At 31.4% G+C, this 57671-nt stretch carries 46 protein-coding genes, 1 pseudogene and 1 other annotated feature (1 of these 48 running past the window's edge); of the genes and pseudogenes, 40 read left to right on the plus strand and 7 right to left on the minus strand.

The genetic code is table 11. The features are described from left to right. The 7 genes and pseudogenes from LJD32_RS03415 to LJD32_RS03445 form a co-directional block, all read left to right on the plus strand. A pseudogene (locus LJD32_RS03415) lies at positions 1-312 on the plus strand (hypothetical protein); the annotation flags it as partial. A gap of 380 nt (positions 313-692) precedes the next feature. Beyond that, on the plus strand, positions 693-1202 hold the full coding sequence (locus tag LJD32_RS03420; RefSeq protein ID WP_227391841.1) for a nitroreductase family protein: 510 nt from the start codon (positions 693-695) through the stop codon (positions 1200-1202). 70 nt (positions 1203-1272) lie between these two features. Beyond that, positions 1273-1488 carry a hypothetical protein gene (locus LJD32_RS03425; RefSeq protein WP_227391842.1) on the plus strand — a complete coding sequence of 72 codons (216 nt, stop codon included), beginning with the start codon at positions 1273-1275 and terminating at the stop codon, positions 1486-1488. Positions 1489-1761: 273 nt separating this feature from the next. Then, complete coding sequence (locus LJD32_RS03430; protein WP_117482169.1) at positions 1762-2235, plus strand: LURP-one-related/scramblase family protein; 474 nt, start codon at positions 1762-1764, stop codon at positions 2233-2235. Between the two features lie 119 nt (positions 2236-2354). Beyond that, positions 2355-4244: a molecular chaperone HtpG gene (gene htpG, locus LJD32_RS03435; protein ID WP_227391843.1), complete on the plus strand. Its 1890-nt coding sequence runs from the start codon at positions 2355-2357 to the stop codon at positions 4242-4244. 53 nt (positions 4245-4297) lie between these two features. Continuing rightward, entirely contained in the window at positions 4298-4834 is a 537-nt protein-coding gene (locus LJD32_RS03440; RefSeq protein WP_117574432.1) for a nitroreductase family protein, read from the plus strand. Further along, entirely contained in the window at positions 4834-5100 is a 267-nt protein-coding gene (locus tag LJD32_RS03445; protein WP_117782249.1) for a hypothetical protein, read from the plus strand. The genes LJD32_RS03440 and LJD32_RS03445 overlap by 1 nt, the downstream gene beginning before the upstream one ends. Positions 5101-5128: 28 nt before the next feature. On the opposite strand, the gene LJD32_RS03450 is transcribed toward LJD32_RS03445, so the two are convergent. From LJD32_RS03450 to LJD32_RS03460, 3 genes are all read right to left on the minus strand, one after another. Continuing rightward, positions 5129-6133 carry a hypothetical protein gene (locus LJD32_RS03450; protein WP_227391844.1) on the minus strand — a complete coding sequence of 335 codons (1005 nt, stop codon included), beginning with the start codon at positions 6131-6133 and terminating at the stop codon, positions 5129-5131. Between the two features lie 54 nt (positions 6134-6187). Further along, positions 6188-7858, minus strand: a complete 1671-nt coding sequence (locus tag LJD32_RS03455) for a Na/Pi cotransporter family protein (RefSeq protein ID WP_227403803.1) — start codon at positions 7856-7858, stop codon at positions 6188-6190. 79 nt (positions 7859-7937) lie between these two features. Further along, positions 7938-8885 (minus strand): Na/Pi cotransporter family protein, encoded by a 948-nt coding sequence (locus LJD32_RS03460; protein ID WP_227391845.1) that lies wholly within the window; start codon positions 8883-8885, stop codon positions 7938-7940. Positions 8886-8979: 94 nt separating this feature from the next. On the opposite strand from LJD32_RS03460, the gene LJD32_RS03465 reads away from it, so the two are divergent. From LJD32_RS03465 to LJD32_RS03495, 7 genes are all read left to right on the plus strand, one after another. Then, on the plus strand, positions 8980-10719 hold the full coding sequence (locus LJD32_RS03465; protein ID WP_032091329.1) for an ABC transporter ATP-binding protein: 1740 nt from the start codon (positions 8980-8982) through the stop codon (positions 10717-10719). Between the two features lies 1 nt (position 10720). After that, a complete protein-coding gene (locus LJD32_RS03470) occupies positions 10721-11485 on the plus strand; it encodes an HAD-IIB family hydrolase (protein ID WP_147580028.1) in 765 nt (254 codons plus the stop codon). A 33-nt stretch (positions 11486-11518) separates the two neighbouring features. Continuing rightward, positions 11519-11773: a hypothetical protein gene (locus tag LJD32_RS03475; RefSeq protein ID WP_032091327.1), complete on the plus strand. Its 255-nt coding sequence runs from the start codon at positions 11519-11521 to the stop codon at positions 11771-11773. Positions 11774-11823: 50 nt separating this feature from the next. Further along, positions 11824-12028, plus strand: a binding site (T-box leader). Between the two features lie 47 nt (positions 12029-12075). Beyond that, a complete protein-coding gene (locus LJD32_RS03480; protein WP_032091758.1) occupies positions 12076-12840 on the plus strand; it encodes a transporter substrate-binding domain-containing protein in 765 nt (254 codons plus the stop codon). A gap of 25 nt (positions 12841-12865) precedes the next feature. After that, positions 12866-13549 carry an amino acid ABC transporter permease gene (locus LJD32_RS03485; protein ID WP_147580029.1) on the plus strand — a complete coding sequence of 228 codons (684 nt, stop codon included), beginning with the start codon at positions 12866-12868 and terminating at the stop codon, positions 13547-13549. Beyond that, on the plus strand, positions 13542-14267 hold the full coding sequence (locus LJD32_RS03490) for an amino acid ABC transporter ATP-binding protein (RefSeq protein WP_227391846.1): 726 nt from the start codon (positions 13542-13544) through the stop codon (positions 14265-14267). The genes LJD32_RS03485 and LJD32_RS03490 overlap by 8 nt, the downstream gene beginning before the upstream one ends. Beyond that, complete coding sequence (locus LJD32_RS03495; RefSeq protein ID WP_227391847.1) at positions 14267-15379, plus strand: aminotransferase class I/II-fold pyridoxal phosphate-dependent enzyme; 1113 nt, start codon at positions 14267-14269, stop codon at positions 15377-15379. The genes LJD32_RS03490 and LJD32_RS03495 overlap by 1 nt, the downstream gene beginning before the upstream one ends. On the opposite strand, the gene LJD32_RS03500 is transcribed toward LJD32_RS03495, so the two are convergent. Then, on the minus strand, positions 15371-16672 hold the full coding sequence (locus tag LJD32_RS03500) for an oligosaccharide flippase family protein (RefSeq protein ID WP_227391848.1): 1302 nt from the start codon (positions 16670-16672) through the stop codon (positions 15371-15373). The genes LJD32_RS03495 and LJD32_RS03500 overlap by 9 nt on opposite strands. A 60-nt stretch (positions 16673-16732) precedes the next feature. On the opposite strand from LJD32_RS03500, the gene LJD32_RS03505 reads away from it, so the two are divergent. From LJD32_RS03505 to LJD32_RS03520, 4 genes are read left to right on the plus strand one after another with little or no spacing between them, the layout of a single operon-like run. Beyond that, positions 16733-17023 (plus strand): post-transcriptional regulator, encoded by a 291-nt coding sequence (locus LJD32_RS03505; RefSeq protein WP_117347017.1) that lies wholly within the window; start codon positions 16733-16735, stop codon positions 17021-17023. A 34-nt stretch (positions 17024-17057) separates the two neighbouring features. Next, positions 17058-18686: a single-stranded-DNA-specific exonuclease RecJ gene (gene recJ, locus LJD32_RS03510; protein WP_227391849.1), complete on the plus strand. Its 1629-nt coding sequence runs from the start codon at positions 17058-17060 to the stop codon at positions 18684-18686. 51 nt (positions 18687-18737) lie between these two features. Continuing rightward, on the plus strand, positions 18738-19256 hold the full coding sequence (locus LJD32_RS03515; protein WP_022001752.1) for an adenine phosphoribosyltransferase: 519 nt from the start codon (positions 18738-18740) through the stop codon (positions 19254-19256). Between the two features lie 45 nt (positions 19257-19301). After that, a complete protein-coding gene (locus LJD32_RS03520) occupies positions 19302-21530 on the plus strand; it encodes a RelA/SpoT family protein (RefSeq protein ID WP_227391850.1) in 2229 nt (742 codons plus the stop codon). Between the two features lie 331 nt (positions 21531-21861). Here the strand turns inward: LJD32_RS03520 and asnA are convergent, their stop codons facing one another. Next, a complete protein-coding gene (gene asnA / locus LJD32_RS03525; RefSeq protein ID WP_227391851.1) occupies positions 21862-22869 on the minus strand; it encodes an aspartate--ammonia ligase in 1008 nt (335 codons plus the stop codon). A gap of 167 nt (positions 22870-23036) precedes the next feature. Here asnA and proB point away from each other — a divergent pair, with 167 nt between their 5' ends. The 8 genes from proB to LJD32_RS03565 all read left to right on the plus strand — a co-directional run bounded on the left by proB (position 23037) and on the right by LJD32_RS03565 (position 32408). Beyond that, entirely contained in the window at positions 23037-24158 is a 1122-nt protein-coding gene (gene proB / locus LJD32_RS03530; RefSeq protein WP_227391852.1) for a glutamate 5-kinase, read from the plus strand. A gap of 4 nt (positions 24159-24162) precedes the next feature. Further along, positions 24163-25392 carry a glutamate-5-semialdehyde dehydrogenase gene (locus LJD32_RS03535; protein WP_227391853.1) on the plus strand — a complete coding sequence of 410 codons (1230 nt, stop codon included), beginning with the start codon at positions 24163-24165 and terminating at the stop codon, positions 25390-25392. 107 nt (positions 25393-25499) lie between these two features. After that, entirely contained in the window at positions 25500-25964 is a 465-nt protein-coding gene (locus LJD32_RS03540) for a MarR family winged helix-turn-helix transcriptional regulator (RefSeq protein WP_032091317.1), read from the plus strand. Continuing rightward, positions 25951-28173 (plus strand): ABC transporter ATP-binding protein, encoded by a 2223-nt coding sequence (locus LJD32_RS03545; protein ID WP_147580034.1) that lies wholly within the window; start codon positions 25951-25953, stop codon positions 28171-28173. The genes LJD32_RS03540 and LJD32_RS03545 overlap by 14 nt, the downstream gene beginning before the upstream one ends. Beyond that, positions 28166-30016, plus strand: coding sequence for an ABC transporter ATP-binding protein (locus LJD32_RS03550; protein WP_227391854.1), 1851 nt, complete (start codon positions 28166-28168; stop codon positions 30014-30016). The genes LJD32_RS03545 and LJD32_RS03550 overlap by 8 nt, the downstream gene beginning before the upstream one ends. Positions 30017-30092: 76 nt before the next feature. Continuing rightward, positions 30093-30809, plus strand: coding sequence for a GntR family transcriptional regulator (locus tag LJD32_RS03555; protein ID WP_227391855.1), 717 nt, complete (start codon positions 30093-30095; stop codon positions 30807-30809). A gap of 60 nt (positions 30810-30869) precedes the next feature. Beyond that, entirely contained in the window at positions 30870-31328 is a 459-nt protein-coding gene (locus LJD32_RS03560) for a COG2426 family protein (protein WP_227391856.1), read from the plus strand. A gap of 39 nt (positions 31329-31367) precedes the next feature. Next, a complete protein-coding gene (locus LJD32_RS03565) occupies positions 31368-32408 on the plus strand; it encodes a molybdopterin-binding protein (RefSeq protein WP_175300811.1) in 1041 nt (346 codons plus the stop codon). On the opposite strand, the gene LJD32_RS03570 is transcribed toward LJD32_RS03565, so the two are convergent. Further along, positions 32371-33252 (minus strand): LysR family transcriptional regulator, encoded by an 882-nt coding sequence (locus tag LJD32_RS03570; protein ID WP_106987245.1) that lies wholly within the window; start codon positions 33250-33252, stop codon positions 32371-32373. The two genes, LJD32_RS03565 and LJD32_RS03570, sit on opposite strands and share 38 nt — an antisense overlap. Before the next feature lie 110 nt (positions 33253-33362). Between LJD32_RS03570 and LJD32_RS03575 the strand changes: the two genes are divergently transcribed. Both LJD32_RS03575 and guaA read left to right on the plus strand, forming a co-directional pair. Continuing rightward, positions 33363-34640 (plus strand): adenylosuccinate synthase, encoded by a 1278-nt coding sequence (locus tag LJD32_RS03575; RefSeq protein ID WP_032091311.1) that lies wholly within the window; start codon positions 33363-33365, stop codon positions 34638-34640. A 15-nt stretch (positions 34641-34655) separates the two neighbouring features. Then, the gene (gene guaA, locus LJD32_RS03580; RefSeq protein WP_032091310.1) at positions 34656-36203 is read left to right on the plus strand and encodes a glutamine-hydrolyzing GMP synthase; all 1548 of its coding nucleotides are present in this window, start codon (positions 34656-34658) and stop codon (positions 36201-36203) included. 292 nt (positions 36204-36495) lie between these two features. Here guaA and LJD32_RS03585 read toward each other — a convergent pair whose 3' ends face one another. Further along, the gene (locus LJD32_RS03585; RefSeq protein ID WP_009247529.1) at positions 36496-37026 is read right to left on the minus strand and encodes a helix-turn-helix domain-containing protein; all 531 of its coding nucleotides are present in this window, start codon (positions 37024-37026) and stop codon (positions 36496-36498) included. A gap of 448 nt (positions 37027-37474) precedes the next feature. Between LJD32_RS03585 and LJD32_RS03590 the strand changes: the two genes are divergently transcribed. The 12 genes from LJD32_RS03590 to LJD32_RS03645 form a co-directional block, all read left to right on the plus strand. Beyond that, positions 37475-37663, plus strand: a complete 189-nt coding sequence (locus LJD32_RS03590) for a transcriptional regulator (protein WP_009247528.1) — start codon at positions 37475-37477, stop codon at positions 37661-37663. Continuing rightward, positions 37664-38755, plus strand: a complete 1092-nt coding sequence (locus tag LJD32_RS03595) for a site-specific integrase (RefSeq protein WP_009247527.1) — start codon at positions 37664-37666, stop codon at positions 38753-38755. Further along, positions 38745-39080: a plasmid mobilization protein gene (locus LJD32_RS03600; RefSeq protein WP_009247526.1), complete on the plus strand. Its 336-nt coding sequence runs from the start codon at positions 38745-38747 to the stop codon at positions 39078-39080. The genes LJD32_RS03595 and LJD32_RS03600 overlap by 11 nt, the downstream gene beginning before the upstream one ends. Beyond that, a complete protein-coding gene (locus LJD32_RS03605) occupies positions 39070-40224 on the plus strand; it encodes an AAA family ATPase (protein WP_173680947.1) in 1155 nt (384 codons plus the stop codon). The genes LJD32_RS03600 and LJD32_RS03605 overlap by 11 nt, the downstream gene beginning before the upstream one ends. Positions 40225-40558: 334 nt before the next feature. Then, positions 40559-41719 carry a plasmid recombination protein gene (locus LJD32_RS03610; protein ID WP_009247524.1) on the plus strand — a complete coding sequence of 387 codons (1161 nt, stop codon included), beginning with the start codon at positions 40559-40561 and terminating at the stop codon, positions 41717-41719. Between the two features lie 26 nt (positions 41720-41745). Continuing rightward, a complete protein-coding gene (locus LJD32_RS03615; protein WP_009247523.1) occupies positions 41746-42123 on the plus strand; it encodes a TnpV protein in 378 nt (125 codons plus the stop codon). Positions 42124-42576: 453 nt separating this feature from the next. Next, complete coding sequence (locus LJD32_RS03620; RefSeq protein WP_009247522.1) at positions 42577-44121, plus strand: ATP-binding cassette domain-containing protein; 1545 nt, start codon at positions 42577-42579, stop codon at positions 44119-44121. Between the two features lie 84 nt (positions 44122-44205). Then, the gene (locus LJD32_RS03625) at positions 44206-44703 is read left to right on the plus strand and encodes a nucleotidyltransferase domain-containing protein (protein ID WP_009247521.1); all 498 of its coding nucleotides are present in this window, start codon (positions 44206-44208) and stop codon (positions 44701-44703) included. Positions 44704-45005: 302 nt separating this feature from the next. Next, positions 45006-45944 (plus strand): LacI family DNA-binding transcriptional regulator, encoded by a 939-nt coding sequence (locus tag LJD32_RS03630; RefSeq protein WP_227391857.1) that lies wholly within the window; start codon positions 45006-45008, stop codon positions 45942-45944. A gap of 441 nt (positions 45945-46385) precedes the next feature. Beyond that, complete coding sequence (locus tag LJD32_RS03635; protein ID WP_227391858.1) at positions 46386-48032, plus strand: helix-turn-helix domain-containing protein; 1647 nt, start codon at positions 46386-46388, stop codon at positions 48030-48032. Between the two features lie 374 nt (positions 48033-48406). Continuing rightward, the gene (locus tag LJD32_RS03640) at positions 48407-49816 is read left to right on the plus strand and encodes an Rrf2 family transcriptional regulator (RefSeq protein WP_227391859.1); all 1410 of its coding nucleotides are present in this window, start codon (positions 48407-48409) and stop codon (positions 49814-49816) included. A 303-nt stretch (positions 49817-50119) separates the two neighbouring features. After that, positions 50120-57671: the 5' portion of a Cna B-type domain-containing protein gene (locus LJD32_RS03645; RefSeq protein WP_227391860.1), read on the plus strand. Its footprint extends 179 nt past the window's final position; 7552 of the gene's 7731 nt are visible here — the first part of the coding sequence; the start codon lies at positions 50120-50122; its stop codon lies beyond the right edge, outside the window.

The following is a 57671-nucleotide window of genomic DNA, read 5'->3' on the forward strand; positions in this document are numbered from 1 at the left end:
TTAGATTTAATTAGAGACTTACCAGAAGGAGATGAAATCGATATGTGTGAAGGAATGGAAAGAATGGCAGAAGGATTTAGAAATGAAGGAAGAATGCAAGGACGTGAACAAGGCATTCTTGTTGGAAGAAGTGAAGGAAAACTCGAAGAAAAGAGAAGTACACTAAAAGAGCAATTAGAAATCAAACTAGGAACTATTTCAAATAATCTAGAATTAAAACTAACAAGTGCAACATTAGAAAAACTAAATATATTAACACGTAATATATTTAATATTACAAATGAAGAGGATGTTTTAAGAATTATTAATTAATAAGTTAATATTTAAGCAAGAAAAAGCAAGTCAAATAAAATGGCTTGCTTTGACTGTTGAAAAAATAAAAATCAACAGTTTTTTCTTTTGTTAAGTTGAAATATATACTATTATATATGTCGTGGATGACTTCGTTCCAATTACGTAAAATTTGAAGCTCCACGGCTTTTTATATAGAAATTAAATCAATAAAAAGTAAGAACATGATTAAGAAGATAAAGAAGAGAGTTTGAAAGCAAAAAAATTCTTAAAGTTATTTAATAACCTTTTTTCTATAGAAAACATCAAGTATTTGAGAATTTTTTTTACAACATTATGCTCAAATATTTAATATATTTATTAGAAAATAAAAAAATCATAAAAAAGATAGGAGATATATTATGGAATTTAAAGATGTTATTCAAAACAGATATTCATGTAAAGATTTTTCTACACAACAAATAGAAAAAGAAAAACTAATGGAAATATTGAAAGCAGGAAGAGTTGCTCCAACGGCTAAAAACTTGCAAGAACAAAAAATCTATGTTGTTCAATCAAAAGAATATTTAGATAAAATAGATGCATGTACACCTTGTCGTTATCATGCACCTACTGTTTTAGTTGTAGCTTATGATAAAAACAATGTTTTTGATTATCCAGGTAATGAAAGAAATTCAGGAATTGAAGATGCTACCATTGTAGCCACACATTTAATGTTGGCTGCTTATAATGCAGGAATTGATAGTTGTTGGATCAATTTTTTTAATCCTCAAGAAATGAAAAAAGCTTTAGATTTACCTGAAAATGAAGAAGTTGTTATGATGTTGGATTTAGGATATGGAAATCAAAAAGAACCACTTCCTAATCATCATTTAAAAAAAGAATTGGCTGAAACAGTTAAATACTTATAATTTTTATAACAAAATAATCTTTGCTTGTTTTGTTATTTTTTTGTTACAATTAGGGTAAGAGGTGAGCTAGATGAAGCTGTTATTTAAACAACAACCATCTTTTATTTTTCGCTTTTATGTAACAAATCAAAATAATGAATGGTTATATATTATAAAAAGAAAAATGGCAATTATGTATCAACTTTATATATATGATGCTCATGAAAATATTGTTGCTAAGATTGAAGAAGATCCTAAATCAGCTATTTTTTTATTTATAAAAATGAGGAATATATTGGTGCTGTAGAAAAAGAGTTTTCTTATTTTATTCCTTATTTTTTAGTGGATTATCGAAAATGGAATGTTGGTGGAGAATATGTTGAATATAATTATGAAGTAAAAGATGAAAATGATTATCTTATTGGAAGAATTGAAAAAAGATCATAAAATATTTTAGATACATATGATATTTCAGTTGATTTAAAGGGAGATATTTTAGATTTCGTCATTTTAACAACCGTAATAGATATTGAAAAAGCAAGAAGAAATAGACATTATTAAAATAATTGGAGGGAATCTTATGAAACTATTATTTAAACAGCGTATTTTTTCATGGCTAGACAGTTATGATATATATGATGAAAAGGGGGAAACTGTCTATACAGTGAAAGGACAACTCAGTTTTGGACATAAACTTTTTATTTATAATAAGTATGGTGAACATATTGGTACGATCAAAGAAGAAATATTAACGTTTTTACCACGTTTTGCTTTATATGAAAATGATGAATATATTGGTAAAATTACCAAAGAGTTTACTTTCTTTAAACCTAAATTTATTTTAGATTATAAAGATTGGCAAATAGAAGGAAATTTTTGGGAATGGGATTATCAGATCGTGGATTATTCAGGAAATATTATTGGTTTAATTAATAAAGAAATCTTTCATATGAGTGATACATATTCTTTAACAATAGAACATGACGAAGATGCCTTTTATGTTTTGATGATTGTTCTTGCGATAGATGCTCAAAAATGTAGTCGAAATAAATGATTGTAAGTCAATCATTTTATTTTCTTAAAAAATTAGCACTCTGTGCTTGACTATGCTAAAACAAAGTAATATACTATCTTTAGCATTTAAATAACAGGAGTGCTAAAGGAGGATATATTATGGCAGAAAAAAAACAATTTAAAGCAGAATCGAAAAGATTATTAGACTTAATGATTAATTCTATATATACACATAAGGAAATCTTTTTAAGAGAATTGATTTCTAATGCAAGTGATGCAACAGATAAACTTTATTATAAATCATTAACAGAAAATATTTCTGAAATCAATAAAAGTGATCTTACAATTGATTTAGCTTTTGATAAAGAAAATAGAACATTGACTGTTACTGATCATGGTATTGGAATGAATAAAGAAGAACTAGAAGAACATTTAGGTACGATTGCTAATAGTGGTTCTTTCAAATTTAAAAATGAAACTGAAAGTGATGACATTGATATCATCGGGCAATTTGGAGTTGGTTTCTATTCAGCATTTATGGTTGCTAAAAAAGTAGAAGTTTCTTCAAGAGCTTATGGTAGTGATCAAGGATATACATGGGTATCTGAAGCAAGTGATGGTTATGAAATCTTTGAAACAGATAACTTACCAACAGGAACAACAATTAAACTTTATTTAAAAGATAATACAGAAGAAGAAAATTATGATGATTATTTAGATCAATATCATATCGAATCTTTAGTTAAAAAATATTCAGATTATGTACATTATCCAATTAAAATGGATGTGACAACATCTAAGAAAAAAGAAGATAGTGATGAATATGAAGATGTTGTTGAAAATAAAACATTAAATTCAATGGTTCCTTTATGGAAAAGAAATAAAAAAGATATTAAAGATGAAGAATATAATGAATTCTATAAAGATAAATTCAATGATTTCTCTGATCCAATGAAAGTCATTCATACATCTGTAGAAGGAAATGTTTCTTATGATGCATTATTGTTTATTCCAAGTCAACCACCAATGAATTTCTATTCAAATGATTATGAAAAAGGATTACAACTTTATAGTCGAGGTGTCTTTATCATGGATAAAGCAAGTGATTTAATTCCAGAACACTTTAGATTTGTTAAAGGGTTAGTTGATTCACAAGATTTATCATTAAATATTTCAAGAGAAATGTTACAACATGACCGTCAATTAAAAGTCATCGCTGATCGTATTGAAAAGAAAATCCAAAGTGAACTTACAAATATGTTGAAAAAAGATCGTGAAACATATGAAAAATTCTTTAAAAACTTTGGTTTACAATTAAAATTTGGTATTTATCAAAGCTATGGAATGTTAAAAGATAAATTACAAGATTTACTTTTATTCTACTCCGGTAAAGAAGAAAAAATGATTACTTTAAAAGAATATGTTGAAAACATGAAAGAAGGACAAACAGAAATCTACTTTGCAAGTGGTGAAACAAAAGAAAAGATTTCTCATTTACCACAAGTAGAAGCTGTTAGAGATCGTGACTTTGATGTTTTATACATGATGGATAATGTTGATGAATTCATGATTCAAATGATGAGAGATTATGATTCTAAAGCTTTCAAAAACGTTGCTCAAGGTGATTTAAACTTAGATAGTGAAGAAGAAAAGAAAGAATTAGAAAAAATCAATGAAGATAATAAATCATTATTAGAATCATTAAAAGAAGCTTTAAAAGATAAAGTAGTGGATGTTAAAGTATCAAATAGATTAAAATCTCATCCAGTATGTTTAGTATCTGATCAAGGTGTATCTTTTGAAATGGAAAAAGTATTAAATGCAATGCCTGATGGTCAAGATGTTAAAGCAGGTAGAATTCTTGAAATCAATCCAAATCATGATATTTTCAAGGCAATTCAAAATGTTTATCAAAATAATGCAGATAAGATCAATGATTATGCTTCATTGTTATTCGATCAAGCATTATTGATTGAAGGATTATCTATTGAAGATCCAGTGGCTTTTTCAAATAAGATTTGTGAGCTTATGATTGAATTAAATAAGTAAGGCTATCATTCGATAGTCTTTTCTTTTATAATAAAAGCAGGAGAGTGAAAATTATGGAGTTACAAAATGTTTTACAACAAAGAAGAAGTATTCGTAAATATAAACAACAACCTGTAGAAAAAGAAAAAATTGAAGAAATGATTCAAGCAGCTATCTATTCAGAAAGTTGGAAAAATAGTCAAACCCCACGATATCATGTTATTCAATCAAAAGAAATGTTGGAACAATTTAAGAAAAAATGTTTACCTGAATTTAATCAAAAAAATATAGCTGATGCACCTGTTTTAATTGTGACAACATTTGTTAAAGATCGTGCAGGTTTTCAAAGAAACGGAAGTCCTGACAACGAATTACAAAATGGTTGGGGTGTTTATGATTGTGGACTAGCTAATCAAAACTTAATTCTTAAAGCAACTGAACTTGGTTTAGGAACACTTGTTATGGGAATCAGAGATGAAAGAGCGATTCGTGAACTTTTAGAAATACCTGTACAAGAAACGATTGTTTCTGTCATAGGTGTGGGTTATCCAAATATTGAACCAAGTATGCCAAAAAGAAAAACAATAGAAGAAGTGAGTACGTTTTATTAATGAAGAAATTACTGTATAAAATTTGCAAACCACATCATAAATATAAAATCAATTTGGTTGATGTTTTATTGCTTATTGAACCGGTGGTGATGAATACGTCTTATTTTATGGTTGGAAGAATCTTTTTGCTTATAGCGTTAGTTCTTAACTATTTAGCACACTATCTTTGTCATGATGATTATAGCGAATTTGAAAGACGTGTCCTTGTTTCAACAATGATTATTATTGCTTTACTTCTTATCTATCTTATTATTACAGGTAAATAAAAAATCCACTTTGGGGTGGATTTTTTGTTTATTTATAAAACTCAATAATATTTTGATAATCATTTTTTAAACTAAAGTTTGCAGAAACAAAATAGAAATGATTTTCTTTTTTATACAGTAAAGTATCATACGATGTATCAAGTTTAAAGAGATAAGTGTTTTTATCGATTTTAATAACAGGAACATCATCATACGTTTTTAAATAACGTTTAAAGAAAGTGTTTGTTTTGTCAGTTGATTTAAAACAATAATCTTTACTATACATGAGATCACCTTGGTTGTTTTCTTCAAAATAAGAAGTAGATTCAACAATAAAACTTTTAGTATATTTGTAGTTTGGATATTTTTTTAAATTTGTTTCTTTATCAAATGTTTGCAATGTTAAAATATTTTGATTTAAAGGAATATCTTTTCTATCAGTAACATCTAAAATACATCCAAGTATAGCCACTACACAAGTAACTATAGTCATAGCGTAGAAGATATGTTTAATAATCTTTCCAAAGCTTTTTTGACAGGCTAAAACAATTTTATAAAGGCAACGAATAAGAATTGTCGCAAATAGAAGAAGAGGTAAGTAATGAATTAAAATACTTCCATTTGTAAGAAATTCTTGAATCTGATTTTTTTGTAAAACAAGCTGTGCGACAAAAAAAGAAAAGAAAATCCATAAAACAAAATAAGTGGTTGCAGAGATTTTACGAGTACTTAAGTATTCATCAATTGCTTTTTGTCTTTCTTTAGGTAAAGCACGTTTATTATCTGTTGTAAAAATAATAAATTTTCCTATTTTACCATAATAATCAAACATTTGTTTTTCATATTCATTAATAAAATCATGTAATGCTTTTCTTTTAGGGGTTGCCGGTTTTTTGATTAGTAAATCTACATGGAAGTAGTAGTGTTTCTCATTTTTTTCAAAACGGCTGATTTTACCTAAAGAAGTAGGATTGTAACCTTCTTTAGATAACTCATTCAAGGTGTTTTCTAATTGTTTATATTCAGTTATATCATAATCTAATAATTTATACATATGTGACTCCTTTGACTGTTACATCATAACAAAAATAGTCATGGAAATCCATGACTATTGATTAAATGCAGAATCAACTTCATAATCAGGTTTGAAGTTTTCTTCTTCTAACATATAAGATTCAGCTATGTTTTGGCAATGATCACCAATACGCTCTAAGTTGGATAAGATATCAACGTATGTAGAATTGACAATAACTGATTTTTCAGTTTTATTAGTAACACGTTGAATATGTCTTTGTTTTGCTTTTTTATTATAATAATCTAAATTACTTTCATGATCATCAACATAAATAATATCATCTAAATCATGTTTATCAAAAGCCACCATTGCATGATTCAACATTTCAATATCCATATTGATCATGGCGATAATGTCATCTTTAGCTTCTGATGAAAAATCATCTTTTTCATCATAAACAGCTTCAAAGAATTGAGTTAAGTTAATACATAAATCACCGACACGTTCTAGATCTTTAATTGATTTCATATCAGCAAAATATTCTTTTGAATCATGATCGTTTAATTGTTCATGTGAAATAAGTAATAAATATTCAGCAATCTTTTTATCTAATAAGTTGATTGCATTTTCTAATTCTTCGACTGCTTCTTTAGCAGTAGAACTTTTAGAAATAAAATATTCTTTAACATTTTCACAAGCTTCAACAGTAATAGTTCCCATTTCTAAAATCTTGTTTTTAGCGATAGCTAAAGCATGAGAAGGGAACAATTGAACCACATGAGGATCTAATTCTGATAAATCCATTTGTAATTCTTTTGAATGATTTGGAATAATTTTTTTAATAACAACAATCTTATTAATAAATGGAAAGAACAAGATGGTTGTTACTATGTTAAAGATACCATGAGCTACTGCAAGTTGTAATTCAGGAGACATTGTACTTACTGAATTAATATATTGAATCAACATGGTAAATGGTGATAAAACAATCATAAATAGAACAGAACCAATGACGTTAAATAAAACGTGGAAGAATGCTGCTCTTTTAGCGGGAATAGATCCACCAATAGAGGCAAGAACAGCTGTAATTGTTGTTCCAATATTTGATCCAAATAAAAATGGTAAAGCAATATTTAAACCAATAGCACCGGCACCATACATTTGTTGAACAATTGCAATCGTTGCAGCTGATGATTGAATCGCACATGTAAGAATTGTTCCACCAAGTAAACCAAGCCAAGGGCTCTTCATTAAAAATTCGGTAATTTGTGTAAATTCTGGAACTTCAGAAATCATTGATAAATTGTTTCCCATTAAATCAAGTCCATAGAATAAACAACCAAATCCAAAAATAATTTGTGATAAATATTTTGTTTTTTTGTTTTTAGAAAACATTGAAACAAACGCACCAATAATAATGAAATAAACCGCATATTTAGAAATCTTTAAACCAACTAAAACAGAAGTAATAACTGTTCCAATATTGGCTCCCATAATAATTCCTACTGCTTGATTTAAATTCATCAAACCAGAACGAATCAATCCAATTGTAAGGGCTGTTGTTCCTGAACTTGATTGAATTAAACACGTAACTAAAGCCCCAATTAAAATTCCTTTTACAGGACTTGAGGTGTATTTATCAATAATGTCCTTTAATTTATCTCCGGCATAACTTTTTAAACCATCACCCATATAATCGATACCAAATAAAAATAAACCAAGCCCTGCCAGAATTAAAGGCCAGTTGATATCTGCTAATGTCATAAAATCACACTCCTATACATCTCATTTTAAAGGAATGTTAATTTTGTGTAAAGATTATGTTAAGTTTCTTTACAAAACCTTAACAATTCTTTTTGAAACAACTTTCAATCAATGCAATTATATGCTTATAAAAAGGAAAAATAAGGAGTGTAGTAACAATATTGAAGAAGCCATGAATAAAAGCGAGTTGCAGACGAGGTGAAATAGGAATATAAAAGTGAAATGTTAAAAAAAGATGATAAAAAGGAGTCAGGAAAATCATGAAAAAAGTTGTTCCAATTACATTAAATAAAAAATGAAAGAAGGCAGCTTTTTTGGCAGAAGAATTGGTTTTAAGGGCAGAAAGAAAAGCGGTAATGGTTGTACCGATATTACAACCTAAGATATAAGGAATAGAAACATAAAGGGAAATGGCTTTTAAATGATACATTTGTTGGACAATAGCAATTATCGCACTTGATGATTGAATAAGAGCAGTGGTGATGGCTCCACCAAGCATGGCTAAAATAGGATGATTTGTAAAAAGTGTTACTAATTTCATAAATTCAGGAAGTTTAGTAATAGCTTCAAGATGCATTGACATAAGTTCTAATCCATAAAATAAACAGCCAAGCCCAAAAAGAATTTGTGCAAGGCCTTTTATTTTAGGATGATTAGAAAATAATAAACAAAAAGCACCAATAATTAAAAAGAAAGAAGCATATTGAAAAAGATCAAAACCTACAATAAAAGCGGTTATGGTTGTGCCAATATTGGCTCCCATAATAATCCCAATACTTTGTGAAAAGGTCATGAGATTTGCATTAATTAAACTGACGGTTAAAGCAGTTGTGGCAGAACTTGATTGAATAATACAAGTTATAAAACAACCAATTAGAATAGCCTTAAAAGTAGAAGAAGTACATTTAGCAAGAAGATTTTTTAAACGGGTTGGTGAAAGTTCTTGTAAAGAAAGAGAAAGATAGTCGATACCAAATAAAAAAAGTGCCAGACCGATTAGAATAGAAGTCCAAGAAACATGGTTCATGAAAAAGCCTCCTTTTTCATATTTTAAAAATAATCATTTTTAACTAGAAAAAATAATCATTCTTTGTAAAAATATATGAAGGAGGTGTTTTAATATGAAAGGAAGATGGAAGAAATTTTTATCTTATTATACAAATTATAAGGTTTTGTTTTTTAAAGATATGTTTTGCGCGATGATTTCAGCAGCCATTACGCTCGTTTATCCTATGCTAACACGCTATATTACAGGGACGATTTTAAATCAACCAAAGATTGATTATTCTAAGATTTATTTATTAGGACTTTTTATGCTTTGTTTGATTGTTGTTGAATATTTTTGTAATTATTTTATAGGTTATCTAGGACATGTCATGGGTGTCTATATGGAAAGAGATTTACGTAATGAGTTATTTAGTCATTATCAAAAATTATCTTTTCGCTTTTATGATGAACAAAACACAGGACAATTGATGTCACGTCTAACGAATGATTTATTTTCTTTAACTGAACTTTATCATCATGGACCAGAAGATATTGTCATTTCAATTATTAAGTTTATAGGGGCCTTTATTTTACTTTCCTATATTAATGTCAAACTGACTTTAATTTTATTTGCAATCTTACCATTTATGTTTTTATTTGCTTGGTATTATAATAAAAAGATGAAAAAAGCTTTTAAAAGAAATAAAGAGAGAATTGGTGATATCAATGAACGCATTGAAGACAATTTATCAGGAATTCGTGTTGTTAAAAGTTTTGCGAATGAAGATCAAGAGTTAGAACGTTTTGATAAACAAAATGGACATTATGTAAGTGCTAAGAAAAATAGTTATTATTATATGGGAAGATACAATGCAGGACTTACTTCTTTTACAAGTTTAATTACAGTATCGGTTATCTTTTTTGGAACCTTATTTATTTCTTATGGAAGTATTAATGTTGCAGATTTAATTGCCTTTTTACTTTATGTCACGAACTTAATAGATCCTGTAAAAAAACTTTTAAACTTTACTGAACAATTTCAAGAAGGTGTTACTGGTTTTGAACGTTTTATGGAAATATTAGAAATTGAACCAGATATTCAAGATACAAAAAATGCAGTTGTATTACAACATGTTGAAGGGAATGTCATGTTTGATCATGTTTCATTTCGCTATAATGAACAAACACCTTATGTGTTAAATAATATTAACTTGGATGTAAAACCAGGAGAGTATATTGCTTTTGTTGGTTCATCAGGAGTTGGTAAAACAACGATTTGTTCTTTGATTCCTCGTTTTTACGAAGCAACGAAAGGAAATGTCTTGATTGATGGAATTAATGTCAAAGAGATAAAACAACAATCTTTAAGAGAAAATATTGGCATTGTTCAACAAGATGTTTATTTATTTACTGGAACGATTATGGATAATATTCGTTATGGAAATTTAGAAGCGAGTGATGAAGAAGTCATTGAAGCCGCTAAAAAAGCTAATGCTCATGATTTTATTATGGAATTAGAAGAAGGTTACGATACGGATTGTGGACAACGTGGGGTCAAACTTTCAGGTGGACAAAAACAACGTATCTCGATTGCACGTGTTTTCTTAAAGAATCCACCAATTCTTATTTTTGATGAAGCAACAAGTGCATTAGATAATGAAAGTGAAAGTATTGTACAAGAATCTTTAGAAAAATTATCTCAAGATCGTACAACTTTTGTTATTGCGCATCGTTTATCAACGATTAAAAATGCTAAACATATTTGTGTTTTAACGGAAAATGGCATCGAAGAACAAGGAAACCATGAAGAGTTGATGAAATTAAATGGAAATTATGCAAGATTGTATAATATGCAATTTAAAGGAGAAAAGTAACATGGAAAGAAAATATATTTTTTTTGATATTGATGGAACACTTTTAGATGATAATCCGGGAGGAAAGATTTTAGAAAGCACATATCGTACGTTAGATAAGTTAAAAGAAAATGGGCATTTTGTTGCTATTGCGACAGGAAGAGCACAATATATGGCGATGGATGCTGCTAAAGAAGCCCATATTGATTGTTTAGTAACAGATGGGGGAAATGGTATTACTTTACATAATGAACTTCAATATATTAAACCGATAGATTTTGTTCAAGCCAATCGTGTCATTGATCAATGTATTGAACATCATTTACCATTTGCAGTTGCTTTAGGAAATGAAGCTGTTTTGTATACGAATCAAAGTGATCAAAAAGATCAAAAACTTCCGGTAAAATTAGTTGTTGATGAAAGTATAGACTTTCATCAAGTAAAGGAAATTTATAAAGTATTTATTGAATGTGGTGAACAAGAAGAAAAATTATTGGATTTAGGAACTTTGGAATATATGCGTTATTTTAAAGGGCAAATCATCATCGAACCAGCAGATAAATATAAAGGTATTTTAGAAATGGTTCATTTATTAAAGGGAAATGAAAAGGATATTGTGGTCTTTGGGGATGGCTTAAATGATATTTCTATGATTGACCAAGCTCCTTTAGGTATTGCTATGGGTAACGCAATCGATGAAGTCAAAGCAGTCGCAAATTTTATAACCAAAAGAAATGATGATGACGGTATTGAATATGCTTGTCGTTATTTTGGCTGGATTGATTAAACAAAATAGGCTATACTAAAGATGGGTGAGATTATGGAACTAATTAAAGATTTTTTAATCATTATTGGTATTTTTGTATGTATGTCTTTAGGTATTTTCTTTTTACTTCATAGTGGTGATGCCAAAAAGAAAACCAAACAAACAATTCAAGATACAAGAGACAGTATTCAAGAAGCAAATCAACAACTCGATGATGTTTTAGAACAATTACAAGAAATGAATGCTCCCTTAGAAAAAGCGATGAAGGCAGTACGTTCTTTCAATGATAAAGTTTTGTCAAAAAAATAATCGAGGAATGTTGACAAAGCTTAAATATTATCTATAATACAGGTATATAAATAAGCTCAATGAAAAAGAGAGTAGTTTTATTGGATATGTTAGAGAGCCTATGTTGGTGGAAATTAGGTATTGAAAATAAAATGAAGCGCACTTTGGAGAGGGTTATCTGAATACATAGGATAACCAGCTAACCAGCTTTAACGGTGAGGTGGATATGTTTATCATATCAACAAGAGTGGTACCGCGGAATCTTTCGTCTCTTAGCAATCGCTAGGAGACGTTTTTTATTGGGTAGAAAAGGGGAAAAGAATATGAAAAAAGTATTAAAATTAATGTTAGCACTTGTGATGACTTGTGCTATTGCTGGATGTTCATCAAGCAGTAAAAATGATGCCGATGTGACAATTACAATTGGGACATCACCTGATTATGCACCTTATGAATCATTAAATAAAAAAGGTGAAATCGTTGGTTTTGACGTAGATATGGCCAAATTATTTGAAGGTTATTTATCTGATATGGAAGGTAAAACTTATTCTTTAGAATTCAAACAAATGGATTTTGATAACATTGTTACTCAAATTCAAGGGGATCAAATTGATTTAGGTATTTCTGGTTTTACTTATAGTGAAGATAGAGTTGTTGAATGGTCTGATCCATATTTAGGGACTCAACAAGTTGCTGTTGTACCAAATGGTTCTTCAATTACTTCAAATGATCAATTAGTTGGTAAAAAATTAGCTGCTCAAACTGGAGCTACTGGTGAACAAGCTGCCAAAGAAGTTGAAAATGCTGATGTTGTTTCAATGAAAAACGTACAAGATATTTTCAATGGTTTATCAAGCAATCAATATGATGCAGCAATCGTTGACTTAGGTGTTGCTAAACAATATGTATCTAGTGGAAACTTTACACAATTAAATGGTTCATTAATGGATGAAAAAAACTATGTTATCGCTAAAAAAGGTAATACAAAAATGATCAAATTAATGAATAAATGTATTAAAAAATTCGTAGCTTCAAAAGATTACGATAAATTATGTAAAAAATATGATTTATCACCATTAGAAAAATAAAAAATTATAGAAAAGGGGTATAGAAATGTTTGTAGCTTTTTCAAAAGTGTTTACTCCTGAAAACTTACTTTACTTTGCTAAGGGTGCAGTAGTATCACTTTTACTCGCTGCTGTATCCCTTTTATTTGGTATTGTTTTTGGGATTTTAGGATCTTCAGCAAAAAGATCTAAATATAAAATTTTTAGAATTATTGGAAATGTGTATGTTGAAGTCATTCGTGGAACACCAATGTTACTTCAAATCTTGATTTTATTCTCAGTTATTCCATCTATTTATACAGCGTTTACAGGAAATGTTTTAAGAATTAATGTCTTTTTAATTGGTGCTGTTGCTATGTCTATTAACAGTGGGGCTTATTCGACAGAACTTATTCGTAGTGGAATCAACGGGGTTGATAAAGGACAATGGGAAGCTTGTGAAACTTTAGGGCTTTCTTATAAACAAACAATGAGACTTGTTATTTTACCACAAGCCTTCAAAAGAATTATTCCACCAATGATCAGTGAATTTATTACATTGATTAAAGATTCTTCATTGATCAGTTGTATTGGTGCCGTTGAATTATTAAAATCAGCTCAAGTAGTGGGGGCACAATATTATGATGTTATGTCACCTTATTGTATTGTTGCAGTTTATTATTTAATTATGACAATTAGTATTTCTTATTTAGGTAGATATGTAGAAAAGAGGTTAGCTGAAAGTGATTAAAGTTGAACATATATCAAAACAATTTAAAAAAGTAAAAGCAGTTGATGATGTTTCTCTTGAAGTAAAAAAAGGAGAAATTGTGTGTTTAATTGGACCTTCTGGTTCAGGTAAGAGTACAGTTTTAAGATGTATTCATGGTTTAGAAGTACCAGAAACAGGATATGTATACCTTAATGGGGAAGTTTTAGATCCAAAGAAATCTAATTATCAAGAATTAAGAAATAAAATGGGATTTGTTTTCCAACATTTCAATTTATTTCCACATATGACAGTCTTAGAAAACTTAACACTTTCACTTACAAAAGTACGTCACATGGAGGAAGAAAAAGCCAATGAAATAGCTTGTAACTATCTTACAAGAGTTGGCTTATTAGATAAAAAAGACGAATATCCAAATAAACTTTCAGGTGGACAAAAACAAAGGGTAGCGATTGCGAGAAGCTTATGTACAAGCCCTGAAATCATGCTTTTTGATGAACCAACAAGTGCCTTAGATCCAGAAATGGTTATTGAAGTATTAGAAGTTATGCAACAACTTGCTAAAGAAGGAATGACAATGATTGTTGTTACTCATGAAATGGGCTTTGCTAAAACAGTTGCTGATCGTGTTATTTTCTTAGAAAATGGTAAAATCGTTGAAGAAAATGATGCAAAAGCTTTCTATGAAAATCCTAAAACTGAACGTGCTCAAGATTTCTTAAAGAAGGTTATGCACTAGTGAAACTACAACGTTTTGAAGTAGAGTCTTATATGACTTTGCATGAAAATAACTGTCGCTATAACTTGGCAGATACAGTTGCTAAATCTTTAACTTTAAAGGAATTATTAGCGTATGATAAAAAAGATTCATTAGAAGATTTAATGAATCTTTCTTTAGATTATGGTGCTATTGAAGGTTCTCATGAATTAAAAAAAGGTATTTTAAGTTTATATCAAAGTGGTGATGATGAAGAAATTGCTATTTGCCATGGTGGTGTCAATGCCAATGAACTTGTTTTAATGACATTACTTTCAACAAATGATCATATTTTATCATTTTTACCAACGTATCAACAACTTTATAGTTTTCCTGAATCTTTAGGGGTAGAAGTTGATTTTATTCATTTAAAAGAAGAAAATGAATGGAAAATTGATTTTGAAGAATTAGAAAAAAATATTAGAAAAAATACAAAAATGATTTGTTTGAATTTACCAAACAATCCTACAGGAACAACTTTAGATCATGAAGAAATGCATCAACTGATTCAAATATGTAAAAAACATGATCTCTATGTTCTTGTTGATGAAATCTATCGAGGACTTTATCAAGAAGAATCCATTAGTGATCTTTATGAAAAAGGAATAGCAACCTCAGGACTTTCTAAAGTTTTATCAACTCCTGGACTTCGTATTGGTTGGATCAAAACAAAAGATAAAGAACTTATTCGTTTAATCAATGAAAGACGTGATTATTCAATTATTAGTAGTGGACCAATCAATGATTATTTAGGGGCACTTACTTTAAAATATAGTAAAGAGATTTTAAAAAGAAATCGTGAGATTTTAGAAGAAAATAAGTGTTACTTGAAAGAATGGTTAAAAGCTCATCCTCATCTTTCTTGTGTTATTCCAAAATATGGAACAGTTTGTTTCCTAAAATATGATTACAAAATAGATTCAAATACTTTCTGTGAAAAGTTACAAGAAGAAACAGGGGTCTTCTTTGTACCGGGATGTTGCTTTGATGTGGAAAATCATCTACGTTTTGGACTTGCAAATGATTCACAAATTGTCAAAGAAGGTTTAGAAGTATTTTCAAATTGGTTAAAAAAATTAGACACTTCAAGATAAAGAAGTGTCTTTTATTATTTTAAAACAATAAATTGCACTTAAAGTTAAGGTTGTAATCAATCCTGTAAATAAACTAATCAAAATAGCGTTAACATAAAGATAATGAGATAAAGTATAAGTTAAGATAATTTCTAAAGTACATTCAATCATAGAGATGATAAACATCACTTTATTTTTATTTTTAGCTTGTAAAATTGTAGAAAGGGGTGTTTGTAAATAAAATAGTAAAAAAGGAAAAGACATGTATTTTAATTGTTGATAGCCACTTGTTGTATTGTAAAGAATCATAAGGGATCGTTTTGGAAAAAAATAGAAAATTAAAGTAAAAGGAAGACCAATAAGAAAACAAATAAGTAAAGCATAAAGAAGATGTAAAAAAGTATTACTTTTATGATAATAAAGATCATCTGTAGCAATAGGCAAATAGAGGCGATAGATGATCGTACAAAAAAAAGTAGGCGTGACAAGCATCGAGACGACATAGCCAGAAAGGATGGCATATTGGTCTTGGATAAAGTTTTGAGTTAAACCAAGTCGAGTTAAAACATGAATTAAAAGAATGGGCTCTAAAAAATTCATAAAACAATGGTAAAGTCGTGAACCTGTTAAAGGCAAAGAAATGTTTAAAAGATCTTTCATAATCAAGTTTTGCTTATTTATGTTTTTTAAAGGAGTAAAAGAATATCTTTTACGACTTAAAAGAAGTAGATAGATAATTGACATCAATTCACCAAAACTCATTGATAAATAAGCGATTGTTACTAAAAAAGGTAAGGATGAACTTAAAGGAATTTTTAAAAATAAATAGGTAAATAATAAACGTGAAGTTTCTTCGACAATTTGGCTTTTAGCAATGACATAGACATGCCCTTTGGCTAAATAATAGTTTTTAATAATACCACTGATAGCAATCAATGGAATAAAAATTAAAAAGGATAAAATGGGATAAAGAGTATAATCGTTTTTTAATAAAGAATGAGCAATGAAAGGACTTAAAATAAAGAGGGTTCCACAAATAACAATGACAGAAAAAAAGGATAGAATAATTGCAGTAATAATGATTTTGTAGTTTTTATATTTTGGATGTAATATAAGACGAAAAACAGCAGAAGGAATCCCAACCTGTCCAAGTGTTAAACACAAAGAAAGTGTTGGCATAATGACAAGATATAATGACATAGCTTCTAGAGGAAGAAGCCTGGAAAGCAACATTCTATTTAAAATACTAAATATTTTAGAGATAGTTGAACTAGCAGAAAGAATAATGAATGAATTGATAAGTTTTCTTTTCATAAAAGACTTCCTTTATGTCGAATTTTCATCTATAATAGACGAAGTGGGAGTTGGTTTATCGTGAATGAAAAACTGGATTATAAATTTGGTAAATATGATTTAGATTTTCTAATCAAATTAAAAGCTCATGAGTTTCGTAAGCAAAAAATAGATAATATATCCGAAAAAGAAATAAGAAATTATTTATTCAATATTAAATGGAAATCTCAAAAGAGTCTACCAATGTGTGATATTATTGATGATGTAATGAATTTACAATTTTCGGAAATTTTTGATTATTTAAGTATACAAGCAGTTAAAGAAGCAAGTACACTTGATTTAGCAGCATTTCAAGAATTCATTTCAAAATAGTTGGTAACAACTATTTTTTATTTAAGGAGATTTTATGAACTGGGATATAAAAGAAATACATAACTATAATGAATATATGCAAAAGTATTCAATACATTCTTTACTTGCAAAGATTTTTGCACAAAGAGAATATAATGAACAAGATGTTCAAGGACATACTTCAAAAAGATTGATTTATCATGATTTTTCATTGTTTTTAGATGCGGATTTAGTTTTAGATCGTATACAAGAAGCTTTGGAAAATGATGAAAAAATATGTATTTATGGAGATTATGATTGTGATGGAATCTTGTCAACAGCCATTCTTGTCCAAGCTTTTTTAGAATTAGGGAAAAAAGTAGGGTATCATATTCCTAATCGTTTTGAAGATGGTTATGGACTAAATAAAGAAAGAGTTCAACAAATGTATGAAAAAGGGTATTCTTTGTTAATTACAGTAGATAATGGTATTAAAGCGTATGAAGCTATTGATTTAGCTAATGAACTTGGTATTGATGTTATTGTTATTGATCATCATGATTATGACGAATTGCCGGATGCATGTGCAATCATTCATACAAAAATGTCACCAGATTATCCATTTAAAGAAATATGTGGAGGTTTTTTAGCGTATAAACTTGCCAGTAGTTTGCTTGGAAAACATGATAAATATTTATTTTCTTTAGCAGCTATTACGACGATTTCAGATATGATGCCTTTAGTTGATGAAAATAAATCGCTTGTTTCGCGAGGTCTGCAATTTATGAATGAAGGAAAATATCTTCAATTAGAACTTCTAATTGGTGAAAATCAAAAATATAATACAACAACTTTAGGTTTTAATATTGCACCTAAAATCAATTCCTTTGGAAGACTACCAGAACTTGTTAATCCAAATCATTTAGTACGTTATTTTTTAAAGGATGTTGATCAAAAATTTGCAATCCAAATTTCTCAATACGCTAAAAAAATCAATAGTAAAAGACAAGCCCTTACAAATGAACAATATAAAAATATTTTAGAAAACAGTCAAAAAGATGAATTTTTATATAGCTATAATCAAGAAGTTCATGAAGGAATTGTAGGCTTAATTGCTGGTAAGTATACTCATGAATTTCAAAAGCCAAGTTTTGTTATGAAATATGATGAAAAAAATGAAGTGTATCGAGGAAGTGCCAGAAGTATTGAAAGTATTCCTTTAAATCAAATCTTTGATGATTTAAAAGATTATTTTGTACAATATGGTGGACATGCTTTAGCGGGCGGTTTTCAAGTAGCAAAAGATGAAGTGTTAACTTTAAAAGAAGCATTGCATACCTACTTAACAACACATACTTTTTCTAATGAAAAAGTTCTTGAAGGAATTCAAATTGAATTAAATGAGCTTACTTTACCAGCTGTTAAAGAATTAGAATTGTTAGAGCCGTATGGTCAATATAATGAAGAAATGAAATTTGTTTTAAAAGATATTACGAATTTTACCAGTCGTGTATTATCTGATGGGAAACATTTACGTTTCGATATTCCTTTAAATAAAGGGAATTTACAAGCACTTTATTTTAATTGTTCGAAAGAAATTGAGCAATTACAACAAAAAAAGACAATTTCTTTAATAGGGACTTTAAAAATTAATAAATATTTAAATACAGAATCAATAAATATGATTATAGAGGATATGAAATAGTTTCCTTGATAATAAAAGTTTGTTATAATAGAAATAGGAGGAGTACATAAAATGGACTTTAAAAAATATATTGAAGATATTAAAGATTTTCCTGAAGAAGGAATTATCTTTAGAGATGTAACACCTTTATTAAAAGATAAAGAAGCTTATAAAGAATCAATTGATACATTCGCTAAATGGATCGATGGACTTGGAGTTCAAGTAGATGTTGTTGCTGGTCCTGAAGCAAGAGGCTTTTTATTTGGATGTCCTGTTGCTTACAAAGTAAATGCAGGTTTTGTACCTGTTAGAAAACCAGGAAAATTACCAAGAGAAACAGTTTCAGCAAGTTATGATTTAGAATATGGAAAAAATGAAGTTCATATTCATGCTGATAGTATCAAACCTGGTGAAAATGTTGTTATTATTGATGATTTACTTGCTACAGGTGGAACAGTTGAAGCAACTATTCAACTTGTTGAACAACTTGGTGGTAAAGTTGTAGGAATTGCCTTTTTAATTGAACTTGAAGCTCTAAAAGGTAGAGAAAAATTAAAAGACTATAATGTCTATTCAGTATTAACTTATTAAATAAAAGAGAGGAAACTCTCTTTTATCATATGAGGGGGTCATAATATGAAAGAGTTTAAAAAAGCTGGAGATAAAGTCACTATAGAAGATGTCTATGAATCATGTAGACGCTATATTACCAATGAAGATGATATGAAGCTTATTAAAAAAGCTTATGATTATATCATGGTTAAACACGAAGGACAAAAACGTAAAAGTGGAGAACCTTATACAATTCATTTGATTTGGGTTGCTTATATTTTATCAACATTACAAACAGGACCACTTACCATTACAGCGGGTCTTTTACACGATGTCATGGAAGATTGTGATGTATCACGTGAAGAAATGGTGAAAGAATTTGGAGAAGAAGTAACGACCCTTGTTGAAGGTGTTACGAAGATTTCTAAAATGCCATTTAAAGATGAAGCAGATGTATATGCTGAAAATCATCGTAAAATCTATATTGCGATGGCTAAAGATATACGTGTTATCTTGATCAAATTTGCCGATCGTTTACACAATATGCGTACATTACAATTCATGCCCCCAGAAAAACAAAAACGTATTTCTCGAGAAACTTTAGAAGTCTATACACCGATTGCTCATCGTTTAGGGTTGAGCGATATTAAAACAGAATTGGAAGATCTTTCTTTATCTTATTTAGATCCAATTGCTTATCATGATATTGCGCGACTTCTTCAAACAAAACAAGATGAGCGAAAAGAATCTGTGGCGAAGATGATGGAAGAAGTTGAAAACTTATTAAAGGAAAATCATTATCAATATCGTATTTTAGGTCGTGCGAAATCTATCTATAGTATTTATAAGAAGATGTTTAAAAAACATAAACGTTTTGATGAACTTTATGATCTTTATGCACTCCGTATTATTTTACAAAATAAACTTGATTGTTATAGTGTTTTAGGATTGATTCATGATCATTATCGTCCAATTCCAGGACGTTTTAAAGATTACATTGCTATGCCTAAACCAAATATGTATCAATCGCTTCATACTTCTGTTATTGGCGAAGATGGTAATACTTTTGAAATCCAAATTCGTACTGAAGAAATGGATGAGCTTGCTGAACTTGGGGTTGCTGCTCATTGGCGTTATAAAGAAGGCAAAGGTTATTCTGCCAAAGCAGAACAAAAAGAAATTGGAGAAAAACTTCAATGGTTACGAGAATTTATTTCTTTGTCAGATGATATCAAAGATGGCGATGCCAAAGAATATTATGACTCCATTTCTCGTGATATTTTTGAAGCCAATGTTTATGTTTTAACGCCACAAGGAAAAATTGTTGAACTTCCTAACGGTTCAACACCAGTTGATTTTGCTTATCGTATTCATACAGAAGTAGGACATCATACAGTTGGTGCGATTGTCAATAATGTCATGGTGCCTATTGATACAAAATTAAATACAGGAGATGTTTGTGAAATCAAAACCAACAAACAATCCGTTGGACCAAGTGAAGATTGGTTGAAATTTGTAAGAACCGCAGGAGCTCGTAATAAAATTCGTACTTTCCTCGCTAAAAAAGAAGCTGAAACTAAGAAAGATACGATTGAAGATGGTAAGAAAATCTTAAAAGATGAAATCAAAAAACGTGGACTTGATGAAAAGAAATTCTTGGATCCAGAAACTTATAAAACATATTTAGGTGCTTTTGGAGCAAGAAGTTTAGATGATATTTTCTATTTTATTGGAAAGAAAAATCTTTCAGTAGCAACACTTTTAGAAAAAGTAAATCCAAAGAAAACAGGTTTCTTTGATAACTTATCTAAAATCTTACAAAGAAATAATGAACAAAGAGAAAAATTAGAAAAAACGACATCTAATAATGGAGTTGTTGTTAAAGGTGTTTCAGGATTAAAGATTCAACTTTCTAAATGTTGTAATCCAATTCCTGGAGATCAAATTACTGGTTATGTTTCTCAAGGACAAGGAATCAAAGTTCATCGTGTGGATTGTCCAAATATTAAACAAAAAGAAATTCAAAGCCGTTTAATTGATGTTTATTGGGATTTTGCATCACTTTCTAATTTGAAATTTGATGCTGATTTACAAATTGATGGCTTAGATCGTACAAATTTATTAAATGATATTATTACGGTTTTAGGACAAATGAAAATCAATATTTTAAATATTCATGCGGATGCATCAGATGATGGTAGAGCTTTAATTAAATTAAAGATTGGTGTTGATGATGCTGAACATTTAAATCGTGCAATTGCTAATCTAGAACGTATTCAAGGAATCTATGAAATTAAAAGAGTTATTCATTAGAATTATAGTTTGAAACTATAATTCTTTTTTTGAAGAAAAACTACGAAAGACGAAAAAAATTTAAGAATACGTAATACAATAAACAAGTTGTTGATGGTTTTAAACAAGAAATAAAAGAAGAAACAAAGAGTATATTTTTTAAAGAAAATGGTAAGAAATTTAAAAAATATTTCTTTTGGTTTATACTGTTACTGTTTTGTTGCTGACATTATTACTAAAATAGTTATTTGCTTTCTTTGTTTTAGGGTTGCTTATTTTTGTAGAAACCCTTTATTATTTATCAATTATCTATTTATACATTAAAAAAAATCTATCTAAGCGATAGATTTTTTTATAATAAATGAATATTATTCTTTTCACATTCATCAATCATTTCTTGTGGCCAAATACTTGCTTGAACTTCACCGATATGAGCACGGTTTAAAAGTAACATACAAAGTCTTGATTGACCAATACCGCCACCAATTGTGTAAGGTAATTCTTTATTGATGATAGCTCGATGATATGGAAGATTTAAACGATCTTCACAGTTTTCTTTTTTGAGTTGTTCTACTAAAGAATCTTCATCCACACGGATACCCATTGATGAGATTTCTAAGGCACATTGTAATGGTTCGTACCAGAATAACAAGTCACCATTTAGTTTCCAATCATCATAGTCTGGTGCACGTCCATCATGTTTTTGCCCGCTTTGTAAAACATTACCGATTTGCATAACAAAGACACACCCGAATTCTTTACAAATTTTATTTTCTCTTTCTTTAGCTGCTAAATCAGGATATTGATTTTCTAATTCTTGTGCAGTAATGAAATGGACACGATCTGGCAAACGATTAACAACATGAGGGTATTTATACCAAACTTCATGTTCCATATGTTTAATGACTTTAAAAATCTTTTTAACATGATTTTTTAATGTTGTAATATTGCGATCTTCTTTTTCGATGACACGTTCCCAATCCCATTGATCAACATAGTAAGAATGTAGGTTATCAACTTCTTCATCTTTTCTAATAGCGTTCATATTTGTATAAAGTCCTTCACGAACACCAAAACCATATTTTTTAAGTGCCATTCTTTTCCATTTAGCAAGAGAATGAACGACTTCGATATCATCATTTTCAAAACAATTAATTTGAAAAGAAACAGGTTTTTCAACACCGTTTAAGTTGTCATTTAAACCACTGCTTTTTTGCACAAAAAGAGGTGCTGAAATTCTTTCTAACATTAAAGCTCTTCCAAATTCTTTTTGAAATGTATCTCTTATGTATTTAATTGCTTCTTGTGTTTGTCTTAAAGATAACACAGGATCATAGTTTTCTGGAATAATGAGATTCATTTTAATTTTCCCCCTTAATAATATGTTCTATTTTATCATTTATCTAGATATATGAAAGATAATAATAAAAAATTATTATAGCTATAAAAGCGTTTCAAATGTATTCACTTGTTGTCAATTGCCTTTCTTTTCTGTATAATAAGAAAAAATGAAAAGTAGGTGTAAACATGAGAAATTTAGAACATGTTAAACATGTTATTATAAAAATTGGTTCGACTTCTTTGTGTAATGAAGATGGACAACTAGATAAAGAAAGAATTTTAAAACTCATCCAACAAATAGCTATTTTAAAACGTAAAGGGTTAAAAGTAACACTTGTTTCATCAGGAGCGATTTCTTCAGGAATGGGTGTTTTAAATTTAAGTGAAAAACCTAAAGAAATTTCTAAAAAACAAGCACTTGCGGCTATTGGACAAGCACATTTGATGCAAATTTATGAAGATTTATTTTCATTGTTCCATTTAAAATGTGCACAGATTTTATTAAATCATGATGATTTTGATCATCGTAAACGTTTGATGAATTTAAGCTATGCTTTATCTTCTATTTTAGATTATGATGTGATTCCTATTATTAATGAAAATGATACATTAGCGGTAGATGAAATCAAAGTAGGAGATAATGATACATTATCTGCCTTACTATTACCTATTGTGGATGCACAATTACTTGTTTTAGTTTCAGATATTGATGGACTTTATAATGATAATCCTCATACCAATTCCAATGCAAAATTATTAAGTGATATTGAACTTGTAGATGATAAAATTATGAACTTTGCGAAAGATTCAAGTAGTCAATTTGGTACAGGTGGGATGGTGACAAAATTACGTGCTGCAAAAATCGTTAATGATTATGGAGGAGATATGGCCATCGTTAATGGCAACAATGAAACAGCTCTTATTGATTTATTAGAAGGAAAACAAATTGGCACATATTTTAGTGGAAAAGCGGGTCGTACTTTAAGTGCTAGAGATCATTGGATCATGTATCGTAGTTCTCCTAAGGGAAAAGTCATTGTTGATGATGGTGCATGTGAGGCTTTAAAAACACATACAAATTTACTACCTAAAGGAATCAAAGAAGTTGAAGGTTCATTTATGCAAGGTAGTGTCATTGATGTTCTTTCTTTTAAAGGACACTTAATAGCAAGAGGTATTACGAATTATTCAAGTGATGAGTTAAAATTGATTAAAGATCATCATAGTAATGAAATAGAAAGTATTTTACATTATAAAGATTATGATGAAGTGATTCATGCGGATAATCTAGTCATTAATAAGGGGTGAAATTATGATTAGGGAACAACTTAAAGAAGCTAAAAAAGCATGTCGTTTTATGCAAAATGTTAAACCAGAAGTAAAAAATAAAGCTTTAAAAAATATTTCTGAGGCATTAATTCAAAAAAGTGAATTGATTATTCAAGAAAATCAAAAAGATATTGCAGAAGCTAAAAATAATGGTATTAAAGAATCAATGGTTGATCGTTTATTATTAAATAAAGAACGTATTGAAGCAATGGCAAAAGATATTTTAAAAGTAATTGATTTACAAGACCCTATTGGAACTCTTGTAAGAGAAATTAAAAGACCCAATGGTTTAGTGATTCAACAAATCAAAATTCCTTTAGGAGTGATTGGGGTAATTTATGAATCAAGACCTAATGTAACAGTAGATATTGCCAGTTTATGTATTAAAACAAACAATGTTTGTGTTTTAAAAGGTGGTAAAGAAGCCATTCATTCAAATCGCATCTTAGTTCAAATTATAAATGAGGCTATTCAAGATGTTTTACCAGCACATACGGTTACTCTTATTGAAACAAAAAAACGTGAAGAAACTTTAGATTTAATTCAAGCCCATGATTATGTAGATGTCATTATTCCTCGTGGAAGTGCAGGGCTTATTCAATATGTTGTTAAAAATGCAACTGTTCCAGTAATTGAAACAGGAGCAGGAATTTGTCATCTTTATGTTGATCAAGAAGCTAGTCTTGATATGGCTTTAGAAATTGCAAAAAATGCAAAGATCCAAAGACCATCTGTATGTAATGCAATTGAAACGATTCTTGTTCATCAAAAAGTAGCACCAGAATTCTTACCAAAACTTCAAGAAATATTTAAAAATGTACAAATCTATGGTGATGAAAAAACAAGAAAAATCATAGATTGTCTAGAAGCTACTGAAAAAAATTATGCTACAGAATATGATGATTATATTTGTAATATAAAAGTTGTAGATGATATTGAAGAAGCGATTGAACATATTTATAACTATTCAACAAAACATTCAGAATCGATTATTACCGAAAATAAAGAAACAGCAAAATATTTCATGGAGTCTTTAGATTCAGCTTGTGTTTATCATAATGCTTCTACACGTTTTAGTGATGGGGGACAGTTTGGTTTTGGGGCAGAAGTTGGTATTTCTACACAAAAACTTCATGCTAGAGGCCCACTTGGTTTACAGGAAATTACTTCTACAAAATATATGATTTATGGAAATGGTCAAGTAAGGAGCTAAGCTCCTTCTTTTTTTATAGAAAATTAATTAGTGTACTAATTATATTGACATTAGTTAGTGCACTAATTATAATATTTAGTATACTAACTAATAAAAGGAGGCATCTTATGGATCCATTGGAATTTGAGGATATTAAAGAGATCTTTCTACAATTTAAATCTCTCCATAAAAATATTCATGAGTTCACAAGTAAAAAAAGTAATATACAAAGCTTATCAGCTGATCAATGTTATTTGTTAGGTCTGATTGATCATTTTGGTCATCCTAATCAAAAAATTCTTGCAGAACGTTTAAAAATTACACCAGCTACATTATCAGTAAGATTACAACGTTTAGAAAAGGCGGGTTTTATTGAAAAAATTGTAAGTAAGCAAGATAAAAGAAATATTACTTTGCATATTACAGAAAAAGGAAATAAAGAAATTGAAAGTTGTAAAGATGGTATTAAAATGTTTACAACACGTTTGTTTGATGGAATAAATAAAGAAGATTTAGATAGAATGAAAACGTATTGTCAAATCTTTGAAAAGAATATTCGTTTAATGAAGGAGGAGTTAGATGTTCAAGATTAAAGGATATTTAAAGAAATTCTGGTATTTAATTCTTGCTTGTATTTGTTTATTGTTTGTACAAGCACAAACAGAATTAACTTTACCAGATTATATGAGTGATATTGTTTCAGTGGGAATTCAAGCAGGGGGATTTGCTTCACCTGTTTCAGATGTTTTAACGGAAGAAACTTATCAACATTTATTATTGTTTGTTGATCAAAAGGATCAAAAAACAGTAAAAAAAGATTATAAAAAAGTTAGTAAAGTCAATCAAGATATCATTGATACATTTCCTAAGGCTAAAGGAAAAACAGTTTATCAATTGAAAGATTTATCAAGTGATGAAGAAAGTGAATTAGAAGATATTTTAATGAAACCGATGTTAATTATTACTTCGCTTGATAGTATGGATACTTCTAGTAAAGAGTATCAAGAAAAATTTGGACAATTACCTCCAAATATGAGTGTTTATGATGCGATTTCTTTTATGGATGAAAGTCAAAAATCAAAGATGTTTGAAGACATGGATACAAGAATAGATACAATGGGTGAAAGTACTTTAAAAATTGCAGCCGGTAATGGTGTTAAAGCTGAATATAAAAAATTAGGTGCTGACATTGACAAAGTACAAACCGATTATATTTTTAAAACAGGTTTAAAGATGTTAGGAATTGCTTTACTTGGAACAGTGGCTGCAATTTCAGTTGCTTTCTTTGCGACAAAAGTTGGTGCTGGTGTAGCACGTGCTTTAAGAAAAGATGTTTTTGAAAAAGTAGAAAGCTTTTCTAACGAAGAATTTAATCATTTTTCAACAGCGTCACTTATTACACGTACAACAAATGATATTACTCAAGTACAAATGGTGACAATGATGCTTTTACGTATTGTATGTTTTGCACCAATTATTGGTATTGGGGCTTTAATTAAAGTTTTAAAAGAATCACCATCAATGACATGGATCATTGCAGTTGTTATTCTTGTTATTTTTGGTGTGATGGCGGTTGCGTTTGCAGTTGTTATGCCAAAATTCAAAATTATTCAAAATTTAATTGACTGTTTAAATCTCACAATGCGTGAAAATTTATCAGGAATGCTTGTTATTCGTGCTTTTGGTAATGAAAAACATAGTGAAGATCGTTTTGATAAAGCCAACAAAGATGTTACAAATTTAAACTTATTTGTTAATAGATCAATGGCTTCTATTATGCCAATTATGATGTTTATCTTTAATGTCGTTACTTTAGTAATTGTCTATTATGGTTCTAAACAAATCGATTTAGGTAATTTAGCAATTGGACAAATGATGGCCTTTATGCAATATGCAATGCAAATTATTATGGCCTTTTTAATGATTGCAATGATTGCTATTATGTTACCTCGAGCTAGTGTTGCTGCTAATCGTGTTTATGAAATCATTGAAACTAAGCCAACGATTCAAGATCCAACAAATCCAGTTGCTTTAGATGAAAGTAAAAAAGGACTTGTTGAATTTAATCATGTTTCATTTGCTTATCCAGGGGCAAGTGAACCGGTTTTAAAAGATATTGATTTTGTTGCTAAACCTGGACAAACAACAGCCTTTATTGGCTCTACTGGTTCAGGAAAATCAACACTTATTAATTTAGTACCTCGTTTTTATGAAGTCAGTGAAGGAAGTATTAAGGTTGCAGGGGTTGATGTTCGTGAGATGACACAACATGAATTACGTGATCGTATTGGACTTGTTCCTCAAAAAGGAAACTTATTTTCTGGAACAATTCGTTCTAATTTAAAATATGGTGCACCAGAGGCAACAGATGAAGAATTAGAAGAAGTGATTCGAGTTGCTCAAGCAAAAGAATTTATTGATCAAAAAGAAGAACGTTTTGATATGGAAATTTCACAAGGTGGAACAAACGTTTCTGGTGGTCAAAAACAAAGACTTGCGATTGCTCGTGCTATTGCAAAAAATCCAGATATTTATATTTTTGATGATAGTTTTTCAGCACTTGATTTCAAAACAGATGCTAAACTTCGTCAAGAATTAAATCAACTTGTTAAAAAGACAAAAAGTACAGTTTTATTAGTAGGACAACGTATTGCTTCTATTATGGATGCAGACCAAATCATTGTCCTTGATGAAGGAAGAATTGTTGGTAAAGGAACACATGGTGAACTAATGAAATCATGTCAGGTTTATCAAGAAATTGCCTATTCTCAATTATCTAAGGAGGAACTAAGTCATGAGTAATGAAAGAAGAAGACAAGGGCCTCGTGGACCAATGGGTCGTGGAATGAGAGGTAATGGTGAAAAAGCCAAGAATTTTAAAGGAACATTAAAGAAATTATTTGTTTATTTAAAACCTTATTATTTTAAATTAGCGGTTGTTATTATTTTTGCAGCTGGTTCAACAGTATTTACGATTGTAGGACCAAAGATCCTAGCAAAAGCAACAGATAAATTATCTGAAGGAATTATGGCCAAGGTAACAAATACCGGTGGAATTGATTTTGATTATATTGGTATGATCTGTTTGATTCTTGTTGGTTTCTATCTTGTCAGTGCACTCTTTAGTTTTATTCAAGGATTTGTTACATCTTCGATTTCACAAAAAGTTGCTTATGATTTAAGAAGCTCTTTATCTAAGAAGATGTCAAGAATGCCTTTAAGTTATTTTGATAGACATTCTAGTGGAGACACTTTAAGTAGAGTAACCAATGATATTGATACAATTGCACAATCACTCAATCAAAGTTTATCGCAAGTGATTACATCTTCTGTTACAGTTGTAGGAATCTTTATTATGATGCTTACCATCTCTGTAAAGATGACATTGATTGCGGTACTTGTTTTACCACTTTCCATGTTACTTATTATGTTTGTTATGAAACATTCTCAAAAGTATTTTAGCAGACAACAAAAAAGCTTAGGAGATGTTAATGGTCATATTGAAGAAATGTATGGTGCTCATGATGTTGTCAAAGCATTTAATGGGGAAGAAGATTCTGTTAAAACTTTTAATGAATATAATGATGCGCTTTATGATTCAGCATGGAAATCTCAATTTTTATCAGGTTTAATGCAACCATTAAGTAACTTTGTAGGAAACTTAGGATATGTAAGTGTTTGTTTATTAGGTGGTTTTTTAGCAGGGGGTAATACGATTACGATTGGTGATATTCAAGCCTTTATCCAATATGTACGCCAATTCAATCAACCAATTGCCCAACTTGCTCAAACAATGAATATGTTACAAAGTACAGCTGCCGCTGCGGAACGTGTTTTTGAATTTTTAGAGGAAGAAGAATTAGAACCTGAAACAGTTAAAATTGAAACAGATGAAGTTGAAAAATTACATGGTTCAGTTACTTTCAATCAAGTAAACTTCGGTTATCTTCCAGAAAAAACAATTATTCATGATTTCAATATGCATGTTCATGCTGGACAAACAGTCGCTATTGTTGGTCCAACAGGAGCAGGAAAAACAACGATTGTTAAATTGTTGATGCGCTTTTATGAATTAAATAAAGGTTCAATTATGATTGATGGTCATGATATTAAAGATTTTTCAAGACATGATTTAAGAAGTTTGTTTGGAATGGTTTTACAAGATACATGGCTTTTTAATGGAACAATTAGGGAAAACTTGATATATGGTAAATTAGATGCCAGTGATGAAGAAGTAAAAAATGCCTGTGAAATGGCGTATGTAGATCATTTTGTCAATACCTTAGAAGATGGTTATGATACGGTTCTTGATGAAGAAACATCAAATATTTCACAAGGACAAAAACAATTATTAACGATTGCTAGAGCGTTTCTAAAAGATCCTAAAATTCTTATCTTAGATGAAGCAACTTCTTCAGTTGATACACGTACAGAAGTGCTTATTCAAAAAGGTATGGAAAAATTAATGGAAGGACGTACAAGCTTTGTTATTGCACACCGTCTATCAACGATTCGTGATGCTAATACAATCATTGTCATGAAAGATGGCGACATTGTAGAAATTGGTAATCATGATGAATTGTTAGAAAAAGGTGGATTCTATGCCTCACTTTATCAATCACAATTTGAAGGTAGCGAAATTTAGAAGCAAAGAAATTTGCTTCTTTTTCTTTTCAAAACATGTTTATATATGGTATAGTACAAGCCGAGGGGATGATGTTATGGTGAAAAGAAAACCACAATATGTCAAAATTAAAGAATATATTATTCAAAATATTGAAGATGAAAAATATAATGAAAATGAACAAATTGAAAGTGAACATGCATTGTGTGAACTTTTTGGTGTTACCCGAATGACAGTGCGCCAAGCTTTAACAGAGTTAATCAATGAAAACATAATCTATTCTGTTCCTAAAGTTGGCTCATTTGTTTGTAAAAAATCCAGATTTAAAAGTTTTGATGGATTAAACAGTGTTACAGAAGACTGTGCTAAGAAAAAAGAAGATTGTACAAGTCATGTTGTTTTAAATGAACTTGAAGAAGCTACAGATTTAATGAAAAAAGAAATGGCTTTAGAAGATAATAAAGTATGGCACGTTAAACGTGTAAGACTTGTAAACGGAGAGCCTTTATGTTTTGAAGATGATTACTGTAATTATGATTTAACAGGAGATATTCCTTTAGAAGTATCCAGTACATCTTTATTTAATCATTTTGAAAATGATCTCAATTTACATATTGCTTTTTCCGATCAACAAATTGATGCGGTTTTAGCGGGTGAAGAACTAGGAAAATATTTACAAGTTGATCCGGTGACACCTTTGCTTAGAGTTTTATCGATTACATGCTTACATAATGGTAAATGTATTGAATATGGGTATACTTATTATCGTGTAGACAAGTATACTTTTAACCAAGTTGCATATCGTAGAAAATAAAAGGATGTTGTCAAATCCGTTTGGTTTGTTATAATGAGAATGTTAAAAAGGAGATTTTAGATGAATTATTTATATATTGCATTAATATCAATGGTACCTTTAATTGAACTTAGAGGAGCAATTCCTGTTTCTCAAGGATTAGGATTACCAATTATTCCATCTTATATTGTTTGTATTCTTGCTAATATGATACCTGTACCTTTTATTTACTTATTTGCTAGAAAGGTTTTAGTATGGGGTTGTGATAAACCAGTTATTGGTAAATTTTTCACTTGGTGTTTAGACAAAGGTGAAAGAGGTGGAAAGAAACTTCAAGAAAAAGTAGGAAGAAGTACTTTTGTTGCTTTATTATTATTTGTAGGAATTCCACTTCCAGGGACAGGTGCATGGACAGGAACACTTGCAGCTAGTATTTTAGATATGGATTTTAAATCAACAACGATTGCCGTTATGCTAGGAGTTTTACTTGCTGGTGTAATTATGATGGTGGTTAGCTTTTTAGGATTTTCATTAATTTAGAAGTATCTTTATACTTCTTTTTTTGTAAGGAGGACGTGTATGAACGTAGAAATTATTAATGTTGGAACAGAATTGTTACTTGGAGAAATTGTCAATACCAATGCAACCTATTTACAAAAAATGTGTAAAGAATTAGGTTTTAATGTTTTCTTTCAAACAGTGGTGGGAGATAATCCCCAAAGATTTTTAGATTGTTTAGATATCGCTTTTAATAGAGGGTGCGATTGTGTTATTACCACAGGAGGATTAGGACCTACTGAAGATGATCTTACGAAAGAATTATCAGCAAAATATTTAGGATTAGAAATGATTTTTGATGAAGATGAAGCAAAGAAAGTCAATGATAAATGTTGCTTTGTAACACAACTTGATAAAGTTAGTGATAATAACTTTAAACAAGCTTACTTTCCTAAAAATTGTTATGTGTTAGATAATCCTATTGGAACAGCCAATGGTTGTGTGATGTCTAAAGATAAAAAAATGATTGTTAATCTTCCTGGACCACCTAAAGAGATGACTTATGTAGTTGATCATCAACTAAAACCTTATTTAGAAAAATATCGCCAAGCGAAAATTTATACGTACGATTTAGTAACACAAGGCATTGGTGAATCAGCAGCGGCTACTTTGATTGATGATATTGTTCAAAGTCAAAAAGATATTTCTATTGCTTTGTATGCTTCTGAAGAGTATGTAAGGGTAAGACTAGGGGTTAAAGCAAAACATCAAAGTGAAGCCGATGAATTTGTTAAACAAACAAAGAAAATGATTGAAGAAAAATTAAAGGATTATCTTGTAGAAAATCCTAATTTGTTTGAAGAAGTAATGAAAAAGGTTAATGGTTTTACGATTTTAAATGAATGTGATTTTTTATTAAGTGATTATTTTGTTAATAATGGAGGGCCAGTCTTTATTCATTTAACTTTGAAGGAACATCCATTAGGTGAAATTGTTCATGTGTTATTAAAATATAAAGAAAAAGAAATATCTTTCGATATTCCTTTACTTGTCAAAGCGAGTCTTTCTTTATCTAAATTAGAATCTAAATTGATTTATCAAATTGATCAATTAATTCGATAAACTTTAAAGTTGCTTGTGATAAGCTTCTTCTTTTAAGATAAGTATAGCCAATGCTTCTAGAAGGAAGGGGCTTTTTTAATTGTATTTCATAAACTTTATTTTTGTCTAAGAAATCATGGGAGAATTCTTTAACAACACACGCATTTCCTAAATTGGCATGAGTAAATTCTAAGAGCAAGTGATGGGCTCCTAATTCCATTTCAGGATTTAATAAAATTCCATGTTTAGCAAAGTATTTATCAATATAATTTCTTGAATTACTTGATTTTTCTAAAAGAATAAGATTCTTTTTCGCAATTTCTTGATAGCTGTAAAGATGATCATCTTTTTCTTTAGAAATAAAGATATCATGAATTGTTAAACATTCTTTCATCGCTAGACTTTCATCATCAAAAGGAAGATTGATAAAGGCAAGATCAATCGTTCCATTTTTTAAATGTTCAACTGTTTCAATAGAAGTTCCATTGACAACATTGATTTTGATTGTTGGATAAAGATGATGAAATTGTTTTAATAAATCAATTAAGTAATTTTCACAAATTGAATCACCAGCACCAATATTTAACTGTCCTGAAAGTAATTCGTTATAATGAGAAAGTTCATTTTCAACGCTGGTAATTAAAGCAAGAGCTTCAGTAATGTTTTTATGAAGGAGCATACCTTCTTTAGTAAGAGTAACGCCTTTGTTTAAACGAATGAAGAGTTGGGTATTGAGTTCTTTTTCTAAAGCATGGATTGTTTGAGAAACAGCGGATTGTGAAATGAATAAATTCTTTGCTGCTTTTGAAAAAGAAAGGGTAGATGCTGCTTCGTTAAATATCTTATATTGTTCTAGTTTTATCATATTAGTACTCCTTATATCAAATATATTATATATTAATTTTACTTATATTAAAATATAGCATATAATAAAAATGTATGAAAAAGCCAATGATAGAAAGGTGGAAATGAATTATGGCTGGTGTAGTTGTTGTAGGAAGTATGTGGGGAGATGAAGGTAAAGGAAAAATTACCGATTATCTTGCACAAAAAGCAGATGTTGTATGTCGTTATGCTGGAGGAAACAATGCAGGTCATACCATTGTTTATGGTGGTAAGAAATTTGCTTTAAAATTAATACCATCAGGTATTTTCTCTGGGCATGAAGTAATCATGGGAAATGGGATGGTTGTTAATCCTAAAGCATTTTTAGAAGAAGTGAAATATTTAAATGATGGTGGTATTGATACAAGCAAAATTAGAATTTCTGATCGTTGTCATGTGATTTTACCTTATCATCTTGAAATTGATGAATTACAAGAAAAGAGAAAAGGTGATAAAAGTATTGGAACTACAAAAAGAGGTATTGGACCTGCTTATGTAGATAAATATAGTCGTATTGGTATTCGTATGGGAGAATTCGTTGATGAAGAATTATTCTTAGAAAGATTAAAAGAAACTTTCCCAATGAAAGTTGCAGAATATCCTGAATTAAAAGACATGTTTACTGTAGAAGAAATTTTTGAAGAATACAAAGAATACGCTAAAATTATTAAACCTTTAGTTTGTGATACAGGTATGTTATTAGATCAATATTTAAGAGAAGATAAAAAAGTTTTATTTGAAGGAGCTCAAGGAGCTATGTTAGATATTGATTATGGTACTTATCCATTTGTTACATCATCACATCCAGGAGCTAATGGGGTATCTGAAGGGGCTGGTATTGGACCTTTATATATCAAAGAAGCAATTGGAATTATTAAAGCTTATACAACTCGTGTTGGATCAGGACCATTCCCAACTGAATTAAATGATGCAACAGGTGATTTAATTAGAGAAAGAGGACATGAATATGGTACTGTAACTGAACGTCCAAGAAGAACTGGTTGGTTTGATGCAGTAGTTGTTAATCAATCAAGAAGAATGTCTTCTTTAACAGGTATTTCATTAATGTTATTAGATGTTATGAGTGGATTTGATACAATTAAAATCTGTAAAGCTTATAAATTAGATGGTAAAGAAATTTATGGTTTACCTGCAACTGTTAAAGATATTGAAAGATGTGAACCTGTTTATGAAGAATTACCAGGATGGAAAGAAGATATTACACATGTAAAATCTTTTGAAGAATTACCAGTAAATTGTCAAAATTATATTCGTAAAATCGAAGAACTTGTTCATTGTCCAGTAAGAATGTTCAGTGTTGGACCAGATAGAGAACAAACAGTTGTTTTAAAAGATATTAAATTTTAATAAAGGAGGTCTTTCATGAAAAGAGAATTAGTCATTGTCATGGATTTCGGTGGGCAATATAATCAATTAGTTGCTCGTCGTGTTCGTGAATGCAATGTTTATTGTGAAATCTATTCTTATAAAACACCTTTAGAAAAAATTAAAGAAATGAATCCTAAAGGAATCATTTTAACAGGTGGACCAAATAGTTGTTATTTAGAAGATTCACCAACTTATTCTAAAGAATTATTTGAATTAGGTATTCCTGTATTAGGTTTATGTTATGGTGCTCAATTAATGCAACATGTTTTAGGTGGAAAAGTTGAAAGAGCAGATGTAAGAGAATATGGTAAATCAATTTTATTAGTTGATCAACCACAATCTAAAATTTTAAAAGGTGTTCCTGAAACATCTACAGTTTGGATGTCACATTTTGATTATATTTCAAAAATTGCACCTGGTTTTGAAATTACAACACATACAAAAGATTGTCCAGTAGCATCTTGTGAAGATAAAGAAAAAGATTTATACGCAATCCAATTTCATCCAGAAGTTTTACATAGTGAATATGGTAAAACAATGCTTTCTAACTTTGTTTTAGATGTATGTAACTGTGCTGGTGATTGGCGCATGGATTCTTTCGTTGAAGAACAAATCAAAGCGATCAAAGAAAAAGTTGGTAATGGTAAAGTATTATGTGCTTTATCAGGTGGTGTTGACTCATCTGTTGCAGCCGTTTTACTTTCTAAAGCCATTGGTAATCAATTAACTTGTGTCTTTGTAGATCATGGTTTACTTCGTAAAAACGAAGGGGATGAAGTAGAAGCTGTCTTTGGACCTGATGGAAATTATGAATTAAATTTCATTAGAGTAAATGCGCAAGAAAGATATTATGAAAAGTTAAAAGGTGTTACTGAACCAGAAGCTAAACGTAAAATCATTGGTGAAGAATTTATTCGTGTTTTTGAAGAAGAAGCAAAGAAAATTGGAGCAGTTGATTTCTTAGTACAAGGAACAATTTATCCAGATGTTGTTGAAAGTGGTCTTGGTGGAGAATCTGCGGTTATCAAATCACATCATAATGTTGGTGGATTACCAGATCATGTTGATTTTAAAGAAATTATTGAACCATTACGTGATTTATTCAAAGATGAAGTACGTAAAGTTGGTTTAGAATTAGGAATTCCTGAATACTTAGTATTTAGACAACCATTCCCAGGACCAGGTCTTGGTATTCGTATCATTGGTGAAGTCAATGCTGAAAAAGTAAAAATCGTGCAAGATGCAGATGCAATCTATAGAGAAGAAATTGCTAATGCAGGATTAGACCGTTCAATCGGTCAATACTTTGCAGCTCTTACAAACATGCGTTCTGTAGGAGTTATGGGTGATGAGAGAACTTATGATTATGCAATCGCTTTACGTGCAGTTAATACTATCGATTTCATGACAGCAGAAGCTGCAGAAATTCCTTATGAAGTATTAAATAAAGTTATGTCACGTATTATAAACGAAGTTCGTGGGGTAAACAGAGTAATGTATGATATTACAAGTAAACCTCCAGGAACAATTGAGTTTGAATAAATCGAGTTGCTTAAAAAAGCCAGTGTTTATGCGGGTTTCAGCGATTTCGATTAGTCTTTTGATAACAAATTGATAACAGTCATAGCAAGTGCCATTATTCTTGTTATCCAGTGGTTTATGGGTAACGGAACAATTAACAGGTGGCTTGCAGACTAAAGTTCGGAGCTTGGCTCTGAACAAATTCCATATTATAAACTAAGCCCTTAGCTGTGGTTAATAACCATAGTTAAGGGCTTTTTTGTCGTTGCCAAAGCATCTGTAGGGAGCTGCCAGTGGCAGGTCCTGTAGGTGCTTATTTATCTTTCAAGTGGTCTTTGAATGCTTCCACGAGAGCGTCACTTAATTCCTGTGATGGAACTTTTGCCCAACGCTGTGTGGTGTCGAACTCTGGATAATGGTAACGCCAGTTATCGTATTCTTCTCTGTTGATTTCTTCGGAAGATAGCTTGTCTGCCTGTTCTTTCCAAGCATACAGCATTTTGAGGAGTTCATATGCTTCTCTGCCTTTGTCCTTGTTGACCTTTAAGCATACCTCTCCGTCTGCTTCACTGACAGTAAGACCGTAAATATCTTCAAGGGTAAACAGAGTGTGCATAAGACCGATATAGCTGTCTATGTCAGGAACATCAAGAGCCTGTGGAGAAACATCAAGCACCTGTGCCAATGCATTTGTAAGGTCTGCTTTCGGTTTGCGTGTACCAGTTTCGTACTGTGCCAAACGCACATCAGCACTCTTTTCTGGAAAACCGATTGCTGTACCGAGATACTTTTGTGTCATACCACGCATTAGTCTGAAAAAATGTATTCTTTCGCTGATAGCCATAATGATACGCTCCTTTTATATTTAGTGAAATAAGTATAGCAGAAATGTTTAGTGGAAGTCAAGAAAAACCGAAACAAAAATGTTTAATATTTTCTTTGCAACCACTTGACAATAGCAAATATGTTTAGTAAAATAAATTACGAATTAAACAAATATGCTTAATGCGACAACTGAATGACCGTCCGAAAAGCCAAACCGCCAAGACCTCGTCGGAGCAAGTTCCGTATCGTTCGCTTGTGTGCAAGCACAAAAGCTCATTCGCTGCACTGCTCCTCCTCTTCCCCAAAAGTCTCCGACTTTTCGGGAACCCCTATACGAGCGAGCGCCTGATGTACTGCGGTGCATTGGGACAGCACAGCGCCTGCCGACAAGCAGGAGTGCCTGTTGGAACTTTAACACGGAGAAAGCGGCAAGCAAAAAATTATTTTAAGAAAGGAAGAAAAAGGATATGGAAAACAGATTTATCCGAGCCGAAGATGTGGCTCAGGAACTAAACGTATCAAAACCTTATGCATATAAACTCATCAGACAATTAAATGAGGAATTGAAAGCAAAGGGCTTTATTACGATTGCAGGGCGTGTAAATCGCCAGTATTTTTACGAAAGGCTCTACGGAGCAGGAAAGGGGGAAATGTAAATGCCGGTATTTAAGAATGAAGATAACGGTACTTGGTATGTGATGGCAAGGTATGTGAACTGGAAAGGGGAACGCAAGCAGAAATGCAAGCGTGGCTTTGCTACCAAACGAGAAGCACAGGAATGGGAAAGAATGTTCAAATTGCAGACTTCTTCAGACCTTGATATGAGTTTTGAAGCCTTTACGGAGCTTTATATCAATGATGTGAAGAACCGTTTGAAGGAAAACACGTGGCTTACCAAAGAGCATATCATACGCACAAAGATACTTCCGTATTTCGGGAAACTGAAAATCAGCGAGATTTCCACAAAGGAGATTATTACTTGGCAGAATGAAATGCTTGCCTATCGTGATGAGAAGAAAAAGCCTTATTCACAGACGTATCTGAAAACGCTGCACAATCAGTTGTCCGCCATTTTCAATCACGCTGTCCGCTACTATGAACTGCGTTCCAATCCTGCGGCAAAGGTGGGAAATATGGGACGTGAGGAACACAAGGAAATGCTGTTCTGGACAAAGGAAGAATACAAGAAATTCTCTTTTGAGATGATGGACAAGCCTGTTTCCTTTTATGCGTTTGAAATGCTTTACTGGTGCGGTATCCGAGAGGGCGAGCTGTTAGCTTTGACTCCGGCAGATTTCAACTTTGATAAGGAAACAGTCACAATCAATAAATCCTATCAGCGTTTGAAAGGGCAGGATGTGATTACTTCTCCGAAAACGAAAAAGAGCAACCGCACGATTAAAATGCCGAAGTTTCTGTGTGAGGAAATGAAAGAATATCTCGGTATGCTTTACGGATTGAAGAAGAAAGACCGTATCTTTACGGTGACGAAAAGCTATCTTCATCACGAGATGGACAGAGGGGCAAAGGCGGCAGGCGTGAAGCGTATCCGCATTCACGATCTCCGTCACAGCCACATTTCACTCTTGATTGATATGGGCTTTTCTGCGGTGGCGATTGCTGACCGAGTTGGTCACGAAAGTATTGATATTACTTATCAGTACGCACACCTCTTTCCGTCAAAGCAGATTGAGATGGCAGAAAAATTAGATGATTTAGGGAAAGGAGATTTTGAAAATGTCAGCTAAGAACAGAGATAACAAAAATCGTTGGAGGAATATCACAGTAGGGTTTCGAGTATCGCCCGAAGAAAACGAACTCATTAACAGAGCTGTAGCTCTATCAGGATTGCCAAAACAGGAGTATTGTTACCGCCGTTGCTTAAATCAGGATGTGGTGGTACAGGGCAATCCGAGAGTGTATAAGGCGTTGAAAACGGAATTTGCCACAGTCCTTGCGGAACTGAAAAGGATTGAAGCAGGAAAAGGTGTGGATGATGAACTGCTGAGTGTAATAGAACTGATTTCCATTATTCTCGGCGGTTTGAAAGGAGAGGATGCGAATGGAGAATAAAAAAGAAATGACTATTCCAAATGTATCTGCGGCAACAGATGCGGAACAGTCACTTTCCAAATGTACTGACAATAGTATAGTCAATCAGGATACGGATTTCAAGGGGTACGAGCAATCTTTTGAAGAAATGCAAAGGGAAATACTCAGACAGTTAGACCCTTCCTATCTGAAAACAGTATCAATGACAACGCTGTATGATACGGTGTTTGAGGTTCAGACACCACTTATCGACGGTCTGCTCCAAAGGGGAACTTACCTTTTCGTAGGTTCCCCGAAAGTGGGAAAGAGCTTTATGATGGCACAGCTTGCCTATCATATCAGCACAGGCACACCGCTTTGGGAGTATAAGGTGCGTAAGGCAACGGTGCTTTATTTTGCCCTTGAAGATGATTACCCACGTTTGCAGAAGCGATTGTTTCAGATGTTCGGTGCAAAGGAGACAGGCAATCTGTATTTCGCAACGGAATGTAAAACGGTCAATGGCGGACTGGAAGAACAGATAAGAGGGTTTATGAGGGAACACCCAGACACAGGCTTGATTATCATAGACACCTTAAAGCGTGTGCGTGAAGCAGGCGGAGCAGATTACAGCTACGCAAGTGATTATGATGTTGTGGCAAGGCTGAAAGCGTTGGCAGACAGTTACAAGGTTTCAATGCTTATTGTTCATCATACACGCAAACAAAAATCGGAAGATATATTCGATATGATTTCAGGCACGAATGGTCTGCTGGGTGCGGCAGACGGTGCATTTGTTCTCAGTAAGGACAAGCGTACTTCCAACAATGCCACACTTGATGTTGCTGGCAGAGACCAGCAGGATATGAAAATCCATCTTGTAAGGGACAGCGAGCGATTGGTGTGGAACTTTGCAAAATCGGAAACGGAGATGTGGAAAGAACCGCCCGAACCTCTGCTTGAGAAGATAGCGGATACGCTCTTTTCGGAAAGTGACAGATGGGAAGGAACTGCTTCGGAACTTTGCGAAAGGCTTGCGGTGGATATAAAGCCGAATGTACTTTCTTTAAGGCTCAGTATCAACGCAAGCAGGCTGTTTCGTGATTACGGTATCCGTTATCAGAACAGCCGCACACACGACGGAAGAAAGGTTTCACTTTGGAAAGAAACCGAGCAGACGGCGTGACAAACGGTGTCAAAGGTGTCAATGTTTTTGAGAGCAGCACGCTGTGAAAAACATTGTCACCATCGTCACACTTTGACACCGGATAAAGTTTAGGGGAGTGTGCAGAGAGTGCCTTTTCAAAGGCGGCTCTTTGGTCTCGCCTGCTGGCTCGGTCGGTTCGCAGGCGTGTGTGCCACCGGCACACGCTCACCCCTCGGAGAGCCTTCGGAGAACGCAAAACCTGTTTACAGGTCGCATTTTTGATGGGTGTACCCGTCAAAAGTGCTTTTGCGTTACTTTTGACAAAAGTAACAAAACCTGAGAATGTTGAAATTTACAGATGGGAGATGAAAAAATGCAGAGAACGATAAGTGCAATGGTCGGTAAAGGCTCGGTCAATCACAATAGCCGAAAGTTCCGAGCAGAAAATGTAGACGGAACTCGTACTCATCTCAATATCGACTACTGCAATGAAAATATAAAGACAGTTTATCACGAATTGTTTGATGAAGCATTGGAAAGATACAATGCCAAGCAGATAAGGTCAGACCGAAAGATAAAAGATTATTATGAAAAAATCCGAAGTTCCAAGCAGGAAAAACCGTTCCACGAAATCATTTTACAGGTGGGCGGTAAGGGAAATATGAACGCCGATACGGAAAACGGAGAACTGGCAAAGCAGATTTTAGATGAATACTATCAGGGTTTTCAGGAGCGAAATCCACAGCTTCGGGTGTTCTCGGCTCATCTGCATATGGATGAAGCTACACCACATCTGCACATAGATTTTGTACCTTTTACCACAGGCAGCAAGCGTGGACTTGATACAAGAGTGTCACTAAAGCAGGCTCTTGCAACGCAAGGTTTTAAGGGCGGCAGTCGTGGCGATACGGAGTGGTCGCAATGGATACAGTCCGAAAAAGAACAGCTTGCGGCGGTGATGGAACGTTATGGGATTGAGTGGGAACATTTAGGCACACACGAAAAACATCTTTCTGTTTTGGATTATAAAAAGCAGGAAAGAGAAAAAGAAGTGGCGGCATTAGGTGCGAAAATCGAGCAGAAACAGATTGAATTTGATGTGTTGTCGGAACGAGTATTGAACTATGATAAGGCAAAAGACGAGCTGTCAAATCTTGAAATAGAGCTTGATACTGCACCGAAATATCAGTTGCCAGAACCAGAGAAATTTATGACTGCAAAGGCATATAAAACCAAAATGGCAGAGCCGGTTGTAAGGAAATTGAAGCAACTTGTCAAAACGGTGCTTGCCCGCTGCTTTGAGGGGTGGGACAACTATCATAGGCTGAATACAGCGAATGCACAGTTATACCGCACCAATCAGCGTTTGGAGAAAGTCAATGAAAGATTGACCGAAGAAAACAAAATCCTAAAAGCAGAAAATAAAGATTACAGCCTGCTCCGTAAGGTTTTTGGTCGCAAACAGATAGATGATTTGTTGGAGCAGGCAAGAACAGTTAAAGGTCGCAAGCGTGATAATACACGATCACGATAGACAAAAATCACAGGAGGAAAAGGAAAATGACAAAGACAATTTTTGAAGAAATGGGCGGAACTTATAGACAGGTGGGTGATTATTTATTGCCGAACATCACAGTACCAGCCGAAGAAGAAATAGAGCCGATTGGTTTATGGGGGAAACGACATGCAAGGCATTTAAAGGAACACTATAAAGTGTTATATATGAACCTGCTGACAAGCGGAAAGCTGCATAGTTATCTTGCAGAAGTCGATAAGCAAGCAGAGGATATGTTTCTTCGACTGGTAAAGGAATATGCCGACAGACAAGATGTGACGGAACAATTAAAGAAAGATAATCCCTACGAATGGATTGGAAGAATGAATAATATTCAGGCTTGTGTGAGGGAAGTTGTAGGAACGGAGTTGATTTACACATAAGCGTTTTACGGTATGGTGCTCCTGCGTTTGCTGGAGTGCTGTGGTTGTGGTTGTAAAGAGGTTGTGAAAGATTGAATTTCGTAATGGTTGGATGTATAATTAGGAAGTGAAAATTTTAATTTGCACTTCCATAAGGTGAAATGTATTGACACAAAAAATACAGTATGATAGTATTGCCATTAGAAGAAAGAAAGGCACATTTTGTGTAAGGTGAGGAAATGATTAATAGATAATTTGATTTAAGTAAGACACATATAGTTATTGAGCCTGTAGAGAATAGGTTTGTTTTGTGTACGCTTAAGTTGGATTATCGCAAGAGGCATTTCCTTTGTTTTCCTTTTGGAAAAGAAATAAGGGTCTATTTAGCGAGTCTATTTTTGCGTATGCAAAAAAGACTCGTTTTTGTGTGTTCAAAATAATAATTGGCTCAGACTTCGAAAAGGAGAAACTTTAATGTTGCAGATAAAAAAATTAAATTTAACACATAAAAAAGACCTGAGAATAATTCTTAATGATTTCAACCTTGTGCTAAATGATGGAGATAAGGCAGTTATTATTGGAGAAGAGGGAAATGGGAAATCGACATTAATGAAGTGGATATACAATCCGTCGCTTGTAGAAAACTATATAGAAGCAGATGGGGAAAGGATAATGGGACACGAACGTCTTGGTTATCTTCCGCAGGAGATGCTCGATGAAGATAAGGAAAAAACAATATACGAATATTTTTCTGAAGAGGAAATATTCTGGGAGAAAACGCCTAAAGAATTGTCTGTTATTGCGGGAAAATTTGGAATGAAAAATGATTTTTTCTACAGTAACCAGACAATGGGTAGTCTTTCAGGAGGCGAAAAAGTCAAGACACAACTTATGAGGCTTTTCATTCGCGATGTTTCTGTGCTGTTGTTGGACGAACCTTCCAATGACATCGACATTGCGACGCTTACATTACTGGAAAAAATCATAAATGACTGGAAGCACATTGTGCTTTTTATTTCACACGATGAAACGCTGATAGAGCGTACTGCCAACATGGTGATACATATCGAGCAGATTATACGAAAAACAAAGGCGAGATATACCGTGGCAAAGCTTCCCTATAGACGCTATGTGGAAGAACGGCTTCATAAATTTGAAATCCAAAAACAGCGGGCACTGAGTGACCGTAGGGAGAAAAAGATTCGCGATGAAAAATATCAAAGAGTTATGCAGAGTGTACAAGGTGCATTAAGAAGTTGTACCAGACAAGCACCGTCTGTTGCCAAAAACTTAAAGGACAAAATGCATACGGTTAAGGCAATGGAACGAAGATTTGAAAAAGAAGATGAAAATATGACTCAGATGCCGGAACAGGAAGAAGCAATCTTTGTCAAATTAGGGGATGAAAACTCACACATTCCCGCAGGAAAAACGGTCATAGAATATGAACTTTCAAAGCTTGTGACTCCGGATGGCAAAAGAATTTTAGCAGAAGGAATTCATTTAAAAATAAAAGGTTCAGAAAAAATCTGTATGATAGGAGCCAACGGGGCAGGAAAAACGACTCTTCTAAAAAAGATAGCGGAAGAACTCCTAAATCGGAATGACATTAAAGCAGAATATATGCCTCAAACTTATGAAGACCTGCTGGATTTGGATGTTACACCGGTTGATTACCTTGATAAAACAGGAGATAAAGAAGAGCGTACAAGAATTAGAACATACCTTGGTTCACTTAAATACACACCAGATGAAATGGAGCATCCGATTCGGGAGTTATCAGGCGGACAAAAGGCGAAAGTGCTTCTCTTGAGGATGAGCTTAAGTGGTGCAAATGTTCTTATTCTGGATGAACCGACAAGAAATTTTTCACCATTGTCCGGTCCGGTAATAAGAAAAATGCTCCGAGAATTTCCGGGGGCTGTCATTAGCATTTCTCACGATAGAAAGTATATTGAAGAGGTGTGCGATAAAATATATCAGCTAAATCCTAATGGATTACAGCTAATTGGTGATTGATAACAAAAAGGATGAAAGACTGACAAATTTCAGGCTTTTAGTGAGTTGGAAAGCATACAAAGATTTGAATTTGGAGGATAGATTATGGTACGTACAGAAGATGCATGTGAAATTATAAAATATGCTTTGCAAAACGAAATTAAAGTATATTTAGATGGCGGATGGGGTGTTGATGCACTTCTTAAAAGAGAATCAAGAATACACAATGATATTGATTTGTTTGTTGAACTGAAACATTATCATGATTATATTTATGTGATTAAGCAGCATGGATTTGAGGAAGTAAATACTGATTATACAACGGATGGTCATACTGTCTGGAAAGATGATAAACAAAGAATCATTGATTTACATTGTTTTGAATTTACAGATGACGGAATTGTTTATGAGGGAGATATATTTCCATCAAAAACTTTTTCCGGTATTGGAAAAGTTGGAGATATAACTGTTTCTTGTATTGAACCATTGAGTCAGGTAATGCTTCATTTGGGATATGAACACGATAAAAATGATGTGCATGATGTGATGCTGTTGTGTGAAACATTTCAAATAGCAATACCAGATGAATATAAGGAAAAGTAAAATTTCAGTTTTGTGTTGAATCTCTAAGCAAAATAGCTTATAATTTGACATGCTACATATAGTTATTATCCACAGTTATCGAGTAGGTGTTATCAATGCCGATAACAAAATGATAACATTAGCTCGTATAGGCAGGATAATATGGATATATCAAATAATCAAAAGAACGAGAAACATTACAGAGAATAATTCCTAAACAAAAAGCGTTAGTCTTTGTAGAGTTCGAATAATTGAAGTGAGATAGTTGGGGTTGTTATTGAAACAATCCCACTATTTTATATTCACTAAAAAGAAAAAATTCTATGAGTATTACAATTACACAAATCGCAAAACTTGCAGGTGTTTCTAGAGGAACCGTTGATCGTGTTATTCATCAACGAGGACGCGTTGCTCCCGAAGTAGAAAAGAGAATACGTGATATTATGGATGAAATTGAAAAAGGAAATCCATTTTTTCAATTGATTCATTCAGGAATGAAAGAAGCAATCTCTCAATTTAGAGATTATCCAATTTCAGTTGATTTTAGACATATTAATGGTGTAGACGAAGAAGAATATTTAAAGGTACTTGATGAATTAGAAAGCAAAGTAAATGCTTTAATTATAGCGGGGTTACAAACAAAACGTATTGTAGAAAAAGTAAATCAAATTGCAAAAAAAATTCCTGTTATGACTTTAAATATTGATTTAGAAGATTCTTATAGAATAGGTTTTATTGGAATTGATGATTATAAAGCAGGAACTTGTCTTGCAGGACTTGCGCATAATCTAACAAGGTCAGGAGAAAATATTTTAATTCTTTCTGGTTCAAAAACAATTCATTCACAATCACAAAGAGTCAATGGATTTCTTGATACAATGAAACAATATCCAGAAATTCTATTAAGTAATGTAATTTATACAGAAGATAAGCTTGAAATATCAAATAAGCTTTTAAAAGAAATTCTTTCAAAGAAATACTATAAGACAATTGTCATGGTAGATTCATGGCTTGCAAATGCGGGAGAAGTTGTAGCACAAACAGGTTATAATGATATCAATATTTTAGGATTTGACTTAATGCCACAAAATAAGGAAGCATTAAAACAGGGGAAAGTTACTTATATCATTGATCAAAGTGCTTATATGCAAAGCTATGAATGTGTACATAAAGTATGCGAACATTTGATTTATGGAACAGAACTTCCAAAAGGAAAAAACTATCTTCCTATTCATATTTATAATAAATATAATCTAGACTGATTCTTTAGGTTTTACAAAAGATGAAATTGGATTTTTATTTTTAAGAATTATTTGGACTTTTGACTTTATTAATTAGTAATTTTATTTTAAAAGTTTATAATGAGAAACATCATATTAAGTAAGTAATCTGAAAAAGATTGCTTATTTTTTTAATATCAACAAAAATCTATTTTTTGAACACAGTAGTTGTTTATGAGAATTTTTTTTGCAGTTATTGAAAATAATTATAGTTATTTTTAATAATATGTTATATATATTACTATATTGTGAATTTAATTTGTCTGTTATAGAGTATCATGTTATTAATGAAAAAATGCATTTTTTATATAAATCATAAAAAAATTATTTACATTATGCATGGTCTATAAATACAATTATTAAATAACGCAATATTAATGATGAAAAGAATATCATAAAATTCGTGGGGGGGGGAGAGAATAGATGGTATTATTGGTACAAGAAATGAAAGATTTACAAAGAAAATTCCATTTAAAACTGTTAAGTGAACAAAAAGGATTGGATAATGAAATAAAAGGTATTAAAATCATAGAAGTTGAAAATATGGAAAAGTACATAGAAGGAGGAGAAATACTTCTTACAAGTTTTTTCATATATGAAAGTTGTACAATTTCTCAGTATGAAACACATATACAAAATTTGATAGATAAAGGTGTATCTGGATTTATTATAAAAAATAGTGGAAACATAAAAAATTTTAATATCAAACTAGATATACTTAAAAGATTATGTATTGAAAATGAGATTGCCCTGTTTGAATTACTTCGACAAAATTATTATTGGGATATTATTAGATATATATTAGATAATGTTTTTGATCAAGAAATGGCATTATTAAAGTATCACAAAGTTACAAATGATAACCTTAAAGAATATATTTTCCATAAGGAGGCAACACCTAAAAATATTATAGAGCTTCTTTATACAATAATTGATAATCCAATTTCAATGTATTATGAAAATTTGAGTTGTCTTGCTACAACATATGAAGAAAAAAGTAGTTTTGATTTATTAGATAACATTAAAGAATATAGTCCAGAGATAAGATTGAGGTATAATTATTTAAAACAAGATGCTGGAAAATATAATCAATATATTATACCTATTACTTTTATAGGAAATATACCTATTAAAATTGTGATTGATGAAAAAAATAGAAAGTTAACAAATTTTGATTTTGTTGCGATTGAAAATGCGATTGATGCATTAAGGTATTCATTCACATTTGACTTTGCAAAAAACGAAATCCATAAAAAGTATCATCGAGATATTTTCTTTAATTTAGTAAATAGTCAGTTAAATTATGATGATACTACTGAAGCAGCCAATATGTTAAATCTTAAAGAGGATGCTTATTATCGAGTTGTATCATTTCATTCTATTCCAGAAGAACAAAAGGAAAAGTATTCTTTGGAACAATTAGATGAAGTTGACATTATTGCTGATCAAATATCAATGTTTTATCCTAAAGATCACATCTATAAAAATGTATCTCAAATTGTTATGTTACAAAAAATGGATTCTGATAATGAGGATGATGATAGTATAAGACGTTTAAATGAACTGATAGATATTGTAAAAAAAAGTATCAGCAAAAGAGACCAAAACACAAATTTTAATATTGGTGTAGGAGAAGTTGTTAAGGGATACAGAAACTTAAAAAGTTCATATAAGCAATCTAGAGTTGCTATGAAGTTTATGAAAATTGCAAAAAAAATTACTGGGGATATTAATAAATCAATAGTCTATTATTCTAAATTAGGAATATTTCAATCATTTATTGAGTTGGATGATGTGAATAAATTAAAAAAATATGTACCATCATCTATTATAAAATTAGATGAACATGATAGAAAACATAATACAGTATTATTAGCTACCTTGAGTTCATACATAAAAAATAATTTAAGTTTGAAAAAAACATCTGTAGATTTATCAATCAATTATCGTTCAGCTTCATATCGTATTCAAAAAATAAAAGAAATTTCTAATATTAATTTTGATGATAGTATAGAATTACTTTCAATAAGAAATGGATTAATAATTTTTGATATTATTAAGGTTTATTAGATTATTACGTAAAAGACGGTTATTACTATTAAAAACTGTCTTTTTTTATTGGAATGCTATTTTAATATACACTTTTTTTACAAAAAAAGTATTATTGATTTTCCTATTTGTTGCATTATAAAAATCATTATTAAAATTTAAAATAAAATTATAGATAAATTAATACTATTCTTATTGATCATATAAAACACATTTAAAACAGTTTTGCTTAGTTTGCGTAATAGGATGTAATCAAATAATAATGCTATGATATAGATTACGTATAATTTTCCTAGATAATATGTTGGACAGCTCATTAAGACTATATTTAACTTATTGAAAAATTAAAAGAAAGATGGAAGAATTAAAAATTAACTTAATTCTAGGTAAAAACTATGCAAATTACTAATACAACAGATTATGCGCATCGTATCATTGATTATTTATCTGAAAAAGGAAATTTAGCTACAGAAGCAGAATTAGCTGATAATTTAAAGATACCAATTAGAAATATTTCAAAAATAATGAATATTTTAAAAAATAACAATCTAATTAATTCTGAAATGGGATTTAATGGTGGCTATTTTCTTGCTAAGAATCCTGAAAGGATAAGTTATTTTGATGTTATCTCTGCAACTGAGTCTTCTATGAACTTGAATAAATGTTTAGAAAGAAATGGCGTTTGTTCAAGAAATTGTATAGAGACGTGCAATGTAAGGAAAGTATTATTAAAAGTTCAAGAAGATATTAATCAAAATCTTAAAAACATTACTTTTGAAAATTCATTTAATCAATCTGAAATCATTGAAAAAAGATATTTATTATTAAAAGTTGACCTAAACAGTTTAGATATGAATATTATTAGTATCAAATCTAAATTTAGTGATTTGTTTAATAACTATATGACATATGATGAGTTTTTATATAAATTTATCAATCATTGTGTTTCTAAAGAAGACAGAGATAGAGTAAAATCTTTTCTAATTAATTTTAAGAATAGTGAAAAATATTATCAAGATTCAAAAGTAAAATATCGCTCAGAGGATGGAAAAACATGGATGGATTTAGACAAGCATATAGATGATACGCAAATGGTATTGATGTTTAAATCATATGAGTACATTTATGAAAATCAAGACAAGACGAATATTTCTTATTTACAACAAGACATGATGATTGTCAATGAATTTTGGGATATGGTATCTTTATTAGAAACTGTGTTAGCTCATAATAAATTAGAAGATCATGAAAGCTTTCATAATATTTCTTTCTTTACAGAACAAATATATAAGGAATTACAATTAAATTTTCCAGAATATGGCATATTGGATAATGAAATTGAAAATATTTCTAAACTAGCAACTATTCATGATATAGGGAAAATATCTACGCCTTATGAGGTACTTAATAAAAAAGGAAAACTGACAAAAGAAGAAATGGATATAGTAAAAAAACATCCTGTAGATGGAGCTAATATGGCATTAAAACTACCGAAATGTAATTCAACAAAAAAACTAGTTCATTATGCTTATAATATATGTTTGTATCATCATGAAAGATATGATGGTCATGGCTATCCTAAAGGTCTTAAAAGTGATGACATTCCTCTTGAAGCTCAAGTTGTTGGACTTGCGGATGCCTATGATGCATTAATCAGTGAAAGACCATATAAAAGAAAAATTAATCATGGTGAGGCTGTGAGAATGATTGTTAATGGTGAGTGTGGAAGTTTTTCACCAAAAGTTATTCTTTCGTTTATTATTGCTTCTATGAATAAAACATGGATTGAAAAAGTAAATAAATAATTTAAATATTAAAGAGTAATCTAATTTTGTAAATTATGATTGCTTTTTTTATTACATTGCTTTTTACACATAGTTTACAAAAAATGTATGAATTCTTTTCCTATTCTGTGCATTATAAAAAGATTGTGAATATATTAGAATACTATCAAGAAATAATTATTATTTAAGATAAATTTTGCAATTTTATAAAAAAGCCGATATAAGAGGTAGCGTATAACTAAATCATCAATCACTTTATTGTAGAAAAACGAAGATATCTAAAATTTTAAAAGTTTCCTAGTTTCAGGAAGTAAGGTGATTTGTATGTTGAACAAAATTAAAAAAATAATTTGTATAGACATAATGGTTTGGGTATGTGTTATCTCTTTGTTTTTACAAACTGTTGTTGTCTATGCGTTAAATTCATCTGATGATTCAATTTCAAAGGAAACTATTGTTGAAAATAACACAAGCTCACAATCAGATGATTCAATAGATATCAGTGATATTTATGAAAATAATGTAATAAAAATTTATAATACAAAACAGCTTCAAGCAATTGGCTCAAATTCAATTGTTACATCTACAGATAATGATGAAAGTAATTACGGTACTGGTCAACAAATTTCAGTAAATGATGAATATATAACATATTCTCTTTCTTCCAAGTATCAACTTATGAAAGATATTTCATTAAATGGAAATGACATATGGACTTTACCAAGCGACTTTACAGGCACATTTAATCATGGAACTGTAGATGAAAATTCAACATTGTATGATTCATCAACAGATACAATCTTTATTTATAATGATTATCAATTAAAAATTATTCAATCGGATAATTCTGAAAATGAACCTGTCATGTCTCAAGATATGTTACCAGAGTGTGTTGGGATGGGACAACCTGTTTATTCAGATAATAGTTCTAATTATCTAACTTATAGCAAATCACATAACTATGTGTTATCGAAAAACTTTACAGGTGAGATGCCAGAAACTAAAGCAAATCAAATATCAAATATAAGTACTGAAAATTGTGAAGGACGAGATTTTAATGGTCAAGTTGTTAAAACGATTGGTGACAAAACTTATATTCTTATAGGCAATGAAGAACAGTTACGAAAAATAGGATCTGATGAAACTGTTTATGGTGCAGTTTATCAAGTTTATTTACATGCTGCCAAATGGTATGTAGATGAAGATGAAAATGGTAATCCGATAATGCTATACGGTGGAGATGCCGATTTAGAAAAATCTCAAAATGGTAATGAAGATTTTGGATTTGGAGAAAAGAATATACATAAAGAGGATAAAAAATTAAGTAAATATAGTTCACATTTATATGCATGGGGAAGATGTGGAGTCAATCAATCTACTGGTGAAATTGATCCAACATTGGATATAGATAAAGCTACTAATCAAAAATATTCTTCAAATGCTAATTATATTATTTTTAGGAATATTGATTTATCTGGTGATAATTGGACACCGTTGATGTTTCAAGGGACAATGATTGGTTCAAAGGGCGATGGTAAATCAACGTTATGGAATAATGATACTAGCGTTACGGATTATAGCAAAGCAACTGATTTAAATATAGGAGACAAACCAGTTATTTCTAATGTGAATGTTAGTCAAACATCTGAATTGGATGTTGGAGAACAAATGGGAATTGGTTTTTTTGCCACATTATCAAATGAAGCAAGTGACAGTGATTTAGGATTGAGCAAAGGAACTGTAACAGTAAAAAACCTTAAATTCAATAAAATAAATGTTGATAATGAAACAACAAAAACAAAATTTGATCAAACGTTAATAAGTGGATTAACTTCAACTTTAGGATTAACATTAGGAGCACTATTAGATGGATTAACATGGTTACTTACTTTTGGAACTGTTAATGCTGGATTAAGCAAAACACTCAGCAGTATTTTAAATGCTCGTAAGGATGACCCAACAGCTTTAGCTACGGGATGTTTTGCAGGTCGTGTAGTGGGGGATGTAGCAATATCTGACTGTGAACTGGATGATGTGAAAGTAACAAATGTCAATAGTAATACAGGTGGATTTATTGGATATATTTCAGGAAAGACGGAGTATGATGGTTTATCAAAAGGATTAGGTGGAACGGCTACTCTATTGGCAAAAATTTTAAATGTGATTCCTGGTCTTGGCTTAGGTGATTTGATTACTATTCTTTTAGGAAACGCTATTCCAGTAGATAAATTGATTCCTACAAAGTATATCAATGCTTATGTTGAAAATTGTTCAATCAATAATTTAACAGGAAATATAGGAACAAATAATGATAAGATTGAAAATTCTGGTGGATTTATCGGTCAACAAAAAGGAACTGTCGTAAAAGATTGCCAAATTACAAACAGCAACTTCAATGTCAAAGCTAATAATTATAGTGGCGGATTTGTAGGATTAGCTAGAGATGATGTCATAGAAGGTACTTTATCGGGTGCTTTAGATATAGAAACTCAATTGCCTAAAATGAATCCTGAAAGTTTGTTTTTAAATTGTTCAGTATCTGCGAGTGATTTGACAATTTCGAGCAATGGATATCAAGGTGGTTTTGCTGGAGCAATGGCCAACACGTCGGCTATAAATTGTAATGTTAATGTTAGTGATAAATTAACGGTATCTTCCGGTGGAGATAATTCTGGTGGCTTTGCTGGAATCGCAACAATTGGATGGGCTGCTGATTTAGGAAAAGGTGATACGAAAGATAACTTATTAGGTGGAGTTGTTGACTTAGTTGTGAAACTTTTAAGCAGTAATCAAAATGCAACATCATCATTACTTTCTCTTGCTGGTGTGAGTCCTTCTCATATATTAGGATGTCAAATAAATGCTCCATGCAGTGTTGAAGGAAAAAATTACACAGGTGGATTGATAGGCAGAGGTGATGGTGTTTATCTTACAAAATCTAATACCGATAATTTAAGTAAGGTTTCATATTTTAAAAATAATATCTTTTCAATGGATGGAATCGAAGAAAAAAATATCATTATTAATGGTTTGAAATCCGTGGATGGTGAAAATTGTGTTGGTGGTATTTCTGGCTCAGTGGGAACAGCAAGTGTAGCAGGACTTTTAAATACAACTTTAGGTGTTGCAGAATATTTAGGATTTAATGCTAATTCTATTTCACTTACTGGTTCTACAGAAGGTATAACTATTGGTGGTAAAGGAAAAAGAGTTGGTGGTGCTTTTGGTGAAGCAATCGGTGGTTCTATTAGTTCGGTTACAGTAACAAATTTAAATAATATTTCAGGAGAAAATATTGTAGGTGGATTTATAGGCGTATCTGGTCCAGGTGATCTTGCAGGAACTGATAATGGTTTGACAGTAAATCTTTTAGGATTAAATTATATTTTAAAATTAAGCAATCTTCTTTCTTTAGGACAAGCAGTTGAAGTCAATATAGATTCTTCGTCTGTAAGTGGTATTAATTCTGGATTTACTGTAGAAGCTACGGGATCAAGAGAAGATAATTCAACAACTGATTATGTAGCAGCTGGATTTGTTGCTAAAAGTAATAGTACAAAAATAAATGATGCAAAAGTTAATAATTTGAAAACAGTAACTTCTACAGATGATGGAGGTTACTCTGGCGGATTTATTGGTATTTCAAAAACAGGCGGTTTAGCTGAAGTTGGAGATGAAACAGAAATAAAAAAATTGATTTCGGCTAATGGATTATTAAATGCTGTAGGATATTTAATTCCGTTATATCAACAATGTTATGTAAGTTATGTAGATAATGGTGGTGTACGAGGAGATATTGCAGGAGGATTTGTTGGAGATTTCCAAAGTGGTATTGTAGAAAATGATGAAAATAATGCTTATGCAATACAAAATATTTCATATGTTAAAGGAAAAACTTATGCAGGGGGCTTTGGTGGAAAGGTTTATTCTGGAGCTTTAGCGGATTCAACAAAAGGAATAAGTATTTTAGGCGGGTTAGCAGATTTGAATATTCAAATATCTGATCTATTGAGTTTAATACACGTTTATATTCCTATTATTAAAAATGCAGGTGTTCAATCTAATGGATTGGTTGTTAGCTGTGATACATATAAGTCAACGGATTTAAATTCTGGCAGTGCAGGCGGATATATTGGTTATGGTAGTGCTGTAAGAGTTTCTAACAGTAGTGTCAATAAGTTAAAACACACTACAGTGAAGACACCTGTTAAAAATATTAATGATACAGACAGTTCTTCTTATTTTGGAGAATCTTCAAGCTATGCCATCTCAGCACCTAAAAATGCTGGAGGCTATGTAGGAAAATTAGATATAGGTTCTACAGCATCTGTTGGTGGTGGATTGAAGGCATTAGGAACAAATTTAAATTTGGCAAACATTTTATCAGCCTTAGATGTAACAGCTTCTAAAATTGAAAATTCAGATGTAATTGGTGCAGTTGGTGGTTTTTCGGTTAAAGCAAATGGTTTGGCTGAAAATAAAACAATTGGAAACGCTGGTGGATTTGTTGGAACCGACTATGGTTCACAAATTCAAAATAGCAATGTCAATAATTTCTCTTACATCATAGGTCAAGAAACTGCTGGTGGTTATGCAGGAAATATTCAATCAGGAAGTGTTGCAGATGTATTAGGTAAAACGGAAATCTTAAAAGGATTAATTTCAGTAGATAGTTTAACAAGTGTTCTACAATCATTTATTCCTGTGATTTATAACTCTCAAACTACTTGTATTCCTTGTGGTGGAGCAGTTCGTGCAGATGCCATAAGTAATGAAACATTAAAAGGATGTGCGGGAGGTTATGTGGGTTATAATCTAGGTGGTCGTATTGAAGGAAATTCTACAAGAAAATGGAATGGAAAAATACCTACAGTTCAAAAAGAATGTGCAGTCTATAGATTAAGAGCTGTTTATGGATATGAATATGCTGGAGGATTTAGTGGCAGAACGGATTGTGCCAATACAGTTGATACGGGAAATATCAGTGTTCTTTATGGACTCATTAATTTAGATAATCCATTATCAGCCTTGAGTGTTGTTTATCCAACTGAAACGAATACAGCAACTTATGGACCACTTCGAGGTTTAACAACTGAAGTATGGAATTCTTGGGTAAAAGCAGTAGGAATCAATGGTGCTTATGGTAAAAAATTCCAAGAACTTGGAGAAGTTGATAATCAAGACGAGTTAGATAAAATTATTGATCAATATGCCTATGGCTATGAAGTAAAAGCTGGAAGAACAAATGCTGGTTCAAACGATTATCAAGGCGGTATTGCTGGTGGTTATGTTGGTCAAATGAATGGAGGAGAAGTAACTTTTGCTAATGCTAGAGATTTAAAAGATGTTACAGCTTTAAAAAGCAGTGGAGGTTTTGCTGGTGAAATGATTTCAGCAGGAGTTGCGAATGTTGGAGATGTAAACCTAGAAAAGAAATTAAATGTGGTAGGCTCACTTCCAATATTGCAAAGTTTCATTCCTGTGGTAAAAACTTCGTCTGTTATAGGTTATCAATCAGGAGCAACAATATCTACTACTGGAACTGATTTTGATAATGATGAAGGCAACAGTGGTGGATTTGTTGGAAAAGTTGTTGGTGGAAAAATAGAAGGAACACAAGATCAATATTGTTTGGCTGATCAATTAAAAGTAATCAACGGTAGTCAAAATGTTGGAGGTTTTGCAGGTAATATCCAACCAGGAAGTGCTGTAACTTTGAATACTTCATCCAATACAGGATTATTATCAAAACTACTTAAGTATTTATTAGGCAATGCAGGAGATCTTGCCAAAGTATTGAATGCGACTCTTTCAATAGTTGATTATGCCAAGGTGGATGCATGGAATGATTATGGATTAAGTGTTAACGGTTCATATGCATTAGAAAATAATGAAAATACAAAATATGCAAATCAAGCAGGTGGTTTTGTAGGTACTGCAGGAGGAGCAATTTTTGGTGATAAAGATGCAAATTCAGTAAGAGTTGAGGCAAATAATATTAGAAATGTTGTTGGTGGAAGACATGTTGGCGGGTTCTTTGGATTAGCTGATGTTTCTTCTGTTGCTCAAGTTGGAAATGATGATTCTGATCAAATTCTAAATCTGATTAAATTAGGAAATATTGATGTATTAGATGCCTTTAGAACTTATGTTTATCAAGCAAAAGTAACTGGATCAAATGATAATGGACTTTCAGTATGTGCAAATGATGAAAGTCAGGAAGGAACATTGGACAGTAAAGTACAGACAGGAAATGCAGGTGGATTTGGTGGAAGCTTGCTAGATGGTTCGGTAAAAAATTCGAGTGTTACTAGATTAAATAAAGTCAAAGCTAAAAACTATGCCGGTGGTTTTGTTGGTCACATGGGAAAGAGTGGTGTGGTTGATCTAGATGAAGCAGGTGTTGGTACAGGAAAATTATTAAATGCCACAGCTGGTGTCTTAGATATTTTTGGTTCTCATAGTGACAACTGTTCAGTTATTGGTATTCCAGTTGGATTTACTATTTCAAGTGAAAGTGGTAAGGAACCTATTTCTGGTGGTTTTGTTGGTTATGCTGATTTAGGAAGAATGAGCAATTGCAATGTAGAAAACATAAAGAAAGTGGCTAGTGATCAAATAGCAGGAGGCTTTGTTGGTAAAACAAGTTTTGAATATTTAGCTGATATTGACTTAGGTTCTAGCTATTTATTGGATCCGATACTTTCAATCGTCAATAAACTTCTAGATATTCTATATGTGGGAGATTTAGAAAATGTTGGCCTTATAGATATCAATTTAGGTTCACTATTAAAATTACAAGTTTTAGCTAAAGGAAATGCTTTATCAGTTACTTTGTTAGGATTAACTATTTCAGTAGCACTTGATAAAGATAGAGGAGATGGAACAAGTGACCTGGCAAAAATAACAATTGGTGATTCTTATATAGAAATCCCATGTTCAAATATTGATGGAAATCATATTGCTGACAGTGAGAAAGAAAATATTAAAGTAGGACTTATCAAATCAAACAGAACAAAAGTAGATGGATGCTCGATAACAGGTATTCATGATGGATATGATGTTTTTGGTGGAAAAGCAAATGATTCACATGATGGAAGTGAAGAAAATGGCCAAGCAGGTGGATTTATTGGTTATAACAATGAAGGATTGATTGAAAACAATGAAATGTATTTAGCTGATACGATTAGAGGAACAAGCAATCAAATAGGACCTTTTTCTGGAACAACGTCTTTAAATTCTAGTTATGACTTTAATACAAAGAAGAATATTGAAGGTAAAGATAATACGTACAGGATTTATAGAACAAGAAGTGATTCCTTGATTGATATTATAAAAAATTCATCTTTGTATAGTAAAAAGGATTCAGATTTTGATAATTGGAACGTCTTCAAAATAAGCCATTATGATAAGGTACAAAAATATGATGACTTAAAAGATGCCAAATTAGCAAATGAAACAGAAAGTGAAACCGTTGATTTAAATGCCTATGTTTCTCCAGCAAAAGCTGTATTGATGGATGATACAGAAGTATCTGATAACGAAGATGGTACGACACCGATTCCTTCAGATACACAAGATCCTTGCAATGAAAAAGTAAACATTACTATCAATAAGCTATGGAAAGATTTAAGTGATAAACAAAAAGAACGTCCAGATACGATTACAGTGACGTTAACAAGAATATATATGAAAGGAAGTGATGAAATATCAGAGAAAGTAGGGGATTATACTTTATCAACTAATGATGTAACTGATTCTAAAAATACCTGGCAAACAGTTATTAAAGGATTAGATGCCTATACAACATTAGATGATGGAAGTAAAGCTTATTATACTTATTCAGTTACAGAGTCTGAAGTAGAAAATTATATAA

Source organism: Faecalibacillus sp. TM498 (assembly GCF_020589955.1).
Taxonomy (GTDB): Bacteria; Bacillota_I; Bacilli_A; order Erysipelotrichales; family Coprobacillaceae; genus Faecalibacillus; species Faecalibacillus intestinalis.

What these genes read in the sequence shown, in the direction of transcription:
- LJD32_RS03420 (WP_227391841.1), top strand. Translation starts at nt 693, where the DNA reads ATGGAATTTAAAGATGTTATTCAAAACAGATATTCATGTAAAGATTTT.
- LJD32_RS03615 (WP_009247523.1), top strand. Translation starts at nt 41,746, where the DNA reads ATGACAAAGACAATTTTTGAAGAAATGGGCGGAACTTATAGACAGGTG.
- proB (WP_227391852.1), top strand. Translation starts at nt 23,037, where the DNA reads ATGAGAAATTTAGAACATGTTAAACATGTTATTATAAAAATTGGTTCG.
- LJD32_RS03605 (WP_173680947.1), top strand. Translation starts at nt 39,070, where the DNA reads ATGGAGAATAAAAAAGAAATGACTATTCCAAATGTATCTGCGGCAACA.
- LJD32_RS03610 (WP_009247524.1), top strand. Translation starts at nt 40,559, where the DNA reads ATGCAGAGAACGATAAGTGCAATGGTCGGTAAAGGCTCGGTCAATCAC.
- LJD32_RS03625 (WP_009247521.1), top strand. Translation starts at nt 44,206, where the DNA reads ATGGTACGTACAGAAGATGCATGTGAAATTATAAAATATGCTTTGCAA.
- LJD32_RS03445 (WP_117782249.1), top strand. Translation starts at nt 4,834, where the DNA reads ATGAAGAAATTACTGTATAAAATTTGCAAACCACATCATAAATATAAA.
- guaA (WP_032091310.1), top strand. Translation starts at nt 34,656, where the DNA reads ATGAAAAGAGAATTAGTCATTGTCATGGATTTCGGTGGGCAATATAAT.
- LJD32_RS03630 (WP_227391857.1), top strand. Translation starts at nt 45,006, where the DNA reads ATGAGTATTACAATTACACAAATCGCAAAACTTGCAGGTGTTTCTAGA.
- LJD32_RS03565 (WP_175300811.1), top strand. Translation starts at nt 31,368, where the DNA reads ATGAACGTAGAAATTATTAATGTTGGAACAGAATTGTTACTTGGAGAA.
- LJD32_RS03560 (WP_227391856.1), top strand. Translation starts at nt 30,870, where the DNA reads ATGAATTATTTATATATTGCATTAATATCAATGGTACCTTTAATTGAA.
- LJD32_RS03430 (WP_117482169.1), top strand. Translation starts at nt 1,762, where the DNA reads ATGAAACTATTATTTAAACAGCGTATTTTTTCATGGCTAGACAGTTAT.
- LJD32_RS03570 (WP_106987245.1), bottom strand. Translation starts at nt 33,252, where the DNA reads ATGATAAAACTAGAACAATATAAGATATTTAACGAAGCAGCATCTACC.
- LJD32_RS03475 (WP_032091327.1), top strand. Translation starts at nt 11,519, where the DNA reads ATGGAACTAATTAAAGATTTTTTAATCATTATTGGTATTTTTGTATGT.
- LJD32_RS03585 (WP_009247529.1), bottom strand. Translation starts at nt 37,026, where the DNA reads ATGGCTATCAGCGAAAGAATACATTTTTTCAGACTAATGCGTGGTATG.
- LJD32_RS03485 (WP_147580029.1), top strand. Translation starts at nt 12,866, where the DNA reads ATGTTTGTAGCTTTTTCAAAAGTGTTTACTCCTGAAAACTTACTTTAC.
- LJD32_RS03425 (WP_227391842.1), top strand. Translation starts at nt 1,273, where the DNA reads ATGAAGCTGTTATTTAAACAACAACCATCTTTTATTTTTCGCTTTTAT.
- htpG (WP_227391843.1), top strand. Translation starts at nt 2,355, where the DNA reads ATGGCAGAAAAAAAACAATTTAAAGCAGAATCGAAAAGATTATTAGAC.
- LJD32_RS03600 (WP_009247526.1), top strand. Translation starts at nt 38,745, where the DNA reads ATGTCAGCTAAGAACAGAGATAACAAAAATCGTTGGAGGAATATCACA.
- LJD32_RS03575 (WP_032091311.1), top strand. Translation starts at nt 33,363, where the DNA reads ATGGCTGGTGTAGTTGTTGTAGGAAGTATGTGGGGAGATGAAGGTAAA.
- LJD32_RS03455 (WP_227403803.1), bottom strand. Translation starts at nt 7,858, where the DNA reads ATGACATTAGCAGATATCAACTGGCCTTTAATTCTGGCAGGGCTTGGT.
- LJD32_RS03635 (WP_227391858.1), top strand. Translation starts at nt 46,386, where the DNA reads ATGGTATTATTGGTACAAGAAATGAAAGATTTACAAAGAAAATTCCAT.
- LJD32_RS03545 (WP_147580034.1), top strand. Translation starts at nt 25,951, where the DNA reads ATGTTCAAGATTAAAGGATATTTAAAGAAATTCTGGTATTTAATTCTT.
- LJD32_RS03540 (WP_032091317.1), top strand. Translation starts at nt 25,500, where the DNA reads ATGGATCCATTGGAATTTGAGGATATTAAAGAGATCTTTCTACAATTT.
- asnA (WP_227391851.1), bottom strand. Translation starts at nt 22,869, where the DNA reads ATGAATCTCATTATTCCAGAAAACTATGATCCTGTGTTATCTTTAAGA.
- recJ (WP_227391849.1), top strand. Translation starts at nt 17,058, where the DNA reads ATGAACTGGGATATAAAAGAAATACATAACTATAATGAATATATGCAA.
- LJD32_RS03550 (WP_227391854.1), top strand. Translation starts at nt 28,166, where the DNA reads ATGAGTAATGAAAGAAGAAGACAAGGGCCTCGTGGACCAATGGGTCGT.
- LJD32_RS03590 (WP_009247528.1), top strand. Translation starts at nt 37,475, where the DNA reads ATGGAAAACAGATTTATCCGAGCCGAAGATGTGGCTCAGGAACTAAAC.
- LJD32_RS03465 (WP_032091329.1), top strand. Translation starts at nt 8,980, where the DNA reads ATGAAAGGAAGATGGAAGAAATTTTTATCTTATTATACAAATTATAAG.
- LJD32_RS03555 (WP_227391855.1), top strand. Translation starts at nt 30,093, where the DNA reads ATGGTGAAAAGAAAACCACAATATGTCAAAATTAAAGAATATATTATT.
- LJD32_RS03535 (WP_227391853.1), top strand. Translation starts at nt 24,163, where the DNA reads ATGATTAGGGAACAACTTAAAGAAGCTAAAAAAGCATGTCGTTTTATG.
- LJD32_RS03595 (WP_009247527.1), top strand. Translation starts at nt 37,664, where the DNA reads ATGCCGGTATTTAAGAATGAAGATAACGGTACTTGGTATGTGATGGCA.
- LJD32_RS03520 (WP_227391850.1), top strand. Translation starts at nt 19,302, where the DNA reads ATGAAAGAGTTTAAAAAAGCTGGAGATAAAGTCACTATAGAAGATGTC.
- LJD32_RS03515 (WP_022001752.1), top strand. Translation starts at nt 18,738, where the DNA reads ATGGACTTTAAAAAATATATTGAAGATATTAAAGATTTTCCTGAAGAA.
- LJD32_RS03470 (WP_147580028.1), top strand. Translation starts at nt 10,721, where the DNA reads ATGGAAAGAAAATATATTTTTTTTGATATTGATGGAACACTTTTAGAT.
- LJD32_RS03450 (WP_227391844.1), bottom strand. Translation starts at nt 6,133, where the DNA reads ATGTATAAATTATTAGATTATGATATAACTGAATATAAACAATTAGAA.
- LJD32_RS03460 (WP_227391845.1), bottom strand. Translation starts at nt 8,885, where the DNA reads ATGAACCATGTTTCTTGGACTTCTATTCTAATCGGTCTGGCACTTTTT.
- LJD32_RS03480 (WP_032091758.1), top strand. Translation starts at nt 12,076, where the DNA reads ATGAAAAAAGTATTAAAATTAATGTTAGCACTTGTGATGACTTGTGCT.
- LJD32_RS03440 (WP_117574432.1), top strand. Translation starts at nt 4,298, where the DNA reads ATGGAGTTACAAAATGTTTTACAACAAAGAAGAAGTATTCGTAAATAT.
- LJD32_RS03640 (WP_227391859.1), top strand. Translation starts at nt 48,407, where the DNA reads ATGCAAATTACTAATACAACAGATTATGCGCATCGTATCATTGATTAT.
- LJD32_RS03500 (WP_227391848.1), bottom strand. Translation starts at nt 16,672, where the DNA reads ATGAAAAGAAAACTTATCAATTCATTCATTATTCTTTCTGCTAGTTCA.
- LJD32_RS03620 (WP_009247522.1), top strand. Translation starts at nt 42,577, where the DNA reads ATGTTGCAGATAAAAAAATTAAATTTAACACATAAAAAAGACCTGAGA.